We start from the raw sequence: 57,671 nt of genomic DNA on the forward strand, positions 1-57,671 counted from the left end.
CCCATCGGCGGCAGGACGAGGATGTACACCTCAGGGTGGCCGAAGAACCAGAACAGGTGCTGCCACAGCAGCGGGCCACCGCCGTCAAGCGTGAAGAACGTCGTTCCGAGGTTGCGGTCGAGCAGGAGCATGACCAGTGCACTCCCCAGCAGTGGGAAGGCAAACAGGATCTGTGCGGACTGCACCAGGACAGTCCAGGAGAAGATATCGAGGGTCGCCCAGGTCACATCCTCGCTCCGTTCGGTGAAGATGGTTGCAATGAAGTTTATCGCTCCCATCGTCGCCGCGACGCCTGAAAGGTGGAGACCGAGAAGCATCAGGTCTACACCGGGGTTTTGCTGTTCGATCGACAGCGGCGTGTACATCGTCCAAGCGGTCTGTGCCGGTTCGATGTTTTCGAGGAACGGCCCGCCAAGGACGCCGCCCCAGATGAGCAGGGCGGCCGACGGCAGTAGCCAGAACGCGATGGCGTTGATTCGCGGGAACGCCATGTCGTCGGCCCCGATGAGCAGCGGGATCAGGTAGTTCGAGAACGCCGCCAGCATTGGCGTCCCAAACAGGAACAGCATCGTGATGCCGTGAGTCGTAAGGAGTCCGTTGTAGGCACTAGTGCTGAGGAAATCCTCAGCAGGATACAGCAGTTCGAACCGCATCAGAACCACGGCGATACCACCCCATGCAAACGCGACCACGGCAAACACACCATAGAGGATCCCGATGTCCTTGTGGTCGACCGTCGTCAACCACCGGAGAATCCCGCTCGGTTTCTCCGCGTGAGCGCGTTCGTGAGCACCGTGGCTGCCACCGATTGCAATCGTGTACGATCGCCAGTCTTCGATCCGTGCGAGTATGCCAGCAATACCGACGAGCAGTACCGCCATCAGTACTGTCGTCGCCAATGCGCCTACAGACACCATTTGGAGGGTCTTTATACGGACTACCCGTGGTTCTTATCGGGAAGATGTTCGGAGGCAGTTTATATACGTCCAGAGTGCGAGGCGGCGCGGCTACAGACGAAGCGGTTCGGGACCGAGGCTTTCAGTCGTGCGGTCGGACCTCCTTGCGATGCACCCACAGCACCCAAACCGACAGGAGCGAGTGTGCGCACTCGCCGGCGTTCGAATCAGGCCGCATCGGCCAGATGCGACTTCTGCCCTGCAGTTCTTTGAGACTGCAGTGATGGGGAGGGCGTACGATGACGGCGACTGATTTCGGCGCCGTCCGAGAATACGATGATGACCGGTTCTCGGCCGTCGAAGTGTTCCGCAGCGAGCGAATGAAAGTCGTCTGTGGCTACTTCGAACCCGGGCAGTTCATTCCGGTACATGCACCTGCAAGCGACGTAGCGGTACACGTCCAGTCTGGGACCGGTGTCGTCCGTGACGGGGACACGAAGCGCGCGGTCGAACCGGGCGATGTGGTGGTCGTCGAGGCCGATACCGACCGCGGCGTCAAAGCGGACGAGGATGGTCGGCTGGAGGCATTACTGGTAACTGCACCGCCGCCGACCGATGCTGAACACGACCCGGTTCGGAGGGGGGTCAAAAAGGGCGAGTTCGACCCCTAACGCCCAGCCGGATTCGTCCCACCGTTGAGGACACAGGGACCGAACTCACTCCACAACGTACGAGTGGTGTGAGCCACGGGTTCGTACGTCGATGAAATGGTGGCGGGTCGCATCGCCCACGTCGCCGACGGCGGACTGGGGTGTCTCGTCTGCACTGTACACGCTCTCTGCTGGGAGCAGGTCGTGGTCAGCTAGCTTGTCGATGACGGCAGCGGGGAGGGATGCGCCGTCCCGGACATCGACGATGAGTAACTGGTCCGTGAAGCTCTTGGCGAGAAACGCGTCGGTGATCGGCTCGTAATCGGTAAGCTCCCCAGCCAGAGTGCGAAGGTCTGCCTGCCGGTCGGTCATTGATATCTGGTAGGTCGGCTTCACCGAAAGCCGTGCGTACGAACATCTTCCTGCTGACCATCACAGTTCCTCGATGATTTCGCTGGCGAATGTCGTCATCGCCGCCTGTGGCTCTGCTGCTCGAATCCCGACGATAACGTGGTCAAGGCCGTAGTCTTCGAGCCGTTGGAAGTATTCTCGGAACCACTCGACGCCGGCCCGAAACCCCTGATGGAGCGGTTCGGGTTCGGCTGTGGGATCAGCAGCGAACTCGACTTGAAGGGCAATCGTGAACGGTTTCTCGGGAGCGTGACTCCGCCACGTGTCGAGGTACGACTCCAGCGTCGATTCGGGGAGGTGATAGAATATCCAACCGTCGCCGTTCTCTGCGATCCACTCCGTCGACTGTCTGGCGTTCCCCGTCGGAAACAGCGGGAGCGTGTCCGTCGTCGGCTTCGGGAGGATATCCAGTTCGCCGTCGAGGTGGCCCCAGGAACCATCGAGCGTCGGGTACTCCTCTCGCCAGAGCGCACGGAGTGCGTCGACGCTTTCACGCACCAGTTGGCCCCGGTTCTCGGGGTCGACATTGAACGCCGGATACTCCGGGTCACGGTCGCCCGAGGCAACACCAAGCACGAGACGCCCGTCGGAGAGCCGGTCGACAGATGCGGCCGATTTCGCCACATGGAGCGGGTGGCGCAACGGGAGGACAATGCTTGATGTGCCGAGTGTGACCGACTCGGTGTGAGCAGCGACGTGGGACAACAGCGACCACGGGTCGAAGGCCCCGCCGGCGTCCCCGAACCGCGGCCAGTACGTCGGCACGTCTCGCGCCCAGAGCGCGTCGAAGCCGACTGCTTCGGCGTGGCTTGCGAGCCGGAGTTCCGCGTCGATATCCGGCGTCGACTCCGTTTCGCCTGTGAGCGGAAATCCGAGCCCGAACGAGAGCCCGTCCTGCTCGTACAATCGCCGATAGCCGGCGTTCGCGTGGTCCACAGCAGTCATCAGGGTCCTTTCACGCTGGAGCCGTATTTGCACACGGGTGGCTTGCCCGCTACGGGCCGCCGTCTGGGGTATCGACCGTCACGGTTCCCGCCTGCTCGCTTCGGGGAAGCTGCCAATCGATATGTAGCGCGCGGTCCGGGAACGACGGCTTCGCAACGACTTCGAGCGTCCGGTCTTCCGCCGCCGGTGTGACAGGCGCGGCGATCATCAGTCGGGCCACGTCGGCCCGCGAAACACTCCCCAGAGCTTTGCTCCGGGTTCGGCGACGGAGACGGTGTCAGTTCGTGGCCCGTTCGTGAGGACGCCTGGACGGAGAATCGTGTGTCGAACCGGCGCCTCACGGATCGCGGCCTCGGCCGCTGCTTTGGCACGCTGTATCGGCTGGATGGCAACATCGAAGGCCGCCGCGAGCGGACTAGCCGGCTCGTCGCCGACCCCGATAGCGGATTCCATGACGAATGCCTTGACGCCGGCGTCGACAGCCGCATTGAGTAGATTGGTCGTTCCCTTGCCGTCGACGTACTCGTCCCGAGACCAGACGTCCGTGATGTTCGAGCCGACGGCGCTCAGGACGACATCGACATCCGACAACGCATCGGTCAGCGCAGTCGGATTCAGCAAGTCGTCGACGACAACCTCGTCAGCGCCGGCCGCCTGCAGGTCGTCTGTTTTTGCCGGTGTGCTGGTCAGTGCCCGGACCGTCGGCACGCGCGAACTGAGTAGTCGGAGCATCGCTCGCCCGGTCCCGCCGCTGGCTCCGGCGACAAACACAGTCTCCACGTCAGAAGGGTCCATGCTGTAGCTAGGGACTGCCGATACATGATTGGCCGGGCCTGTGCCACCTGCCGGCTTGCTCAGTCGTCACACGGGGGCGTCTGCTGGGACGACGATGGCTGGTTGAACCGTCGATCAGAGCCGGCGCAGTTCCATGCGGATGGTCACACGCTCGATGAGGGCGAAGCCTGCAACGACGACGAGGAAACCAACAAGCGTCCACAGTGATACCGACGAGCCGAGCAGGACCCAGCCCATGAGTGCGGCGAATATCGGCACAACATAGGCGACCAAGTTCGCACGAACCGGGCCGATACGACTGATGAGGCCGAAGTAGATGGCGTAGGCGACCGCCGTCGAGGGAATGCCCACAGCCACGATGCTCACAATCGTCTCCGGGCCGATGCCGATGACGGCCGTGGGCGGCTCCCCGACCAGTAGGCTTGCGACGTGGAGGAGCACCGCGCCGGCGGCCATCGCCCACGCAGTCAGCGGGGTACTGTCCATCTGCGGGCCGACACGCTGGAGGAGGACACTACCGAGTGCAACGGCCGCGGCCGCGCCGAGGACCAGCAGTTGCCCGATAGCGCTCGCGTCGGTGAACGTCGACGGCGACGGCTGGACGATGAGGATAACGCCGCTCAGCGCGACACCGATCCCGAGCGCGCCGAGCCACGAGAGCCGGTCACCCAGCAGCCACCAAGCAAACACGGGGGCGAGAATCGGGTTCAGACCGTACATCACGGACGCCGCTGCGGGCGTCGTCGCACCCTGACCAAGGAACAACAGGCCGTTGTTGAGCGCGATCAGGAACAGCGCCGCCATCCCAATGCCCACGAAGTCACCACGAGTCCGCGGTAGCCACGTTGACCGGGGCCGGGTAAAGACGATGTAGCCAAGCAGCGTTACCGCCGCCAAGTCGAACCGGAGGCCGGCAAACAGCACTGGTGGCAGCTCACGAAGCCCGGTTTTGATTGCGACAAACGAGCCCCCAAACAATACGGCGAGCAGGACAAACAGCGCGCTGTCGCGGTAGCGAGCCGGGATTGAGGGCCGCTCAGTGACCGCGGACCGCAGCATAGGCCAAGTCAGTTGGACCACCCGTCAGAGCGAAAATATCTCATTACCTGATCAACGGGTCGAAATGTGAAGAGGGCTGTGGGAGACGTGGTGTCACGGACCGGCAGCCGATTGGCAAATCCAACCGAGAAACTCCGGCGTCGACTCAGTCCCACGCGGCCGGCCCGAAGTCCGGGTCAACACGTCGGTCAACAGTATCGATATTGTCGATACTGTCGATTTCGGCGTCCGTCAGCGACAGGTCAAGGCTCGCCAGATTGTCCGTAATGTGGGCTTCACTCGTGGCCTTCGGAATCGCTGTCACACCCTTCTCACGGAGCCACGCGAGGCTGACCTGCGCTTCGCTGGCGTCGTGGTCGTCGGCGATGGCTTCGATGACGTCGTGACCGAACACCTCACCGCGTGCCAGCGGGGAGTACGCGACCAGTTCGTAGTCCTGTTCGGCCGCGTGCTCGCGCAGTTCTGCCTGCTGGAGGAACGGGTGCGTTTCGACCTGATTTGCGAACACCGGTGCATCGAGCACGTCCATCGCCGTTTCGACGTGATGCGGTTCAAAGTTCGAGACGCCGATGTTGTCGATCAGGCCGCGGTCAACGAGTTCGTCGAACGCAGGAAGCGTCTCCTCGGGCTCGTACTCGCCCGCCGCCCAGTGGACGTACAGCAGGTCCACCGAATCCACGCCGAGTTTGTCGAGACTCTCTTCGGTCGTTTCGATCACGTCGTCGTGTGAGAGATTCGAAATCCAGACCTTCGTCGCTAGGAAAATATCGTCACGATCCACGTCAGCCGCGGCGATACCGTCGCCGACTGCGCTTTCGTTGTCGTAGGCCTGCGCGGTGTCAATATGTCGGTAGCCGGCTTCCAGCGCCGTCCGAACGCTCTCGGCGCACTGTTCTGCGTCTTCATTCTGCCAGGTACCGAGACCGAGCATCGGCATACCGCTCGTTCGTGGACCACCATCTGTCGAGGACTGTTTCTGAGTCATTATCGGATACCGGAGCTTGTGACTTTAAGCCGTTTGGAAGCCGGCGGGTAGCGCCGACTATTGGATAGTCTGCAGAGAAGCCAGCTATCGCAGGTAGGACAGAGGCAGTCAGAAGCCGTATGACCCGAAAATCCAGAGCGCAACCAAAGGCGACACAGCGAGGAACGATCCGAGAGCGACCGTCCCGAAAACCGTCTCCCAACCCAAGTCACGAACCGGTTTCTCATACCGCCACAGTTGAGTGATGACGTAGACACCGGCGATGACCACGCCACCGAGCAGCATAAACGGCGGAAATCCCAATGACGGAAACTGCCGAAAACCGACCGCCGGAAACGGCTCCGAACCGCTCGACGCCGCGAAATCGAGACCGATGCCGACAGCGCCGACGGCGGTGGCCGCGACGACATACAAGATACCAGCAATGACATGCCGGAGTGCTGCAGCTAGCGCGAGCTGCTCCCCATCGGCTGGCAGGACCGACGGGGAAGCATAGCTCCCGACTCCAGTGTAGAGGAACGGAACCGTTAGAACACCGACAGCAGCGGCGTACGGAAGGACTGACGAGATTGCGACGATGAGAACCGCCACGGTCAGGGCATATGTGCGTCCGGTCGGGCCCCCGAGAACCAGCGCTGGCACAACCAGCACGGCAGCGACTACCGCAGTAAACAGACAGATCGGGACAGAGTAAGGCCGGAACCGCCCGACAAAACGGGATAGAGACATGCCAATGCCGTTTCGGACCCAGGGGCATAGGTTTTCGGCTCTCCAGCAAGCGAGGAGTCGGCATGCTTTTACTCTCCGTTGCGGTATCGTGATATTGAAATGTCACTATTGCGGGTGAAACGTGTCATCACCGAGTCCTGTCCGGACCGACTGTACCCGCTAATTGCCGGACTCTATCAGACCGCGTTCCCACCCGACACGTCCGAGGGAGCGGCAGCGGCGACCATTCTGGATCGGAAGGAAGTTGTGCCAGAGTCGCTCCCGGCGGCAGCACTTGAACACGTGCAAGTCCTTCCCCATCGGACAGATCTGCTTGAACACCTGCCGACCAGCGGGACTGTTGCCGAGTTCGGCACTGGAGACGGGTCGTTCGCCGAGTCAATCAACAGGATCACGCGGCCGGAAACGCTCTCTCTGGTCGACCGGTGGGAAAGCGACGAAGACCGAGAGGCTGTCAAGCGACGCTTCAGCGGGCAAGGAGACACTGTCCGTCTGTGGGACGCTGAGCCGATTACCGTACTCCGTGAGACCGACAGTGGCTCGCTCGACTGGGTGTATATCAACAGTTCTCACGAGTACGAGGCCACGCTGGCCGAACTCAGAGAGAGCCAGCGGGCAGTCGCAGATGACGGCTACATCACGGGCGACGACTACAAAATTGTGAACGGCGTCATCCCCGCCGTCCACCAGTTCTGTTCGGAGACCGACTGGCGGCTGGCGTACCTCACGCTCGAGACCCATGGGCGGCGGAGTTACGCGCTCTGCAAACCGTAAGCATCGTATCCGGCACGAAATCCAGTGACACGAGTGGCATCGTCGGCCAGACGGTTTATACGGCGGGACGGAGTTGACCCTGTATGACAGACTTCGGATTACAGGTGCGGATGCTCGTCGTCGGTGCGATTCTCTTCGCGTTCTACGTTTTTGCCGGAACGGCGCTGTCAGTGCTGTTTGGCCTGCCGCTCGTTCCGGTACTCCTCGTCGGAATACTCGTGGTACCGGCGATCCAGTACAAACTCGGGAAATGGCTGGCGCTCCGTGGCGCGGAGGAGATGCCGGACGACCAGCGGTTCGGCTACGTCCACCAGATGGTCCGGCGACTCTGCAGAGATATGAATATCGAGGAGCCGCGGCTGATGGTGATGGACATGGGCGTGCCCAACGCCTTTGCGGTCGGACGGAAGGGTGCAGGAGTCGTCGTCGTGTCGAGCGAGCTGATGCAGCTCCTGGATGATGACGAACTGGAGGGTGTTATCGCGCACGAACTGGCCCACATCAAGAACCGGGACGTCATCACGATGGTCGTCGGGCAGTCCATCGGGATGCTCGTCGGCTACGTTGCCTACTTCGCGGTGCTGTTCGGCGGCGAACGGAACATCGGCTCGTGGCTCATGGCGATGGTCGCGTCCTCGCTCGCGAACGCACTGGTCATGGTGTTCGTATTGGCGATCTCGCGGTATCGTGAGTACGTCGCCGACGCGGACGCTCGCCGCGCTATCGGCACCGGCGAGCCGCTGGCCCGTGCGCTCGAAAAAATATCTCGCGGTGCTGAAGGACGCGAATCGAAAGTCGAGGACAGTATGAACGCCCTCTGTATCTTCAACGCCGACAGGGGGCTATTCGAGAAGCTGTTTTCGACCCACCCGCCGACGGAGAAACGCATTCAGCGGCTCCGATCCTGAGCGCCGAGAATTCCAGCATCTCTTCCGAATCCCCCGCAACGTGTCGGTGTTCTGCCGGTCGGATTGTGGGAGCGAACGGCAGCGTACAGATGTCTGCTAACTGGCCGCTTATCAGCGTCGAGCCGAAAGTAACGCTATGTCTGACACAATGCAAGCGGCGGTCGTGCCCGAGCCAGGGGCTGACTTCGAGGTCGTCGAACGAGACGTGCCCGAGCCGGACCCCGGCGAGGTGCGGGTTTCGGTCGACGCCTGTGGCATCTGTCACAGCGACGTGTACGCAAAAGAGGGGACCAACCCGGTTGTCTCCTATCCACGGGTTCCCGGTCACGAGGTGGCAGGCCACGTGGACGCCGTTGGCGACGCTGTTGACGCCTGGGACGTGGGCGACAGAGTCGGCGTCGGCTGGCACGGCGGCCACTGTTCGACGTGTGACCAGTGTCGACAGGGGAACTTCCTCCAGTGTGAGAACGGCGAAATTACCGGACTGAGCTACGACGGCGGGTACGCCGAGTACATGACCGCACCGTCGGAGGCGCTCGCGAAGATTCCGGAGTCACTCGATGCGGCGGCCGCGGCGCCGCTGCTTTGTGCGGGCGTGACGACGTTCAATGCTCTCCGGAACAGCGATGCGAGCGTCGGAGACCTCGTCGCCGTACAGGGCGTCGGCGGCCTCGGTCACCTCGGCATCCAGTATGCACACGCGGCCGGCTTCGAGACGGCCGCTATCTCCCGAACGCCGGAGAAAGAATCGCTGGCGAAAGACCTGGGAGCCGACCACTTCATCAACGCGGCGGAGACAGATGCTGGTCAGCGACTACAGGAACTCGGTGGGGCCGACGTGGTGCTGGCGACGGCACCGTCAAGTGACGCCATCAGTTCTATCGTCAGCGGCATCGGTGTCGACGGCTCTGTCGTGGTTGTGGGCGTCCCCGGTGAGCCGGTGGGCGTGAGCGCACAGCAACTCGTCCAGAACCGGGGCGCTGTTGAGGGCTGGGCCTCCGGACACGCCCGTGACTCACAGGACACGCTGGAGTTCAGTTCGCTCCGCGACATCTCTCCTGAGATAGAGACCTACCCGCTTGAAGATGTCAGCGAGGCTTATGGACGGATGATCGACAACGAAGCGCGATTCCGGGCCGTGCTGGAACTGTAATCGGGCAGGTTGCGCTACCGGCGAGAATGCGTATTCCAACGACACACCCACTTGAAACTACACCCTCCCGCAGTGATATTCCGGAGAGCAACGCCTTTGTCTGTGGGTCAAGAACCCATATTCAATGGACCGCACCGCCGACGACCGCGTCTATTACGTCATCAGCGACCTCCATATCGGCGGCGACGAACAGCTAGAGGAGGTGGAGTTTCTCGATGAACTGCTTGATTTTCTATCGCGGCTGGAGACCACTGAGGAGAACGTCGAGCTACTCATTAACGGCGACGCGTTCGGGCTGTGGGAATTCACCGGGATGTCGGGACTAGAGAAGTTCGACGTCCTCGAGGAGACCTATCCGTCGCTGTTCGAGCAGCTGCGAAAGACCGGCGAAAACATCCAGATTACCCTGATACCGGGCAATCACGACCACGACCTCGCAGCCTACGACGAGTACGTGGAGCGGTTCGCGGCGTACAACGTCACGCTCGTTCAGTCGAAGTCGATTACCCGTCCGGTGGGGGACCAGGCCATCCACTTCGAACACGGCAATCAACAGGACCCGAACAACCGTATCGAAGACTGGGGCGATACCAATGTGACGCCGCTCGGTTATTACTACAACACGCTCGTGACGAGCCGGGCCGGCCAGCTCTCGGACCGGGGTCGGTACAACTGGCTCAAGGACGTACAGGCGGTGACGCCGACGGAACGGGTCCCAGTGTGGATGCTCTCGAAGTATTTCTACCGGGAGATGAACCCGCTGTTGCGGTACGCACTTGTCCCGTTCCTGTTGCTGTTCAACATTAGCGCTATCTTGGCGATCCTGGCAGCGCTGAATCTTCTCGGTGTCTGGTCCGCGCCGGTGGAAACGACCACATCGTTTCTGGGTCAGTTCGGCACCGTCGGGACCGCCATCTGGATGCTGCTCGTAGTGAACGCGTCGCTGGCCGGGCTCCTGTTGCTCGTGGGCATCCCACTGTATCTCCTGCGGCGGGACATCAAGAAGACAATCAACCGCTTTGGCGTCTTCGAGACAGACCTCACGGTCGATACCCAGACGACGTACACGGAAGCCGCGCAGAAAATATTCGAACAGGAAGACGACGTGGTCGTCTTCTGCTACGGTCACACACACCGACCGAGTGTGCAGTCAGTCGACGGTGGTCTGGTCGTTAACACCGGGACCTGGCTCAAACGGCTCCACCGGCGGGATGGTGTCATCGGGCTGCTCCCCCCGGTGTTTTATCCCTCCTACCAGCTCTGTGCAGTGCGCATCACCGCCGAGGCGGGGCAGGTAATCGTCGACTACGAGGAAGTCCAGAAACCAAGCCCTAGCCCGGAGGAGTTGACACTCACCGAGCGCCTGCTGACGCTCGGTCGGACACCGAACCCCGAACTTCCGGAGCGTGCAGTCGTGGAAACTGAGCAGTCGAAGCCTGTGCCGGAGCCGGCCGAGTAATGGGTAGACCGGTCCGACAGGAGCGTGGCCGCTGTCGGAGATGAACCGGAGCAGGGAGATCTGAACCAGCCATTGTCGGTACGTCGACTGAAAAGTCGTAATACCTGCCTTCGTGCGTGATTGGGACCTATCGAGCGTCAGACGGATGGAGATCGTTTGCTCCCGAAACGGAGATCGCTGCAGAAAAGTCTATTACATACGACTGTAATGGCTACGTATGAGCAATACCGCGGACGATGGTCGGGCTGACGGGTCGCCACCGTCCACGGCAGAGTTCACACCGGAGCGAGTGCTCTCGGTGTTTCAAGATCGGGCGGACCAGGCGAAGCCGTTGACGGCAACCGATGTGATGGACGCACTCGGCAGTTCCCGGAAGACGGCACACAACAAGCTCGACGTACTCGTGGAACGAGGGGATCTGGAAACGCGGAAGGTCGGGGCACGGAGTCGGGTCTGGTGGATCCCGTTCTCCCAGCTTGTCGGCTCGGGCGCGGAACCACAACAGGAACGAGAGCCCCCAGTCGAGCACAGTATCGCCGACGCGGACCTTCCAGGGACAGGGGATGTACTCGACGACCGGCGTGCAGCGCTGCGGGCTGCGTACGACTATCTCCGCGAAAACCCCGACACCGATGCCGGGGAACTCATTACCGAAGTGTTTCAGGAGCATCCAGCGGGCTACAAGACCGCTGACGAGTGGTGGGACGCCATCGGGCCTGCACTGGAGGATCTCCCACAGGTTGATTTAGCTGCCGACCACGAACACGTCTGGCACTACGTCGGTGGGTGAGTTAACCGATGTCAGAGGAAAAGCCGACGGAACAGTCGGACGTAGCGGAAGAGACGGAGTCAGAGACATCGGAGGTGTACGCTTCTCGCAAAGAGCAACGGTATCCAATCTCGTCGTACACCCCGGTCGCGTACGACAACCTCGAGGTAGCACCGGAGAGCGACGACCATCCGGACACGGGCACCGGCGGGCGGTTCAGAGAACTCTCGTTGCCGAAAGTACCGAAGCTCCGCCACGTCGTCGGTCCCAGCGCGATCATGCTTGGGGCGTCGCTCGGCAGCGGTGAGACGCTGTTCTGGCCGAATCTGGTCGCCAGCTACGGGTGGGGACTGTACTGGCTGTTCCTCGTGGCTGTCTGTCTCCACTTCGTCATCAACACGGAGATACAGCGGTGGACACTCGCGACCGGTGAGAGCGTGTTTCGAGCGTTCGAGCGAGTCCACCCGGTCCTCCCACTAGCCATGCTCATAGGCGGGTTTGTCAGTCTCGGCTGGCCGGGGTGGGCCGCAAGCGCCGCGCAAATCGGTGCTCAGGGCCTCTCCCTCGGCACCTATGACTTTGCCGGCGTCAACATCGTTGGCTGGCGACTGTTTGGCATCGGGCTCATGGCGTTCATCTGGGTTACCTACCAGGTGACGCCGCTGATGTACAACGTCGTCGAGAGCCTCCAGCTAATCCTGGTAGCGCTGTCTATTGCGTTCACACTGCTGCTATTCGTTCTCATCGGATCGGTGGACGTGCTGGTCAGCGTCCCAGGGAGTCTGACTGAGGTGGGCGACTACTCACCGGTCGGGACTATCGCCGTGCTGGTTGGAGCGCTGGCCTACGCCGGCGCTGGCGGCTACCTCAACCTCTCACAGAGCCTCTGGATACGGGAGAAGGGCTACGGAATGGGCCGGTATCAGGGCCGGATCAAGAACCCCTTCGCCGGCGACGACCCTGAGACAGTCCACGAGGACGGGTTCACGTTCACTCCGGATACGCAGAACCTCAAACGGTGGCGCGGCTGGTGGCGCGTGACACAGCTCGAACACCTGTTGACCTTCCTACTGGGCCTCCTGCTGGTCACGACGATGCTGGTCGTCATCGCGGTGTCACAGGCACCGGGCGCGACGAGCGACGCGGTCGATATGTGGCTGATTGAGATTGCGCCGTCGGTCGGCGGGTTCACGACGAGCGTCATCTACGTCACGCTGTTTCTCGCCCTGTTCACGACCGAATACGCGATTATCGAGTCGTTCGTCCGGAACAGCTCCGACATCATCTACGAGCTGTACGGGCGGGAGGCGGGCTGGAGCCTGCCGCGGTTGTTCTGGGGACTGCTGACCGTCTTCTGTGGCTGGGGGATTCTCATTCTCATCCTTCCGATATCGATAGACGACCCCTTCGGGCTGCTCGTCGTCGGAGCGTCGATGTCCGGTCTGTTGATGTGGCCGTATATCGTTATCGTCCAACTCGTCAATACAGTCCGGCTCCCGGAGCACACAATGCCGGGCTGGGGTCGGATCGTCGCAATGTGGGTCGCCGCCGCGTTTTTCGGCTATTTCAGCGTCCTCCTGATTGGAACTGGGCTGGCGACACGACTGGGGCTGCAGGCGTTTGCCGTCCAGACGGCCGTACTCGGGAGCGGACCGGGCGGGTACGTGCTCTGGGTGATATACCTGCTGGTGCAGGTGTATACGATGTACCGAGTGGGGCGTGCAAAAGTCGCGGCGGACGGAACAGTCACTGACGCAGCCACTGCGAAAGGGTGGTTTTCGTGACCGACGAACTCCGCGTCCACTTGCACTACACGATGCGGGGCTCGTACCCGCTCCGACTTATCGACGTGTTGTTCTGTACGGACCGGGCTTACTTCGTCGAATATGACTATCTGACACCCGTCGACCTGTTGTTCGGGTCACCGGACCAGCGGGCTGCTGCATTCGCATCACAGTTGGTCGAGGAGGGCGTCCCCGCGGCCCTCGAAACCGCCGAAACGGTCGAGACTCAGCCATACGACGCCCTCGACAGCGTCGATATCTACACGGGTGGTCGAGTCGGTCGGCCGAAAATCACAACCCAGCCCCGGACAGGGTCGGCGACCACGGTCAGAGTCCACGGTCAGTTCGACGCCGAACCGTTCACACAGGCGCTTCGGTCAACGGTGGACGGGCACGATGTCACGGTCAGGCAACGAAACGGGATCGGAATCTGACGCCGTACCTTGCGGAGCCAATAACGCGAGCAGTTCTACTGTAGCGCCGACGCGACCATCTCAATAGGATGTGGCGGCTCTGCATCGCCGTCGCCGAAATCGTCAATCTGGGACCGGCAGGATGCGCCGGGCGCGACGACTTGCTCCGCGGGCGAGTCATCTATCTGTCCCAGCAGGAGGTCCGCGATGCCCTCGCTCATCGAGTAGTGTTCGGCCTCGTAGCCGAAACTGCCGGCCATGCCACAACAGCCCGAATCGAGCGGGTCAACGGCGTAGCCAGCACGGCGCAGAACGCCGACGGCATGGTGGTCTTTCTTCGTCGCCTTCTGGTGGCAGTGGCCGTGGTACGCCAGCGAGTCGCCCGAATCGTCGAAGGAGATAGCCTCCCCTAACCGGTACGTGTCAAGATACTCGCAGACACCATACGTGTTCTCCGCGACAGTGTCGACGTCGTCGCCGGAGAGCAAGTCACGGTAGTCGACCTGATACATCACCGCGTCGGAGGGCTCGATGGTGACCACGTCCCAGCCGTCGCGGATTCGCGGCGCGAGCGCGTCCACGTTCGCCCGTGCCGTCTCGCGAGCGTGGTCCAGCATACTCTTGGAAAACGCGGGACGACCGCTGTCGGTCACGTCGTCAGGCACGACCACGTGGACGCCCGCCGCCTCCAGCACTTCTACAGCGGCTTTCCCGACATCCGGATGGCTGTAGTTCGTGTAGGGGTCGGCGAGCAAGAGTGCCTTCCGGTCAGCTTTGTTCGCCGCAACCATTGCTCCGCCGCGGTCAGCCCACCAGTCCCGGAACGTGGTCCGGTGGAAGCCGGGTAGCGTCCGCTCTTCCGTGATGCCGACTGTTTTCTCCATGAGGAGTCCCGAGCCCGGCAGGTCCATCAGCCAGTTCGACACCGGGCGAACGTGCTTCCAAGCGAGAGCACCGTCTCGACGTTGGCAAACAGCCGATCACGCAACGAAATACCCTCTCGCTGGTGATGCTCGTGGACCACTTCGGCTTTGAGCTTCGCCATGTCGACGCCGCTCGGGCAATCCTTTTTACAGCCCTTACAGCCGATACAGAGGTCAAGAACCTCCGTGACGAACTCCTCCTCAAAGGGGTCGTCGGGGAGGTCACCGTCCATCGCCGACCTGAGCATATTGGCTCGGCCGCGGGTGCTCGTGATTTCTTCCTCTGCGGCGCGGTAGGTCGGGCACATCACGCCGCCGGTGGTCTCCTGATGGCCGGTACAGCCCGCACAGCCGTGGCAGAGTTCGACCATCCCCTGAAACCCGTTTTCGTTGTCCCAGTTGAGCGCGGGGTCGAAGCCCGCGTCGAACTCGTAGTCGGGGTCGTACCGGAGATTCTCAGCCGGGTCGTGCTCACCACAGATGTTGCCCGGGTTCAGCCGCCAGTCGGGGTCGAACGCCGACTTCAGGTCGCGGAACGTCTCCCAGAGGTCGTCGCCGTAGAGCTTGCGGTTCCACTGGGTTCGGGCACGCCCGTCGCCATGTTCGCCCGACACGGACCCGTCGTACTGGACGACGAGATCCGTGATAGCGTCGGAGATGGTTTCCATCGTCTCGATGCCGTCCCCGGATTTCAGGTTTAACAGCGGTCTGATATGCAGGACGCCGGGGCCGGCATGGGCGTAGTATGAGGCGAACGTGTCGTGCTCATCGAACAACTCCCGGATGTCAGCGACGTACTCCGGGAGGTTCTCGGCCGGGACCGCTGTATCTTCGACGAACGGCCAGTGCTTGTCGTCGCCCGTCCGCGACAAGAGAATCGGCAGCCCAGCCTTTCGCATCTTCCAGAACTTCGCCTGCCGGTCCGCGTCGTAAGCCTCCAGCGCGTCGACGGCGTGGACGGGGGCATCAGTGAGCGACGCCGCCCCCTCGCTCGGGGACTCTCTGGCGTCGTATCCTGGGAGTCGGTCGGCGAGCAGATCGGCGACCTTCTGAGCGCCCTCATCGGGCGAATCGGCGTAGAACTCCACGAGCAGCGTCGAATCCGTCTGTTCTGGGAGCATGCCAACAACGTCGGCGAACTCCGGCGTCTCCGCGGCGAGGTCCAGAAGCACGTCGTCCATCACTTCGACGGCCGAGGGGTCGTGATCGAGAATCGGAGCGACGTCCCGCATCGCCGAGATGATGTTGTCGTAGGTCAGCATGGCGACGGCCGTGGCGTCGGGTACGGGTTCAAGCGAGACCGTCGCCTCCGTCACGACGGCCAGGGTCCCCTCGCTCCCGGCGAGCAATCGGGCGAGGTTGACTTCGCCGCGCTCCCTGGCGTTATCGACTAGTTCGTCCAGATTGTACCCGGAGACGTTGCGTTTGAGCTCCGGATATTTGTCGTCAATCTCCGCGGCGTCTTCTGAGAGGATCTTCGCAACCTCGGTGTAAATCCGGGTTTCGAGGTCGGCGTCCGGGCCGGCCTCGGTCGCCCGTGCTTCGATGTCGTCGACGTCTACCCAGCCGAAGGTCGTCCGGGTTCCGTCCGCAAGGACGACCTCACATTCCTCGATATAGGCGTCCGTTTTGCCGTATTTCAGCGAGTGTGCGCCGGTTGTGTTGTTCCCGATTGCACCGCCGAGAACGCTTTTGTCACCCCACGCGGGGTCCGGCGCGAACTTCAGCCCGTGGGGTTCGAGTTGGTCGTTGAGCCGGGCGATAGTGATACCGACCTGCGCACGAGCCCGCTCGGCCTCGGGGTCGATCGACAGCGTCTCGTCCATGTGCCGCTTGAAATCGAGGACGACCGCCTCGTTGACGGCCTGTCCGGCGAGGCTGGTCCCGCCACCCCGGGGAAGCACCGGAATATCCTGCCTGTCGCAGTACTCCATCACCGCGACCACGTCCTCGGTCGAGACCGGCGAGACGACGCCGATGGGGAGCTGTTCGTACGCGCTCGCGTCGGTTGCGAACAGCTCACGGGTGTACGTATCGAAGCGCACGTCGCCGTTTACGCGGCGCTCCAGGGCCGTGACGAGGTCCGGCCGGTTGACGCTGTCGCCCTGATAGTCGTAGTTCGCGCTCGGGTCTGTCGCCGGGTCACGTTGCTCGGGGAGTCGGGAATCGTATGCCATGAGTAGGGAGTAGGTGGAGGGTAGGTGGGAAGGTGAGTCGGGTTAGAACGCGCCTGGAGCCACGACGTAGGCCAAGATGAGCGTCAGTATGCCCGTGAACACGCCGTAGTACAGCACCGGTATCAGTTCGAGACGGATGACACGCCCCTCCTCACCGATAAGGCCGACCACGGTAAGGGCGGCGACCACGTTGTGAATCGCGATGAGGTTGCCGATTGCGCCGCCGACTGCCTGTGCGGCAACGACGATCTGTGTCGGCGCACCGATCTGCTGAGCGGCCTGGAACTGGAACAGCCCGAACAGGATGTCGCTGACCGTGTTCGAGCCGGCGATGAACGCGCCGAACGCGCCGATGAAGCCCGAGAAGAACGGGAACATCTGTCCGGTCCCACTTGCTGTTATTTCCGACAGCAGGCCAAGCATCCCGGCGTTGGTCGGCGCGGCCTCCAGCACGACAGCACTGCCGGTCCGTTGCATAATCATGACTGTCGCGACAGCGAACCACAGCGCCACGACAGCCGGCGCAATGTTTCGAAGCGCCTCGCTCCACGAGGCCTTGATATCGTCGGTGGACATCCCATGGAGCGCGTAGGTAATCACGGCCACGAGGACGAAGAGACTCCCGGGAAGGTAGAACATCTCGACGCCCTCCGAGAACGGCGTGCCGAGGATGTTATTCCACAGCAGAACACCGTTCGTCGAGAGGAACTCCTGAATTGGACTGACAACGCGGGTCACGACGAGCAGCGCGGCGACGAGGAGGTAGGGCAGCCAGGCCATCCCCAGCGACATATCCTGCGAGTGCGAGTCTTCAAACGTTGCCGTGCCACCGTCGGCTGCGACAGTTCCTTCTCGGCTGCCACCCGACGTGGTGCCGACACCCTCTCCGGGTTCGATGCTGCCGATCCAGTGGTCCGGCCACTGGGCCTGCGGGCCGAAGTCCCATTCCTCGTCGGGGAGGAAGTAACCGGCACGTAGCGTGGTCGTGACCACGAGTAGCCCAACCATCGCACCCAGCAGTGCCGGGAACGTCGGCCCGAGGAAGTACGCAGTCGCGACGTATGGGATTGCGAAGGAAGCCCACGCGAAGAGGCACAGCGGCAGGACTTCAAGCGCCGGCTTGATCGATCGCTCCTCGCCGAAGAACCGGGTCATCATCGCCACGCCGATAAACGGAATAGCGATACCGACGATAGCGTGGATGAGCGCCGCCCACAGACCGATCTGAGCGACGTACGCGCCGACGCTCTCGAAGCCACCCTGTTGCAGCACCTGCTGTGAGGCGCCCGTGCCCTCTGCGAACACCACGTCACGCAATCCGATGATCAGCGGCGTCCCGACCGCACCGAACGTGATCGCGAGGATGTTCCCCGTGAGCGCAACGACCACTGCGGCCAGTGGGGGAAAGCCCAGACCGACCAGCAGCGGGCCGACGATCGCCGCGGGCGTCCCGAATCCGGCCGCGCCCTCGATGAACGAGCCCATGAGGAAGACGAGCAGGATGACCTGCACGCGCCGGTCGTCGCTAATCGAGGAGAACCCTGCGTTGATTACCTCGAACGCGCCTGACTGTTTCAGCGTGTACAGCAGGAGTATCGCCCCAAAGACGATGACCAGGATTCTGGTCGCTGTCAGCGCTCCGCGTATCGACGCGGCGGCAATCAGCCGGGGGGACATCTGCCAGCCGACGAAAGCGGCGATAGCTGCCACCGCCCACGCAATAGGCATCGTCCGTGTTGCAGGCTGGTACAGCCCGACCATCAACACTGCAATCGTCGCCAGCGGTAGCAGTGCCATCAGCACCAGTGTGTGTTCAGACATTGGTTCTCACCCCCACAATCCGTTCGTCCGGACAGGCCAAACTTTCACCAGCCACCCAATTCCGGAGATGGTATCGTAGTCTCATTTCGGAACCACCTCAATACGTGGTTCTATCCCTCGTGACCCTCTGTTGCAGCGGTTTCTGGTAGGGTGCATCAGTCGCGTCGTCTGGCAGGGAGTATTTATACCTATCTACTGTTTACATTATCCTCTGTTCAGAATAACGACAGAAGGGAAGCGAGAAGCCCTGACAAGATTAAAATCAGGGTTTATCATGTATGTACTGGCGGGATGGGATACAGTCGTGTGTATCCGGTATAGCAGTGCTTTACGCGGCGATTTCACTCGACTGTACTCCTACGGAAGAGCCATACAGTCGTCTGTATTTGATCGTTTCAGGTCGTTATTCACAGTCTTGTGGATATAGTTGGAAATCGAGTTGTATTGGCGTTCAACATTGCGATTGTCATGGCCACTGTGGCGCGGCGCTGGCGCGCGGTAGACATGAGCCGGATACTCAGGGCCGAGATGCGCAAAACCGTATCTGAGACAGATGAATATCTCGTGGAAGGTTCTCAGCGACTGTTCAACAGCGGTGAAACGCATAGCGCTCACTAATCGCACGGATTGCCGCTTGGCGAACGCCGTTACGGCGGAGGTCAAAATCACGACTATGACACGTGTCACGGTCTGGAACGAGAACGTCCACGAGCAAGAACACGAAGCTGTCGCGGACCTCTACCCCAACGGGATTCACGGCGCTATTGCCACAGCACTCGAAGAGCGCGGGTTCGACACGGAAACCGCGACACTTCAGGAACCCGAACACGGGCTCACCGAGGATGTACTGGCAGAAACGGATGTTCTGACCTGGTGGGGCCACGCCGCGCACGACGACGTTGCTGACGAGGTTGTCGCCCGAGTGAAAGAGCGGGTCCTCGACGGCATGGGGCTCATCGTCCTCCACTCGGGCCACTATTCCAAGATCTTCCGCGAACTGATGGGAACGACCTGCAGCCTCAAATGGCGCGAAGCCGCCGAAACCGAGCGGTTGTGGGTCGTCGAACCAGGTCACCCCATCACCGACGGCGTCGACGAGTACATCGAACTCCCAGAAACCGAGATGTACGGCGAGCGCTTTGACATCCCCGCGCCGGACACGCTCGTGTTCAACTCTTGGTTTGAGGGCGGCGAGGTGTTCCGGTCAGGCTGTTGCTACCGCCGCGGAGCGGGCCGAATATTCGATTTCCGCCCGGGCCACGAGACCTATCCGATTTACCACAACGACGCAGTCCAGCAGGTCCTCGCCAATGCCTGTGAGTGGGCCACGGCTGGGGACGGTCCGGAGCCATCGTTTGGCAACGCCGACCCGATTGAGGACATTGACGAAAGCGACGAGCGGTCGGTCCACTGATTTCGGCGTCGGGTTCAGCGGAACTAGATTCCGCCGAGGCGCATACTTTTTAATACTTCGTATACATTCGGATCTGGACTCGATGTCGTTACTGTGGAAACGCAGGCTGTGTTTTCTCCCGCCATCGTTCAGCGTTTCCCAGATGGTTTACATCGAGTTGCACCTCGGTCGGAAGTACCGATTCGAGATGATCGAACAGCGGATCAAGCGACGTTTCGACCGGTGACAGCACCCGCCACCGATACGCACCGCCGGTGCGTTCCGATTCGAAGACGACACCGTCGCCGATGTAATCGGTAACGACGGTGGGCACCGTACAACACCGGTCAGTCCGGGCGTGATACGTATATACAGTTCTGGCGGCCGGTTGGCAATCAAGAACCTGGTATTCTCGCGTCCCAGAACAGCCGCGTTCGTCGAGACACTCGTTACAGCGTGCGTCATCGAGAAACACCTCATCGAACGCGGAGATTGCGTCAGGGGGACCGTCTACGTGATCGATGCGCCACATGGCGTTTTCAGTCACCGTACACGTGGCGTTCCGGAGTCGTAGCGTCGGATACTCGTGAAACAGGTCCATAACCGGATCAGCACCCGCAGTGAACCTGAGGTTGAACTCGAACTCCTTCACAGCAAACACACTGCTCTGTGTTGCCATAGTGAATCAGTCGATAAAACTGTCGCACGGCTTCAGAATCTCGAACCTGCTGCAGCGACGAGGTAACGGCTCGCTGTCGCAGTTTACGGACCTGCTTAGCACCAGTTAGACCGGGGCGGATCAGTGTCGAACACGGCCCAGACACACGGGGCAACGGCCGGTAGAACGTTGCTGCATGGTTAGCAATGAGATAGACCCGTCCGGAACCGTTTCGGGGCCTACTCTTTGGGACCGAATACCGCGTCTGCATCGGCGGGCGTATCGAAGTCGTGGAAATGCTCTCCTTTCTCCTTTGTGAGAATGTTCAGGGCTGCCGCTGCACCGTCGCCAGCAGAGATAACCGCCTGCCACTCCTCGGCTCGGACCATTCCCCCTGTCGCGTAGGCGTCGTCAACACTCGTCTCCATCGTCACGTCCACGTCAACGACATCTTCAGCAGTCATCTCACAGCCAAGCGACGCAGCGAGGTCGCGGTTAGCACCCGTCGCGAGGACGAGGTAGTCTGCTTCATATGTCTCGTCCTCAGTTGTAGCCTCAAATCCGCCATCAGTTTGCTGCACGTCTGTCACTTCTGTACCCTGTTTTCGGTCGACACCGAAGCTATCCACCTGTGACCGGGCGGTTTCCATGAACGCAGACCCATCCTGAGAGCCTACCCCGAGATAGTTGAACAGATGTGCTTTGTGCATCCAGGTCCCATCAGTGTCGAAGACTGTCGTTTCCAGCCCGTTTTTTGTGCAAACAGTGCCGCGCTCAGGCCGGCGGGGCCGCCCCCGACGATGAGAACATCCGTCATGTTTCTGTAATTATATTCCATCGCTGGTAATTGTTTCCATCCAATAAAACGGTCAGTCGGATTCGGCAGACGGCATGAGAACGGTTTTCCACAGCCACCCCGAAGCGGTCATATGCGCGCAGCCATCTACCGTGGCCCTGGTGAGATTACCGTCGAAGAGGTTCCCCGACCGGAAATCGAATCGCCAACCGACGCGATTGTACGCGTGACTCACACGGCTGTCTGTGGCTCCGACCTCTGGTTCTATCGTGGCCAGAGCGACCGTGAAGAGGGGTCCCGCGTCGGCCACGAGCCGATGGGTATCGTTGAGGAAGTCGGAGACGACGTGCGCTCAGTCGAACCCGGCGACCGGGTGTTCGCCCCGTTCGTCATCAGCTGTGGCCGGTGTGAGTTCTGTCGGAAGGGACTGCACACGTCCTGTGTCAACGGCGATTCGTGGGGCGGCGACAACGGCGGCGGCCAGGGCGAGTACGTCCGGGCGACGGAGGCCGACGGGACGCTCGTCCGCGTCCCGGACCGCCACGCCGATGATGAAGACACGCTGGAAGCAATTCTGCCGCTGACAGACGTGATGGGAACCGGTCACCACGCGGCGGTGAGCGCCGGCGTCGGTGAAGGCGACACCTGTATTGTCGTTGGTGACGGCGCCGTCGGGCTGTGTGGCGTCCTCGCGGCGCGTCGCCTCGGGGCAGAACGCATCATTGCGATGGGCCACCACGAGGACCGTCTTGAACTCGCAGAGTCGTTCGGTGCGACCGAAACCATCGCCGCCCGTGGCCAAGATGCCGTGGACGCCGCGGATAACCTGACTAACGGCGGTGCAAACCACGTGCTCGAATGTGTCGGTGCGGCTTCGGCAATGGAGACCGCCATCGATGTCTGTCGGCCGGGCGGGACCGTCGGCTACGTCGGTGTCCCGCATGGCGTTGACGACTCCGGATTGGATGTGTTCTCTCTGTTCGGCGATAATATCGCGCTCAACGGCGGCGTGGCACCGGTTCGTGCCTACGCCGACGAACTACTGGCCGACGTGTTGCAGGGGACGCTTGACCCGTCGCCGATCTTCACGAAAACCGTCGATCTCGACGGCGTTCCAGAAGGATATCGGGCGATGGACGAGCGTGAGGCGATCAAAGTTCTCGTCAAGCTATAATCGGTTTTCGCTGGTTGGTAACCACACAAATCGCGGTATAACCCGTCAGACGTTCTGTCACTGTCGTAAAACAGTAGCCACGGAGAACCCTCTGTGTGGCCAGTGCCACTTGTGAAAGTGGACCCTGAATGGCGCTATACTAGCTTTCCGCACGACCGACACCGGGGGCTGTCGGCTGACGGGTCGTAAGCGAGCGCAACGTCGTTGCAGTGACGGCAATATCGGTCGGAGCCAGTGGTGTATGAGTGCGTGTTTCCTTCGTGTACTAGCATATGTTAGTAGATGACATGGTAGTATAAAACTTTTCTGGACAAGTCAATGTCTATATCCTTATATTCCCTATATACTGCTAACGATGCCGGATTTTTCATCCCATTCATCCAGATAATCTAGTGTATGCCTCAATACTGTCGTTCTAAGAGTTTGGATGGTATCAGCTAGATGTCGCCGTTCACGACGTCCGCGACCCGCTGGCGGTCGAATAGCTGCTCCTCCGGCGGAATCTCAGGATACGGCCCCTCAGTGTAGGTCGGCCACTCGCCAAACTGCTCCGGGTACAGTTGCTTTGCGGTCATCTCCAACTGGAAGAGATGCAGTATCGGGCCCTGATACCTCGCCCCCTGCGGATAGATACGGTCGTTCTGTACGGCCGTGATTTCCGATCCAACTGGGTCGGATTTGAACGCCTCCCGCCGCTCCGGAAGGCTCGTACTCGGTTCGAATCCACCGAGGTACAGAATTACGTCGGGGTCAGCCGCAAGTAGCGTCTCGAAGTCGACCACAGAGTTGGTCTCGACCGAGCCCTCGAAAGCGTCCCGTGCGCTGAATGGACGGGTATGCGCGGTCAGGAAGCCGGGGTTGTCAAGTGTGTACGCGTAGATCTCGTCAAGGTCAGCCGCGGCGATCATCACCGCCGACGGGCGCTCTGACTCGGGCGGTAAGTTTGCGTCGATGGTCGAGCGTATTTCGTCGTGGATAGCCGCGAGCGCCTCGTAGCGAGCCTGTTCCTGGAACGCCTCGGCCACGAGTTCGAACTGCTCCCAGAGGGTGTAGTACTCGTAGTCCGCCCATCCGGACGGCGGTTCGGCGTGCCGGTCACTCAGTGAGTTGCCGAACCAGGGTGAGACGTTGGTAGCGATCTCCTCGAAGTCCTCCCGACCCCAGTTATCCTGTTTGGCGATCCAGGCCGGGTCTGCTAAGTGGATATCGCTATCCAGTTCATACAGTTTCTCCTTGCTCGGCTTCCATGAGGAGTACAGCCCGGTCCAGTCCAGCGACACCCCCGGCAGCCGTTCGACGAACTGGTTCCATAGCCCACTGTAGTAATCTGGGGCGTGCATGGCCGTGACGGTATCCCCATGCCCCAGCGCGAACGCCATGTCGGCGTGGTGAGTAAGCCGCGTGAAAACGGTCTCCGGTGGCGAGTCAAACGTCACCGCTCCCACCGGTGACATCGACACGGAGTACGAGCCGTTGCCAGTGGGTGTGTCTGTCTCCACTTCGGACTCCGCCCGTGTGGCTCCAGCTCCCCCCTCGGCGTCGCTGGTACATCCCGCAAGTAGCCCGGCGCTAAGAACCGTTCCCCCGTACTTCACGTACTCTCTCCGCGTCGGTGTCTCGGTGTCTGTAGCGTCGTCAATCATTATTTTAGGCTAGCCTAAAAATTATATAATTGTTCCGGTTCACCGAGCCAGGACAATCCGATCTCAAGCGCAGACTCCAGCGTCCGTGTCAAGAACCCGTCGGCAGAGCTCGATTTCGTGGCCCCTATTCGGCAACGACTTCCTCGCGGTCCGGCTCGGCAGTATCGTCACCACCAGTGTGTTCGTCACCATCGTGGCGGGCCCGGATTGGGTTCACGCGCGGGCCATGGGGCGTGGCCGAGACCTCTGCCTCGATTTCGAAAACGTCCGCGAGTAGTTGCTCCGTCACGACGGCATCTGGCTTCCCCCTAGCCTGTATCTCACCGTTTTTGAGGGCGACCATCTGATCAGCGAGGCGAGCAGCCTGCTCGAGGTCATGGAGGACGACTACGATGGTGATATCACTCTCATCCCGGAGCGTTTCGATAATCTCCATGACCTCAAGCTGGTGGTGCAGGTCAAGGAACGTCGTCGGCTCATCGAGCAACAGCACGTCGGTGTCCTGTGCGAGAACCATCGCGATCCAGGCGAGCTGTTTCTGGCCGCCACTGAGGCTGCCGACTTCGCGCTCGCGGATGTGTCCACAGCCGGCCAGGTCAATCGCCCGTTCAACGGCGGCCTCGTCTTCCTCGGTGACACTGTCGAAGAACCCACGGTGTGGGTACCGACCGTGATACACCAGCTCCTCAACCGAGATACTGTTTGGTGACGTACTCTCCTGAGAGAGCAGCCCGAGCTTTCGAGCGATCGCTTTGGTCTCCAGCGTCTGGATGTCTTGCCCGTCCAGCAGTACCGATCCCGCATCCGGTTCGAGCTGATTGGCGAGGCCTTTCAGCAGCGTGCTCTTGCCCGACCCATTCGGGCCGACGAGCGCAGTCACGGCCCCAGGTTCGGCGGTGATCGATTCACCGTCGATGACCGGGTCATCCGTTCCAGAGTAGGAGAGTACCACATCGTCGCCGACCAGCGGCCGGTCCTGGTGACTGGAATGAGACCCAGTAGGGGTGTTATTTGTCGTGGCGATACCATCCGAGTTAGTATTGTTCTGTGACATTAGATCTCACCCATCTGTTCCTGTCGCCGCATCAAGTAGAGGAAGTACGGGCCGCCGACGACGCCGGTGACGACGCCGACCGGAACCTGCGCGGGGTTCAAAGCCAGCCGTGCACCGACATCTGCAACAACCATCAGCGCCGGACCGACGAACACGCAGCCGATGAGGAGCCGGCGGTAGTCGCTCCCGACGATGAGTCGGACGATGTGTGGAACCACGAGGCCGAAGAACCCGATGATCCCCGCAACGGAGATTGCCGTACTGGCAGCCAGAATAGCAACTCCAGACAGCATGAACCGGACCCGCTCAACACTCATCCCGAGCGAGCGTGCGGTCTCCTCGCCGAGCAGGAGGAGATTCAATTGTCGTGCGCCGGCCAGCGCGAGTAGCGTCGCGGCCAGCGTCGGAATAATAGCGATTCGGAACTCTTCCCAGCCGACACCCGTGAGCGAACCGGTAATCCAAGCCAGTGCTGACTGGACAACGCCCAGATCGTCGGCGAAGAAGAACAGCCCCCGCTGGAGGGAGGTAAACACCATGTTGACGATGACACCGGCCAAGACCAGTCTAACCGGACTCGTTCCGCCCTTCCACGCAATCATGTATACGAGCAGGAACGCGATGGAACCACCGACCGCGGCAAACAGCGGGAGGAACGGGGCGAGACTGCTGAACAGAACGAGAGTCAGCAGTACGGTGAGTCCTGCCCCAGAACTCACGCCCAGCACGAACGGACTTGCCAGTTCGTTTCGCGTTACGGCCTGGAATATCGCCCCGGAGACGGCGAGACACATCCCCGCAAGCACGGCGACGATTACCCGCGGCATCCGGATGTTCCAGACAATGAGCGTCCGTTTCGGCAGTTCGGGAAGCTCGGCCCCGAGGAAAAACGACTGCCATGCCTGAACGCTGAACCACACCTTCGGATCGAACACGGCCTGCCACGCCTCGAGGATCGTCATCGAGTACGCTCCGAAGCTCACCTGAAGGAGACCGGCCCCGAAGGCGACGGCAACGCTCGCAACACACAGCCCGAACAGAGACCCGTCGAGAGTGTCGAGCCAAGATCTGGCTCGTGACCACGCATCGGTGGCCCTCCGTGTCTCGCTGGCCATTACTCGCTCACCTCCGCGCGTCCGTCGCTTGCGCCGAGATAGTCCCGGATCGTTTCGTCGTCCATCGCATCGAGAACAGCGGTCTGGTCGAGCCCCGAAACGACCGCCGCAGGGTCTAGGTAGCCCGCTAGCGCTTCCTGGCCTGTTTCGGTCCGGGCAACTATCTCGTCGGAGGTGATATACGCCGACCGCCGTTCATCGATGGCCGCCGCACGGACCCGCTGGAAGCGGTCCGAGTCCGACTCGACGGGGGCATCCTCGGCGTACCGGTCGTCGAAATATTCGACCCAGGTTGCTCGTTCAGTCCATTCGTCGTCTAGCTCGGCCTCACGGCGGACCCAGTCCACGCCGTCAGCGACAGCCTCCCACCAGCCGTCGTCAATTCTCGCATCCGCGATTACCCGACGTGCGACCCGCGCACCCCGGCCGGCCGCAATAATCGCCTGCATATCCGCCGCCTCGGACGGTGACGCAACGTAGAGACCCGGAACCGGTGTCGTGCCGTCCGCATCAGCATACTCGCGGTCGAAGGTCTCGCGTTCCTCGCCATCGTGTTCGTGCGTCTCGAACATCGCCGCGTCGTCGTCCAAGCCCCGCATATACTCGCCGTTGTAGCGGGTTGCCGCGATGACACGACGAGTCGTGGCTGTCTCCCCGTCCTGCATCTCGACGACAAACCCCTCCCCATCATCGGTTCTGTCGAGCGAGTCGACCAGCTCAGAGACGACTGTACAGCCGGCGGTTTCGGCGTGGTCCTGAATACGGTCGTACAGCGTCTCTATATCGATGCCGTCCGGGAAGCCGAGGTAGTTTTCGAGGTAGGCACAGCGCTTGAGGGACGAGCGGCCGCGGTCGTAGATAGCCGTATCGAGGTCCGCTCTGGCCGTGAACACACCCGCCGCACAACCCGACGGGCCGCCCCCAACGATGATCACATCACGGTCGAACGTCGTCCCCGTTTGGTTCCCCACTGACACCATAGTCACGACGCTCCGTTCAGTGTCTGTGGCACCGACAGTCGATGTGACTGTGCAGAGGTGCTGGTCGATTCGTTTAACATACTGTTTAGGCCACCCTAAATGGATAAAGCGTTTTCGAAGTTTAGGCAGACCGAACATAATGTAAGCTATCTGCTGTTTCGGTCAGAACGGCACGTCTGGCTGAGCGAATTTGAGAAGTGAGGAAGTCGTATCAAGAAGCGTTCCTACCGACAGCTCAGTCGCCGGCTGCCACTCGAAGCTCGGGGAAGTATCGACCGTGAAAGTCGAACGGGGCTGCGTGGGGAAGCGACGCCTTGGCGCGCTCCTCGAACGTCTGACCATCGAGTACGAGTAGCCGGGACCGGTCGGCGTCTGCGTCCAGCGCAACGACTAGCACCACGCCGTCATCCTCGGTGTCGCCGTCGGGTGCGGGGACGAACACCGGCTCACCGAAGTAGTCCCCGCCGTCGTCGAACGTCTCGACAGTACCTGTGTCTGTGTCGAGTTTCAGGACGTGTCGGGCCCACTCGGTGATGGGCGTATCCATCCCCATCGCGTACACGTAGCGGTGCGGGCGACACCATCGAGACGGTGAAACGGTCGGCAGCGCGCTGCCGTCAGGGTACAGCATCTCGCGTGAGACCGTCGTATCGGCATCGCCGTATCGCGTCACACCACTTCCGGTACCAAGGTCCACGGTGAACCGCTCGATGCGGCCGACGATAGCGCCCATCTCGCCCGCACGGAGATTATCCAAATACAGCGAGTCGATGGTCGTCGCGTCTGGTACTGTTTCGAGGTCGAACACAAGTTCCCTGCCGCCGGCTCGCTCGAACGCGTTGACGTGGTGGAACCCGAACACGGCGTCGATGACCGGCTTAGCGACGACGGTCCCCGTAGTGCGCTCCATGACGATGATTCGTGTCCCGCGGTCGGGTTCCCACTCGAACTGCTCAATGAAGGGTGCCTGTCGGCCAGGCTTGAGAAACCGTCGTGGGTCAAGCCGGAGTGGGAACTCCGTTAATACGACATACCGGGGTGTGAGCGCGAAGCTGTGCATATACGTCGGCTGGTCGGTGTCGACGCTCCCGATGTGTTTCCGGGTTCCATCGGGCGACATAGCACTGACGTGGTACTGGCTGGTCCGTCCGAACGCCGTGTCGACGTTCACGAGGACACCGCTCGTCGGGTCGCGTTTGACGTGGGCACAGGAGAGTTGCCCTGTCGGCACATCGTCGTCGTGTTCGAGGTGGCCTGTCGTTTCGAGCGTGTTCGGGTCGAAACGCACCTTGCGGGGCGATTCGGTCAAGGCGAAGTACTCGCCACCAAACCGCTCGGCGATAATGTTCGTGTTGTCGTACGGGTCAGTCAGGAACGTCGCCAGCCGCGAGCGAAGCGTCGTCTCGCCGGTCGCAAAGCCGCCCTCAAACTCACCGCTCGTCGCCGCCTCGTACGCGTCCGTCCGGAGGAAGCTGTTCCGGTAGTGCACGGCGTCACTGTCGGGGTCAAAGGTGAACCGGTACAGCATCGCGAATCCGTCGAACCAGTGGTCGACACTGCTACCGTTTGGAAGGGAGAACGCGCCGGGTCCGTTCCGGATAAGACTGCCGCGGAGCCAGTCCGGGAGGCCACCGGTCACGGGTATCGATGTTGCTGTCTCGTCGTGTAGCGAGTGGAACCCAGGGTGAGAAGTCATACCGGTACAATGGGTGACAGGGGCTAAGCCCTGACGCCCATGCTATCAGGGTATCACTCCCGTGTCGTGTACGCGTTCCCGCTGACGACGACGCAGTCGTCCTGTGGTCCGTACGGTCGGTACGACGGCGAGTCTGTTCGGCGACGGCGTAGCGACCGGAGTACGTCGGCTTTCACCCACGCGAAGCCGACCACAATTACGGCGAAGCCGGCGACGGTCACCGGGCCGAGTGTTTCACCGAGCAGGAGCCAGCCGCTGATAGCCGTCACTGCTGGGACTACGTAGGAAACCAAGCTGGTTTCAGCGGCCCCGACTGTGCTGATCAGGCGGAAGTAGAGGAGGAACCCGATTGCGCTGGCGACGATGCCGAGATACGCGATCGCGGCTATCTGTTCGAGCCCAACGGTGACGGTTCCGAGTCGCTCCGAGGGCAGCCCCGCACTGACAACGTGCAGGATGCCCGCACCGAGCAGCGTCATCCAAGCCTGCATGCTCACGAGCGGGAGTGAACTGGTGTAGCGTTCGGTCAGGACTGCGCCGACGGCGAAGGCCACAGCCGAACCGATGAGGAGGGCGACGCCGAGCAGTCGGCCACCGACCGCTCCCGGTGTGGGGTTCGCAATGATAACTACGCCGATGAACCCACAGACGGTGCCGATGAGTTCGTGCGGTCGAGCCCTGTAGCTCGGTATCAGCGTCGATGCGAACGCCGGTGTCACAACCGGCGTGAGACTGAGCAGGATTGCGCCGAAGGAACTCGGGACGTACTGCTGTCCAAGGAACAAGAGCGCGAAGTGTGCGCCGATGAGGACAGTCCCGCCGATGAGAATCAGCGACCAGTCATCGCGAGTCTGTGGGCGCAGTGACCGGCCGCGCCAGAGGGCATAGCCAAGCAGGACGACTGCAGCAATATCGTGTCGGACAGCTGCCAACAGCACCGGCGGGACGCTTTCGAGACCAGTCTTGATCGCCACAAAGGAAAGTCCCCAGATGAGTGCGAGCGCAGCAAACAGCAAGCCAATATGTCGTGTCGAGCGTGTCATTCCAGTAGAGATCAACTATATGTGCTGGAGGAGTATGAAGCTTCTATCGCCACTGTGACGCACACGCACGGCCTCTACGGCCACGTCTGCTGTTCAGAAATTCCCGAGAACAGTGTGTATCCGCAGTGCTATCGAAGCCAGTTGTACCGAGACGTATCGTTCTCCTCGACTCCGTACCACGGAGTTCTCATTCGGCCACCGAACAGTCTTTCAGCTCACTGTCAGTAGCGTCAAAAACGAGGGTGATGCCCACGTCGGCAGTCCCGAACGGATGCTCCGGATCAGCATCCAAGTATGACCCGAGTCAGGTCGACATCGTATCGAAATGCCAGCCCGGGTCGGTCCCAGTTTCGTCAATGTGCTCGGACCGGCACGCCGGACAGCAGTCAGGGACAGCAGTTTCAGACCGGGGAACGTACACCGCGCCGTCACACTCCACACAGGCGTCCGCGACGACTGTCACGCAGTCTGCACAGAGATTGAAGTCGTCGACTGTGAGGTCTCGCAGGGGTTCGAGTTGTTTGTCCAAGAGGTACTCGTCGATAGCCGCCTGACAGTTTTGGCACAGTTGCATAGCGATCCAAATTGACCCATGATACCGTGACACAAATAGTTGCTGCCCGGTTATCGATTGTGAATGTACCGACGGCTAGCTGTTCGAGGACAGCACCACGAGAAAGTGACAGATACAGGTGAGGGCTACGGCGCACGGAACACGCGAATGGTGTCTCGGGACGTCGGTTCTCGAATGAGTTGCGCGAACCCGAGTTCTGAGAATACCTGCTTCCAGTTGCGGTGATACAGTGGGAAATCGTCGTCGACGTAACTCACGTCTGTGTCTTCGCGTCCGCGTTCGGGGCTGTTGCCTTCGTTTTCGGCGATAACGAGGAGGTCGCCAGCGATGCGGGCGATCTCTTCGAACACCCATGCGTCATCGGGGTGGATGTGCTGGAGCGTTTCAACCGAGTAGACGACATCGAAGGCGTCGTCCTCGAACTCGGTGACGATATCTTCGAGGGCACCGGTGTGGAACGTCCCCGAATCCGCGAGCCGAGGGTGGTGCTCGGCCATCACGTCGAAGGATTCCTCGTTGATGTCGATACCAGTGAGATTCCCGTATCCGCTGGTCTGCAGGTGTGCCAAATGGCGGCCCGAGCCACAGCCCAGTTCGAGGATCCGGGCGTCGTCGTGGACGTAGTGGTCGAGTACGTTGACCAGCGTCTCACTCACCTCATTCGGTCCGATCTCAGCGTAGTACGCCGGCGAGAACTTCCCGGAGCGGGAGGCCCAGTCGTCTCGAACATCGTCCGGGTCCATACCCACTGTACACCGTTGCGGAATAAATGTACCACGAAGTGCGCGTCGGACAGCCGTGGGCGCGGGTAAGGGGTCTCACAGTTCTGCAAGTGGCCATCCTGCCAGACTGATAGCCGGTAAAACTGCCAGTGACGTGGCCTATGACTCGTGCTGGAGCAATCGGTCAGCCCGCGTTTCGAGTTCGGTCTCGTCAATCTCGCCCGATGCGTACTGTTGTTTGAGCGTCTCCAGCGAATCCGGCTCGGCAGTTGCCTCGCCCTGTAGCTGTACGTACAGCAAAGCGCCGACCGCCACAGCACCGATGATGAACGCTACGAGCAACAGCCACCAGCCGCCGGGGGCCATGCCCATGCCCGTTGCCCCGCCGTGGGGGCCCATCGGTCCATGCTGGAGTAGCGCAGTTGTTGGCGAAAGCATCTGGGACACCTCTGTTTGTAGATACTGCCTTCACGGCATAATTACGGTCGCTGGTTCCCGCAGACTGAGAACGCAAACCGCGACGAAGAGCAACGAACGCAGCACTACAAGGGGTCGATAGACGCCACTGCTAGTGGCTTGCGGCACCGGTGTCACCCGACTCGGAATTCACGTCCGCACCAGTCGTCGATTCGAAGTTCGTACGGCGTCGTCGTCGATGTATCGTCCCAGCTGACTGGGTTGGGGGCGAACTGTGTGTTGCTGGCCAACGAGGCAAGGGCCGGCTCTACATCGCTGTACGTCGTCTCTACCAGCTCACCCGTGACCACGACGCTTCGCCAGACCGATTTGGGTTCGGTCTCCTCATACACCATGAACCCGACGGTGGCGTCCGCGGTTAGATAGCGATGTTTCTGGCTATCGTCGCTCTCTGACAGGTGAAACGCCAAGCTATCCGTCGCCGGGTCATACCCGAACGCGACCGGGAACGGATACGGGGCCGCCCCCGTTGGGCTGGACAGTGCTAGCACGCCGATTCCATTGTCAGTGAGGACATCAACGACCGCTTCGTCACGTAATTCTTGCATCCCGAATCCAATGTTGACTGGTAGCTACTTGGAAAGCAAACCGCATTTTCACTCGGTGGGAACGTGAGAGTTGCTTTTCAAATAATGGGTAACAGAACAGGTATGGGAACAGATTCGACGGGGAACTTCGCCGAGTGGGATGAAGAACGGTACAGCACAAATGTCGAGCGGTTCGATGAGCAGCACAAGCGCCTGTTCGGGCTGCTGAACGACCTCCACACGGCGATGAACGAGGGCCATTCCGAGGAGGAGGTCGGTGACATTCTCCGGGAACTCGAACGTTACACAGAGTACCATTTCGGTGACGAAGAGGAGTTCATGCAGAACTGTGGCTACGCTATGGACTGCAGCGACTGTTTCTACAACCATCGTGAAATGCACGAAGAGTTCGCCGGAAAAGTACAGGAACTCCGCAAGAAACACGAGAACGGGGAGTACGTCACGATGGAGGTCCTGACAGTCGCCCGGGACTGGCTCGATGCACACATCGCCGCCGGCGACGAGGACCAGAACTACGCTGACTACTTCCAGACCGAGGTCAGCGACGACTACGAGTACGAACCCGGGCAGCTCTATCATGACCGGACGGTATCAGAAGACCCCGTCCCAGTTGACCGCCAGAGCGAGGACGCCGGCGTGCGCCTCGACAGCGACATCTACGACGGAGGCTCGCTTTCGGTCCCGGACGGGTCAGTAGCGGCCTGGTTCGAGGACATCGTTTCGGACCACGGGGACCGGACCGCGGCGCTCGTCCCAGATGACGACGAGTTCGTCGAGCGGAGTTTCGAGGAGCTGGCCGAGCGGGCGAAGGCAGTCGCGGGCGGACTCCTCGCGACGGAACTGCGCCCCGGGGACCGACTGGCAATCAGAGCACAGTCTCAGTACAAATGGTCGGTGCTCGACCTGGCCTGTCACTTCGCCGGGCTGGTCCCGGTCGCACTCTACCCGTCTGCGAGCGACGACCGAGCAGCCCAGATTATCGAACGGACCGGCGCAACCGGACTCGTGGCAGCAGGAGACGTGGCCGAAGACCTCGCGATGGCTGTCGGGACCGTGCTCGATTTCGAGGACTTACCGACCGAGGAGGCGAGAGTGCTACCCGGCCTGCAGACTGACGGCGACGGGGTTGCAACAGTCGCGTTCGACGTGGCTTCCCCCGCAGAGAAGGCCGGCTGTGCGCTGACACACCGAAACCTCTTGGCTGCCGCAGAGAGCCTCCGCGAGGCGCTTCCTACCGGCCCCGAAGCGACTGGGACCTGTTCGCTTCCGCTGGCGCACATCTACCAGCGTGTTTCGACGTACTATCTCTGGGCGACCGGGAGCGCCGTCGCCTACCTTGGGGCCGAGGACTTCGTCGACCAGCTCGCGGCCGTCAACCCCAACGTGCTCGTCGGTGTCCCGAAGATGTACCAGCAGCTCTACGGGACGATACAGGACCGTCTCGGCGACATGGGCTGGATGAAACGGAAGGTCGGCGGTCGAGTGGCGTCCTACGGAGAGGGAATCGTCGAGGGACGGGGAACGCCGCTGAAATACAGAGCCGCCAACCGGCTCGTGTACAAGCCGCTGCGGCAAGAAGCGGGGCTATCAAACCTTACCTACGCTCTCTCCGGGACTGGTCGACTCGACGATCATCTGCTGTACTTCTTCCGGGGGCTTGGCGTTCCAATATGCGAACTATACGGCTCCGTCGGAACAACCGGTGTCGGCGCGCTGAACCCGGCAGAATCCTTCGTCCAGGGGTCAATTGGCGACCCGATGCCAGGGGTTGAAATCGCTGTCTCCGAAAACAGAGAACTACTGGTCCGCGGGCCGACCGTCCTCGGTGGGTTCCTTGACAACGACCGGACTGGCGCACAGACGCTCCGAGACGACTGGTACCATACCAATGAAGTCGGGGAAGTAGGACCGGACGGCAAATTGTCGCTCGCCGAGTGAGCGCTGGCGGTAAGCAGACTCGATTGTCGCGTAATCAAACGGTATCGCGGCTAGGCCGAGTCAGACGAACCGAAACCCGAGTGCCACGAGCGGCACGAGAACGAGCAGATACGCAGCTGCCGAGATAGCCCAGTCACGTCGGATATCCGGAATCCGGGCCGACGGCAGTCGGGATCGCGGGAGCACGACGAAGACGAAGAAACCGATCATCAGCGTGTACAGGACAACGGCAGCGAGGACCGCCGCGAGTATCGATGGCCCGCTCAGCAGCCCTTCGCTGGTGAAAAGTACCCAGACGAACAGCGGGCCAGTTAGCCAGCCGGCGATGTAGTGGACCACGCTCGCGAGCCGTCCGGGGGCCTTCTGCGGGGCGCTATCGGTCAATACACCGGAGGCAATGAACGGCGGTGTTTCGCCTTCCGGTAGTCTGGCCATCACCAGATCCATCACAACCGTCGCGACGACACCGGCGGCCACCCCAATCACAAATCTCAGTGACACTGTAAGCGCCGTGACGAGAGGTACCGACTCCATGTAACACTGAGAGGACGGGGCTGTATTTTGTCTGACGATTCAGGCTGACAGTGATACCGATTTGTTGGGTGCGAAAGCCTGTCAGGGCGTACCCCGTAAGGGCTTCATGCGCACACAGGATGCGGGACACCGAGCGGCAGCAGTCGCTGCCATCGCTGACCGCGATTACCGGCGGGCTGGAGATGAATACACGCGGGCTGGGTGGCGTGTTCTCTCGGACCCGCGAGAAGGGATTGAGCCGTTCGGTGCTGACGAGAAGGGCTGGGTCGGTGACGGGCTGCAGTACCTCGCAACAAGCGCGGTCTGTTACCGCGTCGCTGGAAAAGACACGCGCGCCACCCGTCGTGGCGTCGAGGGCGTCGCCGTGGCCAAGGATTTGACCAACGGGCTCGAGCATCCGGTTCAGCACGCTTGTCTCGATGAATTCGTCGCGGATTTCCGGGCCGTCGCAGGGCTTGACGGTATCGAGGCGGCGTACCGCGAAGCGGAATCAGCCTACAGAGACGCTGGAAGTACTGTTGACAACCCACAGGCGTGGGGGACCACGCCGCTGTTCGAGGCCGCTGCAACGCTCATCCAGCAGGTTGCCCGTGGCCCCGCCAATGGTGAAATCGCTCTTCCTTGGGAAGACCTCCACGGCACAGATCCGGATGACCCCGGCAGGTTCCTCGCACAGCGGGCCATCGTCAAGCGTCAACGGTTCCCAAGTCTCATCGAGCAGGTGATCGACGACGGCTTCCTTGCGACCCCCCGCGGAACGACGGAGTACGACACCGACCACCATCGCTGCCCACACTGTGGTTCGACAGATGTGAACTGGGTCGCAGAGAGCGTTGTGTGCCTTCGGTGCTCCCGTCCAACAGACGAGACAAGCTAATACTCCGTATATATTTTCAAATCAAGGCAGATATCGACATAACATATTTGTATCCAGACAGTCCAACATCAAATAATTCGTGCGATTGGCAACTAGTATTATTTCTCATCTATTTTGATTGTGCTACGCGTATATTGGCCATATATTCAGTTATCTAGTCTGTTAAGAACTGAAAGTAGAGAGAGATATCCATGTGGACCAACTGGGCTGGTCACGTTGTCGTTTCAGTCGACGTGGGTAGTAACTCCGAGTCGGTACGGGCTTCGATTAGAAGTCGCCGATTAACAATGTGATCGACAACAGTAGTACTATCGAGAATTTCTGTCTCACCGTCGTGGGTTTCTGGGTCGCCAGCGTACCGTCGTATCTTGAACGAGTCCATCGCGTTGCGATTCTCCGAGACCGGTTCGATAACTTCGAGGTACTCACCGGTGGTGGTATTGTGATAGGTTTCGCCCGTAGCAAATCCGACGACAGGGACATCCCCAGGCCACGCCCATGAGAACTGCCGAAGATACTGATCGAACTGCCAGACGAGATGTGACGGGTCAAGATCGTCGTCAAGCGCACCCACAGTGGCAGAATCGAGCGTCCGGTCCCAGTAGTCGACGACGCATTCCTTGAGGTCGTCTTGCAGACAGTCCTCGACCAGTTTCTGCTCGATCGGGTAGCCGATTTCGATGGCAACGATAGCGTGTCGGTCAAGATGGGTGAGACAGCGCTGGCATTCGATCTCGAATACGGACAGACCAAGTGGGTTATCAGCGGTCAAGTGCGCCAGTTCGTTCCCGCAACTGGGACACCAGAGAAACAACACCCCGCTGTCTGCACCGGATAGTTCGCCGAGCACAGTCAGGTCATCAAACGCGGTGTCGGGGTTGTTTGTTTGGGACTCGGATATCGACTCCGGAGCAGCCTCTGCGGCGTCGTCTGCGTATTTTGCCAGCTTTCGGTCTTTCAGCAGCGACTTGATAACCGAATCGTGCGAGGAGTGCGACTCCGTGTCACGTATCTTCTCTATCTGTTCTTTCGTCCAGTCACGTACGCGGATAGTTGCCATTTATCACACATTCAAACCGGGCTACAAAAACTGTTTCCTTTGATAATGAGGATTAATCTTCGCGCACAACCACCACGTAGAGATCCGTTAATGACTGGCAGCAGAGATACGCCGCTTGATTTCGGCGTTCGAGACACGTATCTGGTTGGCTGCCAGCCGATGAGTGACGAGATCAAGGAGGTCCAGTTCTGACAGTAGTCTGCGTGCATGTGTCTGACTCAGATCGAGACGCTGGGTCACCTCGTCCAGAGAAGTGGACTGGGTAACAGTCTGTGCGAGCTCGGCCACAGTCACGTCCCGGGAGATACCGAGTCCATCCGCAACGAGGTTGTCGTCGCTGTCCTGCGAGTCAGCCTCGGCAAGCAGGTCAGCGACAGACCTGGCTCCCAGTCCGTCCGATTCTTTGGGCGGATTGTTGTCGCTCACCCTGTCGTCAGAAGGGTCTGAACCGGCAGCGGGGTCTGCATCGGTGCCAGTATCGGAATCTGTCTGCACGTCCGCAAGGCTGAGTCCGCCTGCCTGTGGCGTCGTGTCAGTTGGATCGTGGATATCGTACTCCACCATATACCGACGCACAGTTTCGGAAGTCACGTCGGCATCAAGCGCCTCGGTCATCTCCGGGAACGTATCGCAGGCGTCGTAGGCCGCCTGAAGTGCCTCGGGGTCCTTGTATGCTGGCACGGAGTCCGACTGCGAGAGCGTTTCCACTAGTTCGTCGGACGTGTCTTTCTGATCGTCTGATGGGACCGGTATGTCGGTTCCGACGGGGACGGTAACCGTCACGTCAATCTCAATTCGTTTGTCAGTCACATCAAACTCCTCAGCGTCGACAGAGACGTCATCATGTATCGATACGCCACCGAATACCGGCGTCGTGAGCGTCAGGTCGGCACTGATTTCGTCGTTATCCGCGGTCGTCTGGCCCCTGACTGAGACCGACTTGACCTCAGTGTCAGACGAATCTAGGCATTCGAGTACCTGCGTGAACGTCTCAAAGGCGTCACTAACTACCATATGCCATTCACGCTCACAGTCCCACTATTACATACGGGAAGCGGAAATATTTTCCACAATACACGAAATAGGCAGATTTGGTTCCTCAACCACGCTGCAGTCCAAATACCATGTGTACAGAATGTGCACATTGACCGGAATATCAAAATATTGCCCAAATTTTTACACCCTGAGGGTGTGTCTTTTCTACAGTCACAGAAGCTACTTTCCAAAATTTATCAGCAGATTGTGTTCACACCTTTAGGGCGTATATCAGATAGGTCCCCAATGACAGCGAACTGAAGTCATACCTATCCAAGAACTGCCCTACAACCGTTCCCAGAGTTCGGCACTCGCATCGCCGACAGCAGTCATATCCGAATCATCGACGCCGGTGATACCTGATGTCTGATCATACACAGGCTCTCCGTCGATAATTGTCCGGGTAACGTCCGCACGGCTTGCGGCGCTGACGACGTAGTAGGGCGCACTCCCGTCCAACACCGGGTTTGGCCCCAGATCCAACGTGACGAAATCACCGCGTTTACCGACCTCGATACTGCCGACAGCGTCCTCCATTCCCAGCACCGCCGCACTGCCGATTGTCGCCCATTCAAGAGCAGTGGCCATGTCGAAGCCGCTCGGGTTGCGCTGCTTGAGGTTGTGGATACCGACGGCTGAACGCATGGTCTCGAACATATCCGGATCCCATCCGTCGTCACCGAGCCCGATTGTCATCTCGTGGGCTTGCATGGTTTCGACATCGGCGATACCGACGGCGTTATTGATGTTGGAATACGGGTTGTGGGCGACGGAAACATCGTTTGCTGCGAGTATTTCGATCTCGGACTCGGTAGAATGGACGCAGTGAGCAGCGATGACTTCGGCGTCGAAAAAGCCCATGTCTTCTAACGCTGGTACCGGTCGTTTCCCGTAGTCGGCGATTGATTCATGAACGTCGACCAGCCCCTCTTCAAGATGGATCTGGATTGGGCGGTCGTCGTCAGTAGCCCTGTCAACACACTCCCTAACGATGTCTTCGGTGTTGGTAAACAGCGTGTGGAGGCAGTAGTGGCCGGATACAGTGTCGTACTCGTCTTCCGCTTCGTCGATAAATCGCTGATTCTCCGCGATTCCGTCTCTGGCCTGGGCTTCAGAGTTCCGGGCTGTCGTCTCGAAGGAAATCATCCCACGGATCGGGGTCTGTGCGACACCCTCTGCGACGGCGTCGAGACCGCCCGGCAGCGTATTCGGCCCGGAGTAGTTGTCACAAAAGGTAGTGACGCCGCTCTGGAGCATCTCGACAGAGGAGCCCAGTGCAGACAGGCGAGCGTCGCGCTCGGTAAACGCCTCGTCGACGTTCCACCAGATGTCGACGAGCGCTTCGTAGAAGCTCTCGGGTGACGCAGCGAGCGGCGCACCGCGAATCGGGAGCGCGTACAGATGGGTATGGCAGTTTACCTAGCCCCGGGATGACGACTTCCCCGGTGGCATCGACGACCTCGTCGCCCGAGGCGTACCCGTCCTCGATAGCGACGATTTCACCATCTTCGACGACGACGTGTACCTCTGACCGGACCGTACGCTCATCGTCCATCGTGATGAGCGTCCCTGCGTTCAGTATCACAGGTTGGGGGAAACCGTCAACCGACTAAAAGCTACTCCGCCCCAGAACGGCCTTACCAGCCACTCTATCACAACCACCGTGTGCGACGGATGTGGCGTCTCACACACCAACTGTTTTCGTCATTCGCCCAGGCTGTTACAGCATGACAGACATTCACATCAAAGGGGCACAGTTGGTGACGGCATCGGGCGTCTGCCACGGTGAAATCACGATATCCGGCGGAACGATAGACGCCGCTGGACCGGCGTCGTCAGTCCCAACCCCCAGTAATCCGGATACCGTTATCGACGCGGACGGCATGGTGGCGCTCCCGGGCGCTATCGACGTGCATACCCATATGCACGACGACGAACTGTTTCCGGATGGGATCAACTTCGCGTCCCAGACCGCGAGTGCGGTTGCTGGTGGGGTGACGACAGTCATCGAGTTACCGACACAGACACCCGTGACAACTCCCGACACACTGCGGGAGAAAGCTGAGACGTGCTCGGCGCTGGCCCACGTCGATTTCGGTCTCGTTGCGGGCAACATTCAGGACCCCGATATCGACGTGGCTGGCATCATGGATGCCGGCACGGCGGATTTCAAGACATTCACTGCCGACCCATACTTGGCGAGTGACGCGTCCATCGCAGCACTCATGCGGCACGTCGGCGATGCCGGCGGAACAGTTCGCGTCCACTGCGAGACACAGGGACTGCTTGACGACGCGCAGTCGACTATCGACGGCGACGAGCCCGAGGTGTACATGGACTCACGGCCGCTCGAAGCCGAACTTGACGCGATTTCCCAGGCTGGCTACTTCGCGGAATACGCCGACTGCCCGCTGCACGTCGTCCACATCTCAAGCGGGAGCGGTGCACGTGAGGGTAACCGCTTCAAATCACGAGCGAACGTTCCAGTCACGCTCGAAACCTGTCCGCAGTATCTGGCCTTCTCGAAGGAAGACGTTGCCGACAGGGGACCGTTCCTGAAGGTCAACCCAAGCCTCAAGTCCGACGCCGAGCGGGAGCGGCTCTGGGATGCGGTACAGGACGGGACTATCGACCTCGTGGGCACAGACCACTTCCCGACGTATCGTGAGACACGCGAAGCCGGCTGGGAGGACATCTGGAAGCCCTACGCCGGTCTCCCGGGCGTCGAAACGATGGTCGAGTTCCTCGTCAGCGAGGGCGTCCACGAAGACCGACTTTCGTGGCCGCGGCTCCGCGAACTCGTGTGTACAGCTCCGGCACGGAACGCCGCAATCTATCCACGGAAAGGATCGCTGCAGGTCGGAACGGATGCGGATGTGATGCTCGTCCGGACAGAGGAGTACGAGGTCACCGCCGACGACCACACGTTCGTCGGTGGCTGGACGCCGTACGAGGGACAGCTCTGGAGTGCGCGTGTGGACACAGTCATCGCTGGCGGTGAGATTGTCGCAAAGGACCACAGGGTCCAGTCAACGGCGGGCCGTGGCCAGTTCCTGGACCGCCCGCTGTAGCGTTTTGCTGTCCATTGACCTGATTATCAGTTCACAAATAGATGTGTGGCGTGTGTGACCAGTGTGTGAAGGTATGCCATCAATGGCAGAGATCGGTCCCCCCACAATCAAGCTGAAGCCGCAGTACGGTTTTATACCCAGTTGTACTGAGGAAGTAGTATGGGCATGACGCAAGTCACAACCCTCGAGTGTACACTCTGTGGGGCGGAGTACGATCCGAATCAGATCATCTACACCTGTCCTGAACACGAGGGCGTGAAGGGCATCCTCGAAGTAACATACGACTACGATGCTATCGATGACGCGTTCGATGGCGACCTCGGCGGGCCGATCGCAAGTCAATGGAAGTACGAGGCGTTTCTACCAGTCGCAGCGGACGCCGATGTCGTGACGCTCAACGAGGGCGGAACGGACCTCTTCGACGCCCCAAACCTCAGCGACGCGCTGGGCGTCGAAACACTGGTCAAAGACGACGGACGGAACCCGACTGGGTGTTTCAAGGACCGTGCCAGCGCTATCGCTGTCACGAAAGCCAGACACGCCGGTCGCGACATCATCACCTGCGCCTCGACCGGGAACGCTGCCGCGTCGCTATCGGGCTATGCCGCCCGCGGGGGAATGGACTGTCGTATTTTCGTTCCTGGCGACGCCCCGACAGGCAAGCTTGCACAGCCGCTCGTCTACGGCGCGGACGTCCTCGCTGTCAACGGCAGCTACGACGAAGCCTACGACCTCAGCGTCGAAGTCACCGAGAAGTACGGCTGGTACAACCGCAACGCGGCCATCAATCCGTTCCAAGTCGAGGGTAAGCGAACCGTCGGTCACGAACTCGCCGACCAGTCTATCGCTCGCGGACACGTCCCCGACTGGGTCGTCTTCTCGATGGGTGACGGCTGTACGATTGCCGGGGCATGGAAGGGGTTCAAAGAGTTCTACGACCTCGGCTACGTCGACGACCACCCGAAGATGCTCGGCGTCCAGGCCGAGGGGGCGTCGGCCATCCACGACGCTTTCCACGACCACGAGGACATCGACGATATTGCCGAAACGCTGGCCGATTCAATCGCTGTTGGACGGCCACGGAACACGATCAAAGCATGCCGTGCGCTGGAACAGAGCGGGGGGACGAGCGTACTGGTCTCCGACGACGAGATTCTGGACGCCGAGAAACTGCTTGGCAGCACCGAGGGAATCTACTCCGAGCCGGCAGGCGCAACGCCCGTTGCCGGCGTCCAGACGGCGCTCGACCGGGGGATAATCGAGCAAGACGAAACCGTCGTCGTGGTGTCCACCGGCTTTGGCCTGAAGGACACGAAAAGCGCCGAAAGGGCGACTGGGGGGGTGGATCGAATCGATCCCGAAATCACGGAGGTCGAGGGTCTGTACGGCACGGCCGAGGAAGCCGCGGCCAACGACTGACGCTACCGGACAGTTGCCCCGCCATGGGTCAGCGCGCTGTCGTTTTATGAGCGGTTTCGACACACTGTCGAGTCGGGGGAGCTGCAGTTCCAAAGTATATCAGGTCGCACATCCAACGAGTATCAAATTTTAATGAGACATACGGATAATGATCTCGGACAGAATTAAACACATATATTGGTATAAGGATTCTAGTAGGTGGATTAAAAAGATAGGGGCTGGATGGCATCCCATGAGCGGTCCAGAGGCAGACCAGCAGTCAGTCGTACTGTACGATATCGAAGACAAACCGCCGCTTGGGAAGGCCATCCCACTCGGCATCCAGCACGTGCTCGCGATGTTTCTGGGCAACGTCGCGCCCCCACTCATCCTTGCGGGGGCCGTCGGCTCCGTCACAGGGGAGACAACGTTTCTCGTCCAAATGGCGCTCATCGTCGCCGGCATTGCGACCATCGTTCAGGCGTACCCGGTCGGCCCTGTCGGCGCGCGACTTCCGGTGGTCATGGGAACCAGTTTCGCGTTTCTCGGCCCACTCATCGGCATCGGTAACCAGTTCGGTATCGCCGCCGTCTTCGGCGCGTCATTGCTTGCTGCGCCGGTTGAGGTCATCATGGGTGTTTCGTTCGACCGGTTCCGGCGGTTCTTCCCCCCGCTTGTCACCGGCATCGTCGTGATGCTCATCGGATTGACGCTCATCCCCACGGGCATGAACTACGCCGCGGGCGCGTCGGCCGGCCCTTCGGCGGAAGGATACGGCTCCTTCGTGAACCTCGGCCTCGCCGGGCTCGTTCTAGTCGTCACTGTCGGGCTGAACCAGTTCTTCGAGGGCTTTCTCCGCGTCATCAGCGTGTTCGTGGGCATCATCGTCGGCTACCTCGCCGCGCTCGCACTGGGCGTGGTTGACCTCTCGGCGGTCGCCGCTGCCGGCTGGGTGACGGTTCCCGTTCCGCTCAAATACGGCCTCGCGTTCGAGCCGAGCGCCATCGTCACCGTAGCCTTCCTCTACATCATCACCGGCATGGAAACTATCGGGGACATCTCTGGGACGGTATCCGCAACCGGTCGGAACGCCACGCGGGAGGAAATCCGTGGTGGCCTCGTCGCCGATGGCGTGATGAGCGTTTTCGGTGCAGTGTTCAACGCGCTCCCGAACACGTCGTTCTCGCAGAACGTCGGGCTCGTGAACTTCACCGGCGTCGCCAGCCGGTACGTCGCCGGCATCGGGGGCGTCGTGCTGCTTGTACTCGGGTTTGTCCCGAAAGTCGGGGCAGTCGTCTCGGCGATGCCTGATGCCGTGCTGGGCGGCGGCGCGCTCATCCTGTTCGCGATGATATTCTCCTCGGGCGCACGCCTCATCACGCAAAACGTCGAGTTAGACCACCGCAATTCGACCATCCTCGCGATGTCGATGGCGCTCGGCCTCGGCGTCGCGTTCCGCCCCGAAATCCTCCAGAACTTCCCGTCTGAGGTACAGACGCTGTTCGGGTCCGCACTTGTCACCGGGGGGATGGCCGCCCTCGTTCTCAATATTGTGTTCCCCGGCGGGAGTGTCGGGACGGGGCCGACCGAGTACACCGCAGGACTGGAACCCGATCCTGTCGAGACGGGAGCGGGCGCGCCGCCGGTCGACGACGACTGATACTGTCGGCAGTACGTCTGGCAAGAATTTCGCCACCGCGAGGGAGCGGGTATCCAGTCTCTGTCACAACCAACAACAGGAAAACTGGTTCTGTACCGCGTGGCTATTGTCGTCCTGATTACAGATAGCCGTCCGCGAACTCGTCGATCATCAGCCGCCGATCGTCACCCAGCGGATAGAGGATCGGACACTGACAGCCCGTCTCGGCGTATTCCCTGACTTTCTCTCGGCACTGTTCCGGCGTGCCGCTAGCAGTGAGTTTGTGAACCACGTCGTCCGGAATGAGGTGCATCCCCTCCTTGATGTCGTCCTTGTCGGCCGGCCACCCGCCGATGGTATCGCCCACCTCGTCAATGAGGTCCTGACTGACGCCGCTGGCCTTCATGATGTGGGGCTGTTGCCCGAGGTACTGTGTGATGAGTTCGCGGGCGTTGTCCAGAGCCTGCTCCTCGTCGTGGTCCATCGAGCAGACGACCAGTTGTGGCCGGTCGATGTCGTCAAGCGAGCGATCACCGCGCTCCGCACCGGTTGCCAGTGCATCAAGGGCCTTCTCGTTGTACTCCGGGCTGACAAGGTAGTTCAACAGTGCGCCGTCGGCGAAGTGGCCGGTGAGTTCCAGCATCTTGAACCCGGTCCCACCGACGTAGACGGGAACGGTTCGCGGCCCGTCGTCGCCGTGGACCACGTCCAGTTCCACGTCCCGCATCTGGACGAACTCACCGTCATAGGTGACGTTCTCCATGTCCAGCAAGTCCTGAGTTACTTCGACGCACTCACGCATCGCCGGCAGTGCGCCGCTGCGGTCGATGCCGACTTTCTCTGCCAGCGGGTCCCACCAAGCCCCGATGCCGCACATGATGCGGTCCGGACCGGCGAGTTCCTCCAGCGTGCTCATCGACTGCGCGATCAGCGCCGCATTGCGCGTCCAGTTGTTGATGACACCCGTCCCGAGTTTGATGTCGTCGGTGACCGCGGCGTACGCACCGAGCGGGGAAACGGCGTCGCGTGCGAGTCGTGATTCGGCCTGCCAGATCTCGTCGATGCCTTGCTCCTCCGCGTACTGCACGAGTTCGACGTTCGCTTCTAGCGAGTGTTTGTCCTGCAAGTAGATACCGACGCGGTCGCCTCTCTCGAAGACCTGATTGGCGCTCATGAGACATACTGGATTCTCCGAATACCGATAAATAGATTTGGCCACACACACGGTCTGTGGGAGGTGTGGCCGCCAGTATTGGCCCGCGTCGCAGACCACTCAGTCCGTCTCGCGACTGTAGGACTGCAACAGCGCCGAGGGAACCGCAAGCTGGTCGCTCTTGGTCCGGATGACAGCGTAGGCCAGCACGATAATCGTCGCCAGATACGGGTACGTCCCCATGATCTGTGGCGTCATGAGGAACTCGACGACAGGATTGATGACACCCGCGAGGGGAGCATCGGGACCCAGTGTCAACGAAATCGACTGGGAGCGAATGCGGAGCGCGTCAAGTAGCCCGAACAGGTACGCTCCCACGAGCATCCGACGGGGTCGCCACTGCGCGAAGATGACCAGCGCGACGGCGATCCAACCCCGGCCCGCGGTCATGCCAGGGACCCAGAGCTGCGAGAAGGCCAGTGAGAGGTGAGCGCCGGCCGCGCCGGCGAACCCGCCACCGATAAGCACCGCGAGATACCGCAGCCTGAACACGGACACGCCCATCGTGTCCGCCATCTCTGGGTCCTCACCAACGGCTATCATCTCTAGCCCGAGGTTCGAGTGGTGCAGGAAGTACCAGACCACGACCAGTAGACCAAGCGCGAGGTAGTCCGTTGCCGTGCTCCGGAAGAGGGCCTCGCCGATGACCGGGATACCGACGAGGTACTGTCCAATAAGCGGGAACGTTATCTGCGGGAAGCCGCTGATCGACTCTTCGACCCAGCCGGAGCCAAAGAACGTCGTCAGCCCGGTCCCAAGCAGCGTCAGCATGACGCCGCTGATGACCTGATTCGACTTCAGCGTGATACAGAGGAACGCGTGGACTAGCGCCAGCACCATTCCGAGGAGGATGCCGACGCCGAATCCAAGCCAGTGGCTCCCCGTGAGGACGGTCGTGATGAATCCCCCGAGTGCGCCGACGAGCATCATGCCCTCGACGCCGAGGTTGAGGACGCCCGCCCGCTCACTGATGAGTTCGCCCATCCCAGCGAGGAGTAGCACGGTCGCCGCTTGAACGGTCGCATCAAGCAGACCGGCGATGAAGGTCACCATCAGTCGTCACCTCGCTGTGGCTGAGCTGGCGTCTCCGCTGGCCCGCGTTTGAGGTCGATACCGACACGGTAGCTCTTGAAGAACTCGGCCGTGATCAGGAAGAGAATGACCAGCGCTTGAATGATCTCGACCAGCGCCGCAGGCACACCGAACGCCACTTCCATACTTGACCCGCCGACGAACAGCACGGCGAAAAACAGGCCAGCGAGCATCACTTTGAACGCGCTGTTGCGACCAAGCAGCGCGATCGGAATGGCGGTAAAGCCGTATCCGGGTTCGAATCCGGCGCGGTATCGCCCCTGTGCGCCGGCGATCTCGCTGATGCCGCCCATGGCCGCGAACGCGCCCCCGACGACAAACACGAAGAGGTACACGTGGAACTTGCTCATCCCGGCCTGCTGGGCGGCTTCGTCGTTCGAGCCGACGAACGTGATTTCGAACCCGAGCCGGGTTCTCGTCATCAGAACATATGTCGCTACGACCATGCAGACGGCGGCGAGCAGACCGGCGTGGACGCCGCCGAACAGTTCCGGAATCGTCGCGGCCTCGGAGAACCGATCCGACTGTGGGAAATTCCCGGCCCCACCCTGCATCGGTCCTCGGAGCAGGTAGCTCTGGATTTCGAGCGCGACGAACGTCAGCAGGAGCGACGTGATGATCTCGTTGACATCCCACTTCGCACGCAGGTACGCCGGGATACCAGCCCAGATACCGCCGGCTACGGCTGCGGCGACGAACATCAGCGGAATCAGTGCGAGCCCCGGAAGCGAGACGTTCAGCCCGATCCACGTCCCTGCGAGCGCGCCGGCGACGAGTTGGCCCTCGGCGCCGATATTGAACAGGCCCGCTTTCAACGGGAGATACACCGCCAGGCCCGTAAGAATCAACGGAACTGCCTTTGTCAGCGTCTCACTGAGACCGAACTCGGTCACGAGCGTGTCGACGAACATTGTCGTGTACGCCGCGACGGGATCCACGTTGAGAACGACCAGCGCGATGGCGCTCACCGCCAGTGCAGCCAGCACGGTGAATACAGGCGTCCCGTAGGCCAGCCAGGCCGGAATATCTTCGCGTGCGTCGACGGTTACTGCGACGTTCATCAGCTCTCACTCTCCTGTGTGACCCCGGATGGGGGTGGCGCTGTTTCCATCTGGCCTTCGTCGCCGCCACCAGTCATCTCCAGACCGATCCGTTCCCGGTCGGCCTCGGCCGGTGTCGTCTCGTAAACGAACTCGCCCTCGTACACGACAAGAATTCTGTCGCTCAGGTCGAATATCTCGTCGAGGTCCTCTGAGAGCAGGATTATGCCGGTTCCCGCCTTGCGCTGTTCGAGCAGCGTCTCCCTGATGAACTCGATTGCCCCGACGTCGACACCGCGAGTCGGTTGGTTCGCGATGAGCAGGTCCGGGTCGCGGTAGATTTCCCGCGCCAGAATGAGTTTCTGGAGGTTCCCTCCAGAGAGGTCGCCGGCCTGTGTGTCGGTTACGTCGCTGACGCCGCGAACGTCGAACTCCTCAACCAGTGTTTCGGCGTAGTCACGGAGTTCTCCGTAGTCCAGAAACGGCCGGTCGCCGAACCGGCTATCCCTGAAGTCTTTCATTGTGGCGTTGTGCATCACCGAGAGGTCCTCGGCACAGCCGTACTGAAGTCGGTCCTCGGGGACGAACGAGACGCCGCTATCGACGAACGTCTTCGGTTTCGCGCCCGTAATATCCTCGCCGTTGACAACCAGCTCGCCGGCCGTCACGTCCCGAATGCCGGCCATGACCTCCGCGAGTTCCTTCTGTCCGTTGCCGCTTACCCCCGCAATACCAACGATTTCACCCTGTCGAACCGTCAGGTCGACACCGGAGAGGGCTTCGATGTCCCGATTATCGGTGGCCTTGACCCCGCGTGCGCGCAAAACTGGGTCGCCTAGGTCGACTGCGTCCCTGTCTATTTCAAACAGGACTTCGCGGCCAACCATCATCTCCGCGAGGTCCGCCCGGGAGACTGACGACACCTCAGCGGTACCGACGTTTTCACCCTCCCGAAGCACCGTTACCCGGTCGACGATGGCGTCGACCTCAGTGAGCTTGTGCGTAATGAAGATTATCGAGAGCCCCTCATCGGTCAGCCGTTCGAGCGAGTCGAAGAGCCGCTCCGCCTCGGTCGGCGTGAGAACTGCTGTGGGTTCATCGAGAATCAGGAGGTCGACATCCCGGTACAGTGCCTTGAGGATCTCGACGCGCTGTTGCTGGCCGACATCAAGCTCCCATATCTTCGCGCTCACGTCGATGTCGAATCCGTACTGATCCGCTAGTTCCTGAATCCGTTGTTCGGGCACATCAAGGCCCAATGAAAACTGTCCAGCAAGCGACTGGACGAGGCTATTGTTCCGGATCGCTGCCGGGAGCCAGCTGTCTTCCACATCGCTGCGGAACGCCGTGGCCGGTTCACGTTCGCCGAGCACGACGTTCTCGGCGACGGTCAGACGTGGAATCAGCATGAAGTGCTGGTGGACCATCCCAATCCCAGCGTCGATGGCGTCCTGTGGCGACCCAAGATCGAGTCGCTTGCCGTCGAGATAGATATCACCGTCGTCCTGCGAGTAGAGGCCGTACAGAATCTTCATCAGCGTACTCTTTCCCGCGCCGTTTTCGCCGAGGAGACCGTGGATTTCCCCGCGCTCGACGGAGAGGTTGACGTGGTCGTTGGCGACGACCCCAGGGAACTCCTTCAGAATCCCCTCCATCCTGAGCGTGGTGTGTTCGGACATGCTCTCTGATCTTGAGCGGGTATCAACAATGTAGTGGCATAATTGTTTCCAAAGGTAGCCATATTCGCCGTCCAGAGCGGGAAATGCCGAACATTTGCCAAGTGTTAGTTGTTGTGTGCCAGTGTTCGTTGTCGACGCTCACGCAGTCTGTCGGGATACCCAGTCATATGAACATATACTACATATTGTCTCCAGTTAGAGTTCGATGGGGCTATTTTTGTGGCACATATTTTGATAATAGGGTAGAGAAAGCTGCGTGAACGGAACGATTTAAGTTATTGTTTCCGAAATGGCTATTCGGTTCGTTAATGGTTGACAACAAACATACCAAATCGAGACGGGAGCTACTGACAGCACTTGGGGCGGCGGGGATAGCCGGGCTGGCTGGTTGTAGCAGTGGTGGTGACGGGGGCGATGGCGAGGTAGCCACCGATACCGCCGGAGACGGGGCTGCTGAGGGGACTGCGACCAGCAGTAACGGCATGGATTCGCTCACCGCCGCGTGGGTGTATAATTCAGAGGTTGGCGACCTCGGCTGGTCCTGGGCCCACAACGAAGGGCGGAAGGCGGTCGCAGAAGAGTTTCGACTGGTTAGAGACCGAGTACACCGAGGCTGTCGCCCCCGCTGATTCAGAGCGGGTGTTCGAACAGTACGCGCAGGGAGACGCCGATATCATCTTCGGCTGTACGTTCGAGTATCAGGACCCGATGGCGTCCGTGGCGGAGCGGTACCCCGATACGTACTTCGAGCACAATACGGGCTACCTGACGATGGAGAACATGGGGCGGTACATGGGCCGAATCTATCAGCCCCGGTATCTCGCCGGGCAAGCGGCCGGGACTGTAACGGAGACCGACACGCTGGGATACGTGGCTGCGTTCCCGATTCCAGAGGTCATCCGTGGCATCAACGCCTACGCGCTCGGGGCCGCGTCGGTTAACGACAGTGCGACACTGAAGGTCAGATGGACGAACTCCTGGTTTGACCCGCCGACCGAGAGCGAGGCGGCGAACGCCCTACTGGACGAGGACGTCGACGTGATGGCCCAGCACCAAGACTCTCCCGCTGCACTCCGTGCAGCTTCCGATGCAGGTGTCTGGGCGACCGGCTACGACGCCCCGATGGGCGACATCGCCGGCGAGAACTATCTCACGTCCCCGATCTGGCACTGGGAGGAGTTCTACGGTCCGACCATCGAGTCTGTCAGGGACGGCAGCTGGGAATCCGACGCGTACTGGGAGGGCATCGAGTCGGGCATCTGTAGTCTGGACGACTGGGGGCCAGGCGTACCACAGGAGGCGAAAGACGCCGTTTCGGAGTCGCAGTCAGCAATACTCGACGGAGAGCTGGAGGTCTGGGCCGGTTCGGCGTTCGAGGGCGAGAGCGACGAATTCCTCTTCCAAGAAATGAGTAGCTACGTCGACACCGTCGAGGGCGAGGTCCCGAGCTGACCCCGCTACCAGTCTCCACCGACAGTACCACACCTGAATATCACTGTGACTGTCCGACGGTTGCAACAACGTTCGTAGGATTATTGCAGTATTAATGGGAGCTTCGACCAATTTTGTTCCAATGTATTCCTTCGCTGCAAGGTCGAGAATGATATCGCTTAAGTAGGAGTTTCCGCTACCTCTACCCAGTTCAGTAATGGTGAATACCAACCGAACGATATCGCGGCGGGAGATGCTGGGTGCGCTTGGGGCGACAGGAGTAACCGCACTAGCCGGCTGTAGTGGCGGGAGCGACGACACAAACACGGCTGACGGCACGACGACCGGCGAGAGTGGCTCCGGGTCCGACTCCGTCACCGCTGCCTGGGTGTACATCTCAGAGGTTGGCGACCTTGGGTGGTCCCACGCCCACGACGAGGGGCGAAAGGCGGTCGACAAGAAGTACGACTGGCTGGAAACCGAGTACACGGAAGCTGTCGCGCCGGAGGACTCGGAACGCGTGTTCGAGCAGTACGCACAGGGTGACGCCGACATCGTCTTCGGGACGACGTTCAACTACCAGGACCCGATGTTCAACATTGCGGAACAGTACCCCGACACGTACTTCGAACACGCGACCGGCTATCGGACCCGGGAGAACATGGGACGGTACATGGGTCGGATCTACCAGCCCCGGTATCTCGCCGGCCAGGCGGCTGGGATGGTGACCGAGAACAACACCATCGGCTACGTCGCCGCGTTCCCGATCCCCGAAGTCATTCGCTCCATCAACGCAATGGCGCTCGGCGCGCGGTCTGTGAACCCGGACGCGACGTTCAAAATCCGGTGGGTCAACGCGTGGTTCGACCCACAGACCTCGAAGCAGGCAGCCAACTCACTCATCGATGATGGCTGTGACGTTATCTCACAGGAGCAGGACTCCCCTGCACCGGTCAAGGCTGCAAACGAGGCAGACGTGTGGGCCTCCGGCTACAACGCGCCGATGGGCGAGTTCGGCGGCGACAACTACCTCATCTCCCCGGTGTGGAACTGGGAAGAGGTGTACGACCCGACCATTTCGGCGGTTCGGGACGGGACCTGGGAATCCGATGCCTTCTGGGGCGGCATGGAGACGAACCTCCCAACGCTCGACGAGTGGGGGCCGGAGGTCCCGCAGGAGGTCAAGGACACCGTCGCCGAGACGGAAGAGAAAATCGTCAACGGCGAACTCGACGTCTGGGCCGGTTCGATGTTCGAGGACAAGAGCGACGAGTTCCTGTTCCAAGAGATGAACAGTTTCGTCGATGCCGTCGACGCCGAAGTATCGGAGTAGAGCGGCCCAGGTTCGCCGTTCGTTTCCGCCCCGATACTGTCCCGCCGGTAGCGAGCAGTCGGAGGGTCCCCGGATAGTTGGTCAGAGCGGGCAGATCAGCCAATCAGCCGGTGGCAGCGCGGTCCAGTTCGGGACGGGTCGCACCGCCCCACTCCTCGTACGAGCGAAGCACGTCGCCGTTTCGCTCGCCGGTCAGTTCGCCGTCCCGAACAGCTATCTCGCCGCCGACGAGGACGTACTCCATCCCGTCGGAGAACTGGAACGGGTTCTCGTAGGTCGCGTTCGCCGCCACCGAGTCAAGGTCGAAGGCCACGAGGTCCGCGATGTATCCCTCGTGGACGTAGCCGCGGTCCCTGAGGCCGAGGATATCGGCCGGATTGCCTGCGGCTTTGTACGCCAGCAGTTCCGGCGAGAGTACGTTCCGCTCTCGGACGTACCGTTCGAGGATGCGGCTGAACGCGCCGATGGCCCGTGGATGGGGCTTCCCGCCGAATATGCCGTCCGTACAAAACGTGCCGCGGTCGTCCGCGAGAAACCGCTCGATGTCTTCTTCGGCCATCACGAAGTCGGCCATCGTCACGTCCAGTTCCTCCTCGACGAGCAGTTCACACATCGCGTCGACCGGCTCGCGGCCCATCTTGGCAGCGATGTCCGCGATGGTGTCGCCCTGATAGCGACCACTCCCAGTCCGCGTGATGAGGATATTGTCCCACGACCCGGCGGCGTAGGCGAGATTCTCCCAGTTACCCGGCTGAGAGATGTCAGTGGCGATGCGGTCGCGAACAGCCGCGGAGTTGAGGCGGTGACGGATGTCCTCTGAGTCGCCCTGCCGTGCCCACGGCGGCAACAGCGCGGTGAGCATCGTCGACCCGGCGGTGTATGGATACTGGTCGAAGGTGACCCGCTGGCCACGGTCGACGGCGTCGTCGAACAGGTCGAGCACGGCCTCAGACTTCCCCCAGTTCTGCTGGCCGCCAACCTTGAGATGTGAGACGTGGGCGTGACAGCCGCCACGCTGACAGATGTCGAGGTACCGGTCGATAGATTCGACCACGCGATCCGTCTCGTTCCAGACGTGGGAGATCATGAACGAGTCACGCTTGGCGAGGGTGTCCGCAAGCGCCACCAGTTCGTCGTCGCGAGCGTACGAACTCGGCGGATATATCATTCCCTTCGACATACCGAACGCGCCTTCTTCCAGCGCTACTTCGAGTTCCTGTCGGATCGCATCGAGTTCACCGGGCGCTGTGTCGTGGTCGGACGTTGGTCTGTCCAGCCGTTGACCGGTGACTGGCCCGGCGGCGACGACGTGTTCACCGCTGAGTGGGCGGTCCTCGAACCCGGCCAGCATCGACCTGATGTTGCCGTGTGGAGCGTAGTACGCACAGTTGACAGCGGGCTCGACGGATTCAAGAGCTTCGAGATAGCCGGAAACGGTATGCCAGGGCCACGTTTCGCCGAGCGTGCCGTCAAGTGATTTGACCCGTTCCGCCCACTCGTCGGTGAGGTTCGGCGGCACCGGGGCGACGCTGACCCCGTCTTGGCCGAGGACTTCCGTCGTGATTCCCTGCGTCAGTTTCTCCCTGGCACCGGGGTTCTCGAACAGTCGAAGCTCCGAATGCGCGTGCATATCGATGAACCCCGGCGCGAGATACGACCCGTCGAGGTCGACAACGCGGTCGGCGTTGAGCGGGGCCTCGCTGATAGCCTCGATTCGACCGTCGGCGACACGCACGCTCGCAGTGAACGGCGGACGACCGCTCCCGTCCAGCACCCGCGTGTCTCTGAACGCGATAGACGCGGCACTCAGCTCGGTCATGTCTGCTGACTCGCAGAACGGTCGTTTGGCTCTTTCGGTGGTCTCAACCGTGTGTGACAGGGGACGAGCGCGTGCCACACGGTGTCTGTCGATCTGTGTGGTGCCACCCCGACACAATCTTCAAGACGACACCGCGGAACAGCTACCCAATGCCATCCGTCAGTCTCGATAGCGAGCGGTTCAGACGGCGCTTCGATACGTTCAACAAGATCTGGCGCGACAGAACGGGGCGGCGTGAATAGGCCGAGCCTGTCCGACGAGAATAAGGCGGCCCGCGACACGCTGGTCGAGTGGTTCCGCGAGGCCGGCCTGGAGGTCCGTATCGATACGATGGGCAACATCTTCGGTCGACGAGACGGAACTGACAGCGACGCCGCGCCGGTTCTGTTCGGGTCACACATCGACAGCCAGTACAACGGCGGGCGGTACGACGGCGTTATCGGCGTCCTCGGTGGACTGGAAGTCATCGAGGCGTTCAACGACGCCGGCGTGACGACCGAGCACCCGCTAGAGGTCGTCGCGTGGAGCAACGAGGAGGGCGTCCGTTTTCAGCCGGATATGCTCGGCAGCGGTGTCTACCGTGATATCTTCGACCTCGACTACGCGTACGAGCGCGAGGACAAGGAGGACAGGCGATTCGGCGCCGAACTCGAACGCATCGGCTACAAAGGCGAAACGTCCTGTGAAGCGGACGATATCCACTGCTACTTCGAGATGCACGTCGAGCAGGGGCCGTTTCTCGAACAGCAGGACATCCCAGTCGCCGCTGTCGAAGGCGTGTTCGGCTTTTCCTGGCTGAACGTCACCTTCGAGGGCCAGGCCAACCACGCCGGGCCGACGCCGATGGATATGCGCCACGACGCGTTCGTGGCGACGGCAGACGTGACCCGTGCGGTCCGTCGGATCACAGCGACCGAAGGAGCGGACCTCGTCGGCACGGTCGGCAGCGTCGACGTGTGGCCAAACGCCATCAACGTCATCCCCGAGACGGTGGAGTTCACGCTCGATTTCCGCTCGTACGACGACGCCGTGGTCGACGCGGCCGTCGAACAGATCAGGGAGGAGGTTGCCCACGCGGCCGAGCGCGAAGGCCTTGAATACGAGATAGAGGAGATAATGCGGGTCGACGCGGACCCGTTCGATCAGGGCTGCATTGACACGGTCGTCGAGGCCGCCGAGACGGTCGGCTGCGAGTACACGCGGCTGGTCAGCGGCGCAGGCCACGATGCGAACTACCTCAACAAGATAGCCCCGACGAGCATGATTTTCGTCCCGAGCGTCGACGGGATCAGCCATCGCGAGAGCGAATTCACCGAATGGGATGACATCGTCACCGGGACGGAGGTACTGCTGAACGCGGTGCAGGCGAAGACCGCCGAGTGAACTGTTCAGTTTTCAGCGAGTGAATACCACACATATGGCACACGTCACACAGTAACAACCTCGTCTGTCGCACCTGTGTCATCCAGTTGTCTTGTGGTGGCCCATGCCCGTAACTTCGTCTGGCAACAGTGCGATCAACACCTGCGAACCATACATATATGAGATGGTGTTGCACACCTGTTCACTAACAGGCGTGTGTTCGTAATGCATGCCGAAAACTGGAGGGTACTCTGTGGATATTGAACTCACAATCAACGGCGAGCGGACGATAGTCGAAGCCGGGTCAGGAGATGACCTGGCGACGGTTTTGAGACAGCACGGCTACATCGACGTGAAATGTGGCTGCGACGGCGGGACCTGCGGCGCATCGAAGGTGTTCGTCGACGGCGAAGTACGGATGGCCTGTGGAATGGCCGCGAGGGATGCCGACGGGAGTGAGGTACAGACCGTCGCAGCGCTCGGGACACAGGACGACTTGCATCCGGTCCAACAGGCGTTCGTCGACAACTTCGCCGTCCAGTGCGGGTTCTGTATCCGGGGATGGTGATCCAGGCGGTGGCACTGCTGGATTCGAACCCCGACCCGACCGAGCGGGAGGTCCGGGAGGCGCTGGACGACAACGTCTGTCGCTGCACCGGCTATCAGAAACCGGTCGAAGCCGTCCTAGACGCAGCACAGCGAATGCAGGGGGAGCAGTCTGTCGCCGCAGACGGCGGCCACCCGGTCACTGTGGCACAGCATGGAGACGAGTCGACCAGTTGCTGTGGAGGTGGCTGCGATGAGTAACGACGACGAGACAGCCAAGGCCGACGGCGGAACGGCCTCACAGTCAGAGACTGTCGAAGACGAACGGTTCGAAGAGCACCCGCTCGAATGGGACGAGCCTGAGAACAACGACAAGGCCCCCGACGAGCGCGACAGCGTCTCCCACCGGACGGAGAAGTACGACGACAGAAAGCTCGTCACCGGGCAAGCGAAGTACACCGCCGACTACGAGAAACGGTATCCCGACCTCGCGTACGCGGCAGTCGTCCGGAGCGACATCCCACACGGCCGCGTGACCGACATCGACACGAGTGGAGCCGAGACCGTTGACGGTGTCGAAGCGATCCTAACACCGGAATCCGACGCGGTGCCAGACGCGAAATACACCAGCGCCGGGCAGTCCTATCCCGAACCGAGCCCGTGGGACATGCACGTGCTGAACAAGCACGTCCGCTACATCGGCGACCCGATTGCCGCCGTCGCAGCCGAAGACCGGGCGACCGCGACCGCCGCCGTCGAGGCTATCGAGGTGTCGTACGAGGATTACGACTACGTCACCGATCCGGAGGACGCCTTCGACGAAGACGCGCCGCAGTTGTTCAAGGGCAGCGAGGTCGAGAACGAGATCGTCGGCAACGACTACGACCGCAACCGGATGGCCCACATCGGGGGCGAACTCGGCGATGTGGATGCAGCACTCGACGGCGACACCCACGTGCACGAGACTGAATGGGAGACGATTCGGCAGTCCCACGCCAACGTCGAGAAACACACGTCGCTGGCCTACACGAACGAGGACGACCGCCACGTCCTCATCACCAGTACGCAGGTGCCAAACCACACCCGGAGACAGCTCGCCCACCTGTTCGATATTCCCATTCGCGACATCCGGGTGACCAAGCCGCGCGTTGGCGGCGGTTTCGGCGGGAAACAGGCAATGGTCGTCGAGCCGATTCCGCTCGCACTATCGCTCGCTACTGACCGCCCGGTCCTATACGAAGCCAGCCGCGAGGAGGAGTTCTACGCGATGCGCTCGCGCCACCCGATGAAGGTCAAAGCGAAGACGGCCGTGACCGACGACGGCGACATCAAGGCCATCGACATCTACGCCCTGTCGAACACCGGCGCGTACGGCAGCCACGGCATGACCGTCGCGGGCAACGTCGGCAGCAAGCCGATGCCGCTGTACTCGAAGGTACCAAACGCTCGCTTCGAGGCCGATATCGTCCATACGAACACGCCACAGACCGGTGCAATGCGTGGCTACGGCGCACCACAGGGCACGCTCGCGCTAGAAGGGCATCTCGACGAGGTCGCCCGCGACCTCGATCTCGACCCCATCGAATTCCGGCGGCGGCACCACATGGAAGTCGGCGACCTCGACGAGATCGCGGGGATGATGGGTGGAGAGGGAGCGAACCGCCGTATCCGGTCGTGTGGCCTCGACGAGTGTATCGAGCGCGGGAAAGACGCTATCGGCTACGACGACCTCGAACAGCCCGACGAAGACCACTTGCACCGCGGCATCGGAATGGCGCTGTCGGCGCAGGGGACCGGCGTCGCCGGTGACGAACTCGGGGCCGCACAGATAATGATGAACGAGGACGGGAGCTTCCACCTGCAGGTCGGCGGCGTCGACATCGGGACGGGCGCTGACACCGCCTTCCTCCAGATCGCCGCCGAAGTGCTGGGCTGTGACGAGGACGATATAATCGTCAAGTCCTCCGATACGGACGTGACGCCCTTCGACTACGGGGCGTACGCCTCCTCGACGACGTACATCAGTGGGATGGCGGTCAAGAAGGCTGCAGAAGACGCAAAAGCGCGGATTCTCGACTGG

General features: G+C 61.0%; 42 protein-coding genes and 9 pseudogenes (2 of these 51 running past the window's edge). 21 read left to right on the forward strand and 30 right to left on the reverse strand.

The features are described 5' to 3' along the window. Positions 1-881, reverse strand: partial view of a cbb3-type cytochrome c oxidase subunit I gene (locus ACODNH_RS22495; RefSeq protein ID WP_434531892.1) — the 5' portion only. 826 nt of this gene lie to the left of the window's left edge; the window shows 881 of its 1,707 coding nt (coding positions 1-881); its start codon is at positions 879-881; its stop codon lies off the left edge, out of view. Positions 882-1,195: 314 nt separating this feature from the next. On the opposite strand from ACODNH_RS22495, the gene ACODNH_RS22500 reads away from it, so the two are divergent. Then, entirely contained in the window at positions 1,196-1,567 is a 372-nt protein-coding gene (locus tag ACODNH_RS22500) for a cupin domain-containing protein (protein ID WP_434531893.1), read from the forward strand. 45 nt (positions 1,568-1,612) lie between these two features. Here ACODNH_RS22500 and ACODNH_RS22505 read toward each other — a convergent pair whose 3' ends face one another. From ACODNH_RS22505 to ACODNH_RS22530, 6 genes and pseudogenes are all read right to left on the reverse strand, one after another. Next, the gene (locus ACODNH_RS22505) at positions 1,613-1,918 is read right to left on the reverse strand and encodes a hypothetical protein (protein WP_434531894.1); all 306 of its coding nucleotides are present in this window, start codon (positions 1,916-1,918) and stop codon (positions 1,613-1,615) included. 60 nt (positions 1,919-1,978) lie between these two features. After that, positions 1,979-2,902: an LLM class oxidoreductase gene (locus ACODNH_RS22510; RefSeq protein ID WP_306710979.1), complete on the reverse strand. Its 924-nt coding sequence runs from the start codon at positions 2,900-2,902 to the stop codon at positions 1,979-1,981. 49 nt (positions 2,903-2,951) lie between these two features. Then, a pseudogene (locus tag ACODNH_RS22515) lies at positions 2,952-3,697 on the reverse strand (NAD(P)-binding oxidoreductase). A gap of 59 nt (positions 3,698-3,756) precedes the next feature. Then, positions 3,757-4,756 (reverse strand): annotated as a pseudogene (locus tag ACODNH_RS22520) (DMT family transporter). Between the two features lie 145 nt (positions 4,757-4,901). Next, positions 4,902-5,693: an aldo/keto reductase gene (locus ACODNH_RS22525; RefSeq protein ID WP_306711233.1), complete on the reverse strand. Its 792-nt coding sequence runs from the start codon at positions 5,691-5,693 to the stop codon at positions 4,902-4,904. A gap of 156 nt (positions 5,694-5,849) precedes the next feature. Then, positions 5,850-6,470 carry a hypothetical protein gene (locus ACODNH_RS22530; RefSeq protein WP_434531895.1) on the reverse strand — a complete coding sequence of 207 codons (621 nt, stop codon included), beginning with the start codon at positions 6,468-6,470 and terminating at the stop codon, positions 5,850-5,852. A 99-nt stretch (positions 6,471-6,569) separates the two neighbouring features. Between ACODNH_RS22530 and ACODNH_RS22535 the strand changes: the two genes are divergently transcribed. From ACODNH_RS22535 to ACODNH_RS22565, 7 genes are all read left to right on the forward strand, one after another. Then, complete coding sequence (locus ACODNH_RS22535) at positions 6,570-7,244, forward strand: class I SAM-dependent methyltransferase (protein ID WP_434531896.1); 675 nt, start codon at positions 6,570-6,572, stop codon at positions 7,242-7,244. Between the two features lie 83 nt (positions 7,245-7,327). Next, positions 7,328-8,152: a M48 family metallopeptidase gene (locus ACODNH_RS22540; RefSeq protein WP_434531897.1), complete on the forward strand. Its 825-nt coding sequence runs from the start codon at positions 7,328-7,330 to the stop codon at positions 8,150-8,152. A 148-nt stretch (positions 8,153-8,300) separates the two neighbouring features. Next, the gene (locus ACODNH_RS22545; protein ID WP_306711231.1) at positions 8,301-9,305 is read left to right on the forward strand and encodes an alcohol dehydrogenase; all 1,005 of its coding nucleotides are present in this window, start codon (positions 8,301-8,303) and stop codon (positions 9,303-9,305) included. Positions 9,306-9,429: 124 nt separating this feature from the next. Then, complete coding sequence (locus tag ACODNH_RS22550; RefSeq protein ID WP_306710967.1) at positions 9,430-10,764, forward strand: metallophosphoesterase; 1,335 nt, start codon at positions 9,430-9,432, stop codon at positions 10,762-10,764. A gap of 217 nt (positions 10,765-10,981) precedes the next feature. Beyond that, on the forward strand, positions 10,982-11,554 hold the full coding sequence (locus ACODNH_RS22555) for an ArsR family transcriptional regulator (RefSeq protein WP_434531898.1): 573 nt from the start codon (positions 10,982-10,984) through the stop codon (positions 11,552-11,554). An 8-nt stretch (positions 11,555-11,562) separates the two neighbouring features. Continuing rightward, entirely contained in the window at positions 11,563-13,317 is a 1,755-nt protein-coding gene (locus ACODNH_RS22560; RefSeq protein ID WP_434531899.1) for an Nramp family divalent metal transporter, read from the forward strand. Further along, positions 13,305-13,751 carry a hypothetical protein gene (locus ACODNH_RS22565; protein WP_434531900.1) on the forward strand — a complete coding sequence of 149 codons (447 nt, stop codon included), beginning with the start codon at positions 13,305-13,307 and terminating at the stop codon, positions 13,749-13,751. Before ACODNH_RS22560 ends, ACODNH_RS22565 begins: the two co-directional genes overlap by 13 nt. Before the next feature lie 35 nt (positions 13,752-13,786). Here ACODNH_RS22565 and ACODNH_RS22570 read toward each other — a convergent pair. Next, a pseudogene (locus ACODNH_RS22570) lies at positions 13,787-16,830 on the reverse strand (FAD-binding and (Fe-S)-binding domain-containing protein). A gap of 42 nt (positions 16,831-16,872) precedes the next feature. Then, complete coding sequence (locus ACODNH_RS22575; RefSeq protein WP_306710955.1) at positions 16,873-18,651, reverse strand: L-lactate permease; 1,779 nt, start codon at positions 18,649-18,651, stop codon at positions 16,873-16,875. Between the two features lie 673 nt (positions 18,652-19,324). On the opposite strand from ACODNH_RS22575, the gene ACODNH_RS22580 reads away from it, so the two are divergent. Continuing rightward, positions 19,325-20,065: a ThuA domain-containing protein gene (locus tag ACODNH_RS22580; protein WP_434531901.1), complete on the forward strand. Its 741-nt coding sequence runs from the start codon at positions 19,325-19,327 to the stop codon at positions 20,063-20,065. Positions 20,066-20,153: 88 nt separating this feature from the next. Here ACODNH_RS22580 and ACODNH_RS22585 read toward each other — a convergent pair whose 3' ends face one another. Then, positions 20,154-20,723, reverse strand: coding sequence for a hypothetical protein (locus ACODNH_RS22585; RefSeq protein ID WP_434531902.1), 570 nt, complete (start codon positions 20,721-20,723; stop codon positions 20,154-20,156). A 218-nt stretch (positions 20,724-20,941) separates the two neighbouring features. Further along, positions 20,942-21,519 (reverse strand): annotated as a pseudogene (locus ACODNH_RS22590) (FAD-dependent oxidoreductase). A 112-nt stretch (positions 21,520-21,631) separates the two neighbouring features. Between ACODNH_RS22590 and ACODNH_RS22595 the strand changes: the two are divergent. Continuing rightward, entirely contained in the window at positions 21,632-22,672 is a 1,041-nt protein-coding gene (locus ACODNH_RS22595) for a zinc-dependent alcohol dehydrogenase family protein (protein WP_434531903.1), read from the forward strand. Positions 22,673-23,109: 437 nt separating this feature from the next. Here ACODNH_RS22595 and ACODNH_RS22600 read toward each other — a convergent pair whose 3' ends face one another. The 10 genes from ACODNH_RS22600 to ACODNH_RS22645 form a co-directional block, all read right to left on the reverse strand. Further along, a complete protein-coding gene (locus ACODNH_RS22600) occupies positions 23,110-24,315 on the reverse strand; it encodes an ABC transporter substrate-binding protein (protein ID WP_434531904.1) in 1,206 nt (401 codons plus the stop codon). A gap of 124 nt (positions 24,316-24,439) precedes the next feature. Next, on the reverse strand, positions 24,440-25,369 hold the full coding sequence (locus ACODNH_RS22605; RefSeq protein WP_306710942.1) for an ABC transporter ATP-binding protein: 930 nt from the start codon (positions 25,367-25,369) through the stop codon (positions 24,440-24,442). Then, complete coding sequence (locus ACODNH_RS22610) at positions 25,369-26,484, reverse strand: FecCD family ABC transporter permease (RefSeq protein ID WP_306710940.1); 1,116 nt, start codon at positions 26,482-26,484, stop codon at positions 25,369-25,371. The genes ACODNH_RS22605 and ACODNH_RS22610 overlap by 1 nt, the downstream gene beginning before the upstream one ends. After that, complete coding sequence (locus tag ACODNH_RS22615) at positions 26,484-27,464, reverse strand: NAD(P)/FAD-dependent oxidoreductase (protein WP_434531905.1); 981 nt, start codon at positions 27,462-27,464, stop codon at positions 26,484-26,486. Before ACODNH_RS22615 ends, ACODNH_RS22610 begins: the two co-directional genes overlap by 1 nt. A gap of 235 nt (positions 27,465-27,699) precedes the next feature. Next, positions 27,700-29,160, reverse strand: a complete 1,461-nt coding sequence (locus ACODNH_RS22620; protein WP_306710935.1) for a carotenoid oxygenase family protein — start codon at positions 29,158-29,160, stop codon at positions 27,700-27,702. Positions 29,161-29,213: 53 nt separating this feature from the next. Further along, positions 29,214-30,203, reverse strand: coding sequence for a DMT family transporter (locus ACODNH_RS22625; protein ID WP_306710933.1), 990 nt, complete (start codon positions 30,201-30,203; stop codon positions 29,214-29,216). A gap of 304 nt (positions 30,204-30,507) precedes the next feature. Further along, positions 30,508-30,777 carry a DUF7571 family protein gene (locus ACODNH_RS22630; RefSeq protein WP_005532887.1) on the reverse strand — a complete coding sequence of 90 codons (270 nt, stop codon included), beginning with the start codon at positions 30,775-30,777 and terminating at the stop codon, positions 30,508-30,510. Between the two features lie 125 nt (positions 30,778-30,902). Further along, the gene (locus ACODNH_RS22635) at positions 30,903-31,520 is read right to left on the reverse strand and encodes a class I SAM-dependent methyltransferase (protein ID WP_434531754.1); all 618 of its coding nucleotides are present in this window, start codon (positions 31,518-31,520) and stop codon (positions 30,903-30,905) included. Between the two features lie 138 nt (positions 31,521-31,658). Further along, complete coding sequence (locus ACODNH_RS22640) at positions 31,659-31,937, reverse strand: SHOCT domain-containing protein (protein WP_434531755.1); 279 nt, start codon at positions 31,935-31,937, stop codon at positions 31,659-31,661. Positions 31,938-32,089: 152 nt separating this feature from the next. Next, positions 32,090-32,524, reverse strand: a complete 435-nt coding sequence (locus tag ACODNH_RS22645; RefSeq protein ID WP_434531756.1) for a pyridoxamine 5'-phosphate oxidase family protein — start codon at positions 32,522-32,524, stop codon at positions 32,090-32,092. 102 nt (positions 32,525-32,626) lie between these two features. On the opposite strand from ACODNH_RS22645, the gene ACODNH_RS22650 reads away from it, so the two are divergent. After that, the gene (locus tag ACODNH_RS22650) at positions 32,627-34,462 is read left to right on the forward strand and encodes a bacteriohemerythrin (RefSeq protein ID WP_434531757.1); all 1,836 of its coding nucleotides are present in this window, start codon (positions 32,627-32,629) and stop codon (positions 34,460-34,462) included. Positions 34,463-34,522: 60 nt separating this feature from the next. Here the strand turns inward: ACODNH_RS22650 and ACODNH_RS22655 are convergent, their stop codons facing one another. Beyond that, complete coding sequence (locus ACODNH_RS22655) at positions 34,523-34,996, reverse strand: hypothetical protein (RefSeq protein WP_306710921.1); 474 nt, start codon at positions 34,994-34,996, stop codon at positions 34,523-34,525. 106 nt (positions 34,997-35,102) lie between these two features. On the opposite strand from ACODNH_RS22655, the gene ACODNH_RS22660 reads away from it, so the two are divergent. Then, a complete protein-coding gene (locus tag ACODNH_RS22660; RefSeq protein WP_306710919.1) occupies positions 35,103-35,873 on the forward strand; it encodes a hypothetical protein in 771 nt (256 codons plus the stop codon). A 211-nt stretch (positions 35,874-36,084) separates the two neighbouring features. On the opposite strand, the gene ACODNH_RS22665 is transcribed toward ACODNH_RS22660, so the two are convergent. From ACODNH_RS22665 to ACODNH_RS22675, 3 genes and pseudogenes are all read right to left on the reverse strand, one after another. Beyond that, complete coding sequence (locus ACODNH_RS22665; RefSeq protein WP_434531758.1) at positions 36,085-36,933, reverse strand: hypothetical protein; 849 nt, start codon at positions 36,931-36,933, stop codon at positions 36,085-36,087. A gap of 87 nt (positions 36,934-37,020) precedes the next feature. After that, entirely contained in the window at positions 37,021-37,947 is a 927-nt protein-coding gene (locus tag ACODNH_RS22670) for a hypothetical protein (RefSeq protein ID WP_306710916.1), read from the reverse strand. A gap of 306 nt (positions 37,948-38,253) precedes the next feature. Next, a pseudogene (locus ACODNH_RS22675) lies at positions 38,254-39,553 on the reverse strand (amidohydrolase family protein). Positions 39,554-39,695: 142 nt separating this feature from the next. Between ACODNH_RS22675 and ACODNH_RS22680 the strand changes: the two are divergent. The 3 genes from ACODNH_RS22680 (at position 39,696) to ACODNH_RS22690 (ending at position 44,097) form a co-directional block, all read left to right on the forward strand. After that, the gene (locus tag ACODNH_RS22680) at positions 39,696-41,039 is read left to right on the forward strand and encodes a dihydroorotase (RefSeq protein ID WP_434531759.1); all 1,344 of its coding nucleotides are present in this window, start codon (positions 39,696-39,698) and stop codon (positions 41,037-41,039) included. A 159-nt stretch (positions 41,040-41,198) separates the two neighbouring features. Beyond that, on the forward strand, positions 41,199-42,458 hold the full coding sequence (thrC, locus tag ACODNH_RS22685) for a threonine synthase (RefSeq protein ID WP_434531760.1): 1,260 nt from the start codon (positions 41,199-41,201) through the stop codon (positions 42,456-42,458). Positions 42,459-42,690: 232 nt separating this feature from the next. Beyond that, on the forward strand, positions 42,691-44,097 hold the full coding sequence (locus ACODNH_RS22690; RefSeq protein WP_434531761.1) for a uracil-xanthine permease family protein: 1,407 nt from the start codon (positions 42,691-42,693) through the stop codon (positions 44,095-44,097). A gap of 118 nt (positions 44,098-44,215) precedes the next feature. On the opposite strand, the gene ACODNH_RS22695 is transcribed toward ACODNH_RS22690, so the two are convergent. The 4 genes from ACODNH_RS22695 to ACODNH_RS22710 form a co-directional block, all read right to left on the reverse strand. Next, positions 44,216-45,250: an LLM class flavin-dependent oxidoreductase gene (locus ACODNH_RS22695; RefSeq protein ID WP_434531762.1), complete on the reverse strand. Its 1,035-nt coding sequence runs from the start codon at positions 45,248-45,250 to the stop codon at positions 44,216-44,218. 99 nt (positions 45,251-45,349) lie between these two features. Next, positions 45,350-46,342 carry an ABC transporter permease gene (locus ACODNH_RS22700; RefSeq protein ID WP_434531763.1) on the reverse strand — a complete coding sequence of 331 codons (993 nt, stop codon included), beginning with the start codon at positions 46,340-46,342 and terminating at the stop codon, positions 45,350-45,352. Then, positions 46,342-47,442 (reverse strand): ABC transporter permease, encoded by a 1,101-nt coding sequence (locus tag ACODNH_RS22705; protein WP_434531764.1) that lies wholly within the window; start codon positions 47,440-47,442, stop codon positions 46,342-46,344. The genes ACODNH_RS22700 and ACODNH_RS22705 overlap by 1 nt, the downstream gene beginning before the upstream one ends. Then, the gene (locus tag ACODNH_RS22710; protein ID WP_434531765.1) at positions 47,442-49,100 is read right to left on the reverse strand and encodes an ABC transporter ATP-binding protein; all 1,659 of its coding nucleotides are present in this window, start codon (positions 49,098-49,100) and stop codon (positions 47,442-47,444) included. Before ACODNH_RS22710 ends, ACODNH_RS22705 begins: the two co-directional genes overlap by 1 nt. Positions 49,101-49,408: 308 nt before the next feature. On the opposite strand from ACODNH_RS22710, the gene ACODNH_RS22715 reads away from it, so the two are divergent. The 3 genes and pseudogenes from ACODNH_RS22715 to ACODNH_RS22725 all read left to right on the forward strand — a co-directional run bounded on the left by ACODNH_RS22715 (position 49,409) and on the right by ACODNH_RS22725 (position 51,864). Beyond that, positions 49,409-49,729, forward strand: coding sequence for a hypothetical protein (locus tag ACODNH_RS22715; RefSeq protein ID WP_434531910.1), 321 nt, complete (start codon positions 49,409-49,411; stop codon positions 49,727-49,729). Next, positions 49,623-50,375 (forward strand): annotated as a pseudogene (locus ACODNH_RS22720) (BMP family ABC transporter substrate-binding protein); the annotation flags it as partial. The gene ACODNH_RS22715 and the pseudogene ACODNH_RS22720, both read left to right, overlap by 107 nt. 373 nt (positions 50,376-50,748) lie before the next feature. Beyond that, entirely contained in the window at positions 50,749-51,864 is a 1,116-nt protein-coding gene (locus ACODNH_RS22725; RefSeq protein ID WP_434531766.1) for a BMP family ABC transporter substrate-binding protein, read from the forward strand. 103 nt (positions 51,865-51,967) lie between these two features. Here ACODNH_RS22725 and ACODNH_RS22730 read toward each other — a convergent pair whose 3' ends face one another. Then, complete coding sequence (locus ACODNH_RS22730) at positions 51,968-53,683, reverse strand: N-acyl-D-amino-acid deacylase family protein (protein WP_434531767.1); 1,716 nt, start codon at positions 53,681-53,683, stop codon at positions 51,968-51,970. A gap of 149 nt (positions 53,684-53,832) precedes the next feature. Here ACODNH_RS22730 and ACODNH_RS22735 point away from each other — a divergent pair. From ACODNH_RS22735 to ACODNH_RS22745, 3 pseudogenes are all read left to right on the forward strand, one after another. Beyond that, positions 53,833-55,066, forward strand: a pseudogene (locus ACODNH_RS22735) (Zn-dependent hydrolase). Between the two features lie 208 nt (positions 55,067-55,274). Further along, positions 55,275-55,852, forward strand: a pseudogene (locus tag ACODNH_RS22740) ((2Fe-2S)-binding protein). After that, positions 55,845-57,671: pseudogene (locus ACODNH_RS22745) on the forward strand (xanthine dehydrogenase family protein molybdopterin-binding subunit); it runs 626 nt beyond the window's last position. The pseudogenes ACODNH_RS22740 and ACODNH_RS22745 overlap by 8 nt, the downstream one beginning before the upstream one ends.

This window comes from Haloarcula sp. NS06 (assembly GCF_051122755.1).
GTDB lineage: Archaea > Halobacteriota > Halobacteria > Halobacteriales > Haloarculaceae > Haloarcula.

Bases quoted from the DNA above. Each gene is read 5' to 3' on its own strand.
- ACODNH_RS22640 (WP_434531755.1), bottom strand. From the start codon at position 31,937: ATGCTTTCGCCAACAACTGCGCTACTCCAGCATGGACCGATGGGCCCC.
- ACODNH_RS22510 (WP_306710979.1), bottom strand. From the start codon at position 2,902: ATGACTGCTGTGGACCACGCGAACGCCGGCTATCGGCGATTGTACGAG.
- ACODNH_RS22705 (WP_434531764.1), bottom strand. From the start codon at position 47,442: ATGAACGTCGCAGTAACCGTCGACGCACGCGAAGATATTCCGGCCTGG.
- ACODNH_RS22645 (WP_434531756.1), bottom strand. From the start codon at position 32,524: ATGCAAGAATTACGTGACGAAGCGGTCGTTGATGTCCTCACTGACAAT.
- ACODNH_RS22615 (WP_434531905.1), bottom strand. From the start codon at position 27,464: ATGGTGTCAGTGGGGAACCAAACGGGGACGACGTTCGACCGTGATGTG.
- ACODNH_RS22610 (WP_306710940.1), bottom strand. From the start codon at position 26,484: ATGGCCAGCGAGACACGGAGGGCCACCGATGCGTGGTCACGAGCCAGA.
- ACODNH_RS22710 (WP_434531765.1), bottom strand. From the start codon at position 49,100: ATGTCCGAACACACCACGCTCAGGATGGAGGGGATTCTGAAGGAGTTC.
- ACODNH_RS22655 (WP_306710921.1), bottom strand. From the start codon at position 34,996: ATGGAGTCGGTACCTCTCGTCACGGCGCTTACAGTGTCACTGAGATTT.
- ACODNH_RS22630 (WP_005532887.1), bottom strand. From the start codon at position 30,777: ATGCAACTGTGCCAAAACTGTCAGGCGGCTATCGACGAGTACCTCTTG.
- ACODNH_RS22700 (WP_434531763.1), bottom strand. From the start codon at position 46,342: ATGGTGACCTTCATCGCCGGTCTGCTTGATGCGACCGTTCAAGCGGCG.
- ACODNH_RS22600 (WP_434531904.1), bottom strand. From the start codon at position 24,315: ATGATTGACGACGCTACAGACACCGAGACACCGACGCGGAGAGAGTAC.
- ACODNH_RS22690 (WP_434531761.1), top strand. From the start codon at position 42,691: ATGAGCGGTCCAGAGGCAGACCAGCAGTCAGTCGTACTGTACGATATC.
- ACODNH_RS22605 (WP_306710942.1), bottom strand. From the start codon at position 25,369: ATGTCACAGAACAATACTAACTCGGATGGTATCGCCACGACAAATAAC.
- ACODNH_RS22545 (WP_306711231.1), top strand. From the start codon at position 8,301: ATGCAAGCGGCGGTCGTGCCCGAGCCAGGGGCTGACTTCGAGGTCGTC.
- ACODNH_RS22505 (WP_434531894.1), bottom strand. From the start codon at position 1,918: ATGACCGACCGGCAGGCAGACCTTCGCACTCTGGCTGGGGAGCTTACC.
- ACODNH_RS22530 (WP_434531895.1), bottom strand. From the start codon at position 6,470: ATGTCTCTATCCCGTTTTGTCGGGCGGTTCCGGCCTTACTCTGTCCCG.
- ACODNH_RS22665 (WP_434531758.1), bottom strand. From the start codon at position 36,933: ATGGCAACTATCCGCGTACGTGACTGGACGAAAGAACAGATAGAGAAG.
- ACODNH_RS22575 (WP_306710955.1), bottom strand. From the start codon at position 18,651: ATGTCTGAACACACACTGGTGCTGATGGCACTGCTACCGCTGGCGACG.
- ACODNH_RS22540 (WP_434531897.1), top strand. From the start codon at position 7,328: ATGACAGACTTCGGATTACAGGTGCGGATGCTCGTCGTCGGTGCGATT.
- ACODNH_RS22625 (WP_306710933.1), bottom strand. From the start codon at position 30,203: ATGACACGCTCGACACGACATATTGGCTTGCTGTTTGCTGCGCTCGCA.
- ACODNH_RS22660 (WP_306710919.1), top strand. From the start codon at position 35,103: ATGCGCACACAGGATGCGGGACACCGAGCGGCAGCAGTCGCTGCCATC.
- ACODNH_RS22580 (WP_434531901.1), top strand. From the start codon at position 19,325: ATGACACGTGTCACGGTCTGGAACGAGAACGTCCACGAGCAAGAACAC.
- ACODNH_RS22525 (WP_306711233.1), bottom strand. From the start codon at position 5,693: ATGCCGATGCTCGGTCTCGGTACCTGGCAGAATGAAGACGCAGAACAG.
- ACODNH_RS22715 (WP_434531910.1), top strand. From the start codon at position 49,409: ATGGTTGACAACAAACATACCAAATCGAGACGGGAGCTACTGACAGCA.
- ACODNH_RS22650 (WP_434531757.1), top strand. From the start codon at position 32,627: ATGGGAACAGATTCGACGGGGAACTTCGCCGAGTGGGATGAAGAACGG.
- thrC (WP_434531760.1), top strand. From the start codon at position 41,199: ATGGGCATGACGCAAGTCACAACCCTCGAGTGTACACTCTGTGGGGCG.
- ACODNH_RS22550 (WP_306710967.1), top strand. From the start codon at position 9,430: ATGGACCGCACCGCCGACGACCGCGTCTATTACGTCATCAGCGACCTC.
- ACODNH_RS22670 (WP_306710916.1), bottom strand. From the start codon at position 37,947: ATGGTAGTTAGTGACGCCTTTGAGACGTTCACGCAGGTACTCGAATGC.
- ACODNH_RS22500 (WP_434531893.1), top strand. From the start codon at position 1,196: ATGACGGCGACTGATTTCGGCGCCGTCCGAGAATACGATGATGACCGG.
- ACODNH_RS22585 (WP_434531902.1), bottom strand. From the start codon at position 20,723: ATGGCAACACAGAGCAGTGTGTTTGCTGTGAAGGAGTTCGAGTTCAAC.
- ACODNH_RS22725 (WP_434531766.1), top strand. From the start codon at position 50,749: ATGGTGAATACCAACCGAACGATATCGCGGCGGGAGATGCTGGGTGCG.
- ACODNH_RS22595 (WP_434531903.1), top strand. From the start codon at position 21,632: ATGCGCGCAGCCATCTACCGTGGCCCTGGTGAGATTACCGTCGAAGAG.
- ACODNH_RS22695 (WP_434531762.1), bottom strand. From the start codon at position 45,250: ATGAGCGCCAATCAGGTCTTCGAGAGAGGCGACCGCGTCGGTATCTAC.
- ACODNH_RS22635 (WP_434531754.1), bottom strand. From the start codon at position 31,520: ATGGACCCGGACGATGTTCGAGACGACTGGGCCTCCCGCTCCGGGAAG.
- ACODNH_RS22555 (WP_434531898.1), top strand. From the start codon at position 10,982: ATGAGCAATACCGCGGACGATGGTCGGGCTGACGGGTCGCCACCGTCC.
- ACODNH_RS22620 (WP_306710935.1), bottom strand. From the start codon at position 29,160: ATGACTTCTCACCCTGGGTTCCACTCGCTACACGACGAGACAGCAACA.
- ACODNH_RS22680 (WP_434531759.1), top strand. From the start codon at position 39,696: ATGACAGACATTCACATCAAAGGGGCACAGTTGGTGACGGCATCGGGC.
- ACODNH_RS22535 (WP_434531896.1), top strand. From the start codon at position 6,570: ATGTCACTATTGCGGGTGAAACGTGTCATCACCGAGTCCTGTCCGGAC.
- ACODNH_RS22560 (WP_434531899.1), top strand. From the start codon at position 11,563: ATGTCAGAGGAAAAGCCGACGGAACAGTCGGACGTAGCGGAAGAGACG.
- ACODNH_RS22730 (WP_434531767.1), bottom strand. From the start codon at position 53,683: ATGACCGAGCTGAGTGCCGCGTCTATCGCGTTCAGAGACACGCGGGTG.